Genomic DNA, 55,852 nt, shown 5'->3' with positions numbered 1-55,852 from the left:
TGCTCCCCGGCGGCCTCGGCACCCTCGACGAGCTCTTCGAAGCCATGGTCCTGGTACAGACCAGCAAGGTCAGCCAGTTCCCGATCGTCCTGGTCAACAGGGTGTTCTGGGGCCCGCTCATGGACTGGCTCAGGGACACGATGGTGGCCCAGGGCCTTGTCTCGCCCGGCGACCTGGACATTGTTCAGCTCGTCGACACCGCCGAGGAGGCCGTGGAGCTGGTCATGCAGGGCAAGGCCGGCGCCAGGGTTGCCGCGGTTGCCGGCGAGTAAAATGCCCGCCCCATCTGGCACCATGGTCTTGTGAGCTATTTCCTGATCTTCCTCGCCATCATTGTGGCCGCCGCCGCCGTGTTTTACGTGGTGGGGCTAAACAAGCCCGGCGCTGAGTCGCCCGTGTACGAGGACGCGCTGGGCGCCCCCGTCGCGAATCTGCCGCCGGTGCTGCTGCCCTCCACCCCCATGCCCGGTGACGTCGACCGGCTGCGCTTCTCCCTCGGCCTGCGCGGCTACCGCATGGACCAGGTGGACGAGGTCCTCGACCGGCTCCGCGACGAGCTGGCGGCCAGGGATGCGCGGATCACCGAGCTTGAGGCCGCCGCTGGCGCTGCTGGAGTGAATGCTGCTGCCGTGACTGAGGCTTCGGTGACGCAGTCTTCGGTGACGCACGACGGCGGATCCCCAACTTCCGCTGAGGCGGCGGCCCCCGCCGGACCCGGCACCGGAACGGGCCTTGGCCCCCGTGGGTAGCGACGGACTTGTCCGCTGTGCCTGGGGCGGCATTGAAAACGATGAGCAGTACCAGAGCTACCACGACAACGAATGGGGCCAGCCCGTCACCGGGGAGTCGGAACTGTTTGAACGGCTCAGCCTGGAAGCATTCCAGTCGGGCCTGAGCTGGATCACCATCCTGCGCAAGCGGGAGTCCTTTCGGGAAGCCTTCGCCCACTTTGACCCGGGCGCCGTGGCAGCCTTCACTGACGGCGACGTTGCCCGGCTCCTGGCCGATGCCTCCATTGTGCGCAACCGGCTGAAAATCAACGCGACCATCGGCAACGCCAGGGCCTTGCTGGCCCTGCCCGTCGGGGTGAGCCTCGGTTCGATCGTCGCCGCACACGCACCTGCCTTGCCACGGCCCGCGGATGCGCCGGTGCCCGCCCAAACAGCAGAGTCGGCACAGCTGGCCAAGGCGCTGAAGAAATACGGCTTCTCGTTTGTGGGCCCCACCACTGCCTATGCCATGATGCAGGCCATCGGCGTGGTCAATGACCACCAGCCCGGGTGCTGGCTTGCGCCTGCCCCGGGACCAGCACCCGAATGAGCGCCGCGCGCAGCGTCCAGGCGACGGGTACATCGGAGCCCACGCTCAATGACCGGCTCTTTGCCGCGCTGAGCCGTTTCTTGGCCCCCGTGGGCCGGGCGCCTTGGTGGCTGCATGTGACGCTGTTGTACGCCGGTGCCAGATTCGTCAGTTTTGTCATATTCACGGCTGCCGGCTGGCAGGCCGAGGCCAGCCCGTGGGGCGGGCAGCGCCCCGGCTACCTTGAGTTCATCAACCGGTGGGACGCCGGCTGGTACGAGAAAATCTTCAACCACGGCTATCCCGACTCGATCCCGCGCAATCCCGACGGCTCGGCGCAGCCCAACGAGTGGGCGTTCTATCCGGTGCTGCCGGTCCTGGCCCGCGGCGTTCACGCCGTCACCGGCCTGGGCTGGGCAGCCTCCGGAGCGCTCGTGGCAACACTGGCCGGCTTTGGCGCGGCCCTGGTGATCTACAAACTGTTCAGGAACTTTGCCCCGGCGGCGACGGCGTTGTGGGGTGTCGCCTTCTTCGCCACCTTCCCCGTTTCCCCCGTGCTGCAGGTCCCGTACGCGGAATCCCTGGGGATGCTGTTTCTCGCCGGCGCCCTGCACCTGCTGATCCGGCGCAACTACTGGGGCGCGATGCCCTTGGTGATCCTGCTGTGCCTGTCGCGACCGGCAGGGGTGCCGTTTGCCGCCGTCGTGCTTCTCCATCTTTTCCTGCGCTGGCGGAACCGGGACAGCAGCCCCTTCCCTCGACGGGACATGCTCAGCGGAGGGCTGTTGCTGCTGGTCAGTGTGTTCATGGCGGTGGCCTGGATGCTTGTGGCCTGGTGGGTGACGGGGGACCGCAGCACCTACACCGACACCGAAACCTCGTGGCGCGGCACGGAGCTGGTGCTGTTCAAACCCTGGTTTGACGTGGGGATTGAGCTGGCGGGACCGTTCTGGGGTCCCCTGCTGCCGGTGCTGTTGGTAGGGTTGGCTGGCCTGTACCTGAATTCCCGGGCGGTGCGCAGGCTGGGCCCGGAATTGCAGATGTGGTGCGGCATGTACCTGCTGTACCTGCTGGCGGTGTTGCATCCGCAGTCGAGCACGTTCCGGATGCTGCTGCCGCTGTTCCCGCTGGCACTCGCGGCTGCCTTCATCTCACCGTCGCGGGCCTACCGGTGGACCGTGGTGCTCATGTTCAGCCTGCTGCAGATTGTGTGGATTGTGTGGCTGTGGCAATACGCTGCGATCGACACAGGGGTCGGCTGGCCGCCGTAACTAAGTGGCTGGCGTTTGTCAAAGCCGCAATCGACGCTCCCGGCGGGAAGTACCGATTAGCGCCGGAGCACTCAAATACGGAATAATGGTCTGTGAGCAATACAACAGAAACGCCATGCCGGAGAATTCTTCGGCAGGGGCGGGTATGCACTACGAAAAGGGGAACTCCTGATGGCGGCCATGAAACCTAGAACCGGTGACGGTCCAATGGAAGTGACTAAAGAAGGTCGGAGCTTGATCCTGCGGCTGCCGCTGGAAGGCGGAGGACGTCTCGTTGTTGAGATGAACGCCGATGAGGCAGTCAGCCTCAAGGAGTGCCTGGTAGGCGTGACCGAATAAGAGTTTCATTTTTACATTTGTGGCGGGGCAACATCGGTTGCCCCGCCACTTTTGGCTTAGAAACCTCGGCCGTCCCGGTTTCTGACACCGATCCCGCCTTCTGACACCGATCCCGCCTTCTGACACCGGGATCGGTGTCATTTTCGCGACGGGGTGTTGGCAGACCTCTCGCTTAGCGCTTGACGGCCAGCAACAGTGTCAGACCTCAACTTAGCGCTTGACGGCCAGCAACAGACCGTCGCCGGTGGGCAGCATGGCGCTGGTCAGGGATTCGTGCTCGCGAACCATCTTGCCAACCCGGCGCAGGACCACCGTGCTGCTTTCACGGATGGCCGGATCGGAGACACGGTCCTTGTCCAGCGCGTCGTTGATGATCAACAGGCCGCCGGACTTGAGCAGCCTGATGGCCTGCTCAACATACTCGGGGAAGCTGGGCTTGTCGGCGTCGATGAAGACGAGGTCGTAGGCGGCGTCGGTCAGGCGCGGCAGCACATCCTGCGCGCGGCCCGAAATGGTGCGTGTGCGGTTGGCCGGCGATCCGGCTTCGGAGAACGCTTCGCGCGCGGCCTTGAGGTGGTCAACGTCGGGGTCAATCGTGGTCAGAACGGCGCGCGGGCCCAGGCCGCGCAACAAGGAAACACCGGAGACGCCCGCACCGGTGCCAACCTCCACGGCTGTTTGCGCCTTGGAGGTGGCTGCCAGAACAGTCAGCGCGGCGGCAACGCCGGGACTGACGGGGAACAAGCCCAATTCATGCGAACGCTCGCGGGCACGTCGCAGGACAAGATCTTCCACGGGCAGGGCCTCTGTATAGGACCAGCTGGTGGATTTATCGGCGCTCATGGGTGGTGTTTCCTAAACTGTTGCGGTGACTAGCTCTAGCCTACTGCCTGCACACAGGGCACATTCGCCGGAATCGTTCAGCAAAATGTCAGCTTGGTTTGGCAGACTGTGGGAACCATTGGGAACCCTTCCCATAGCTGTGGTGCCCCACCGGGCACGCTCAGCAGCCACCGAAGCGAGGTGCAGCGATGAACCCATCCGTCAGCCCTGCAAGCCGTCCTGTCGAAGCCGCCACCGCGGCGCTGGTGGACGCACCTGAGTGGGTCACGCCGTCGTGGGAAGAGGTTGTCACCAATCACTCGACCAAAGTTTTTCGGCTTGCCTTCCGCCTGACCGGAAACAGGTACGACGCCGAGGACCTCACCCAAGAGGTTTTTGTCAGGGTGTTCAAGTCCCTGGCCAATTTCAAGCCCGGCACCCTCGACGGTTGGTTGCACCGGATCACCACCAACCTGTTCCTCGACCAGGCACGCCGCAAACAACGCATTCGCTTTGACGGGCTCACCGAAGACGCGGAGGCACGCCTGCCCGGGAACGATCCCGGCCCCGAACGCAGCTTTGAATTCAACAACCTTGACATTGACATTGCCGCAGCGCTGGAGGCCTTGCCGCCCGACTTTCGTGCCGCCGTCGTGCTTTGTGACATGGAGGGGCTCTCCTATGACGAGGTGGCGCACGCGCTGAACATCAAGCTGGGGACGGTGCGCTCACGCATCCACAGGGGGCGGGCCATGCTGCGTGAATCCCTGGCCGACAGGGCGCCCGGACGCAGCAAGGAAGTGCGCCCTGCGCGTAAGCCGCTGCTGACGATGCCTCGCATTGCCGGGGCACGCTAGACTTTTCGCGATAGAAGTTGTCCACCGGCGTGCAAGATAAAGCTTAAGAATATTCTCTCGCGTTACCGCCAGGAATCGTTGCTTTGAGTGTTGAGAGGGTAATCTTCCTAACGTGTTTGGTATCAATACCCCTGAGCTGGTCCTGATTGTCGTAGTGGCAGTTTTGGTGATCGGCCCCGCCCGGCTTCCCGAATATGTGGAGAAGCTGAAGAACCTCATCCGCGAGGTGCGCAGGATGGCTTCCGGCGCGCGCGAAACCATTAAGGAAGAGGCCGGCGTTGATATCGACGACATTGACTGGAAGAAGCTTGACCCGCGGCAGTACGACCCGCGACGCATCATCCGCGAGGCCCTGATTGACGACGAGGACGTTGAAACACTCAACTCGCTGAAGATGGCCCCGGGCGCCGCGATTGCCTCGATGTTGGGCAAGGACGAGGACAAGAAGATTGCCGCCGTTGAGGCCTCCGCCGCTCCTGCGGAGCCGGATCCCGTCCGCCTCGCGGCAGGCCAGCTGGCCCCGTTCGACGTAGAAGCCACCTAGCCTCATCAGACGCTCCTGCAGGTTCGGGGATGTTTTCCCCTAACGCTCCTGCAGATATGGGGCTGTTTTCCCTAACGCTCCTGCATCCACTGCGGGAGCGTTAGGGAAAACAGCCCCATATGTGAGCGAGCGTCGGCTGGAAGTGCCCCATATCTGCAGGAGCGTCGGGAAGGGTTAGGTGAGGGTGACGCCGAGCTTTAGTCCTGCAAGCCCGCGGGGGCGCACAGCCAGTTTCGCGGCAATGCCCAACAGTTCCTGCGCCGCAGGTGACTCCGGGTGCGACAGCACGATCGGGAGCCCCGCATCCCCGCCCTCGCGCAGCGTGACGTCCAACGGAATCTGCCCCAGCAGCTCCACAGGAGCGTTGACGGTCTGGCTCAACCGCTTGGCCAGGATTTCCCCGCCTCCGGAGCCGAACAGCTCCATGGTGCTGCCGTCCGGCAACGTCAGGTACGACATGTTCTCAATGACTCCGGCAACCTTCTGCCCCGTCTGCACGGCAATGGCTCCGGCCCGTTCTGCCACGTCCGCGGCGGCGGCCTGCGGGGTTGAAACCACCAGGATTTCCGCCTTGGGCAGCAGCTGCGCCACGGAAATGGCCACGTCGCCGGTGCCGGGCGGCAGGTCAAGGAGCAGGATGTCCAGGTCACCAAAGTACACGTCGGTCAGGAACTGTTCCAGCGCCCGGTGCAGCATCGGTCCGCGCCATGCCACGGGCTGGTTGCCGGCCACGAACATGCCGATGGAAATCACTTTCACGTCATGGGCAACCGGCGGCAAGATCATCTCATCCACACGGGTGGGGCTTTGTGTTATCCCCATGAGCCCGGGCACCGAAAAACCGTAAATGTCGGCATCAACAATGCCCACGCGCAGCCCCTTGGCTGCCAGAGCGCACGCCAGGTTCACCGTCACAGACGACTTCCCAACCCCGCCCTTGCCGCTGGCCACCGCATACACGCGGGTCAGGGAACTCTCGTCGTTGAAGGGGATGCCGCGTTCGCTCGAGCTGCCCTTGAGGCGTTCCTTCAGTTCCGCACGCTGCTGCGCCGTCATGACGGTGAGGTCGACGCTTACCTCAGTTACGCCGTCGAGTCTCGTCAGAGCCTCGGTGACATCCTTGGTGATGGTTTCGCGGAGGGGACAGCCGGCGATGGTGAGGCGTACGACGGCGCGTACCCGGCCGCCGTCGAACGCCTCCACCGACTCAACCATGCCCAGCTCCGTGATGGGCCGGCGCAACTCGGGGTCAATGACCGTGGCGAGGGCGGCTAGTAGGGCTGGTTCGGAGGGGGCGTTCATGGTGCTGCCTTAAGATTTGGGGGGAGTATCCGGCGCAGTGCGCGCTTCCTTCAGCGTATCCTCTTCCCCTTGAAGGGCAATCAGCTCCTCGAGCAGGCTGCGCAATTCCGAGCGGACGAAGTCGCGGGTGGCCACTTCACGCAGCGATATACGCAGCGCGGCAACCTCACGGGTCAGATACTCGGTGTCGGCCAGGTTGCGCTCATTGCGGGAGCGGTCCTGCTCAATCTGGACCCTGTCCCTGTCATCCTGGCGGTTCTGGGCGAGCAGAATGAGCGGGGCGGCGTAGGAGGCCTGCGTGGAGAAGAACAAGTTCAAGAGGATGAACGGGTACGGATCCCATTTCAGCCCGAAGAGGCCGATGACGTTGATGGCGATCCAGACGATGACAAAAATCGTCATGTAGAGCAGGAAATTGGCGGTGCCCATGTAGCGGGCAAAGCGCTCGGCGAAGCGGCCGAAGAGGTCCGGATCGCTGGCCAGGTTCGGCAGGAGCCGTGATTTCAGCTCCATGGGGGTGTCCAGGCCCGCGCCCTTTGTGTGGTGCCGCTCAGCCAATGCGTCCTCCTAATCTCCTGATGGGTGCGCCGTCCTCATGGGCACGCCAGTCTTCAGGCAAGAGATGGTCCAGCAGGTCGTCAACTGTCACGGCGCCCACGAGGCGGCCTTCCTTGCTGACGACAGGGAGTGAATTGAGGTTGTAGGAGGCCATGATGTGGCTGACGGTGCTGATGTCGTCCTGGTCGGAGACGGGTTCTAAGTTCTTGTCGACCAGGGTGCCCAGCAGTTCGGGAGGTGCGCTGCGCAGCAGCTGCTGGATGTGGACGGCGCCCAAGAAACGGCCTGTGGGGGTTTCCAGCGGCGGGCGGCAGATGAAGATTGCTGAGGCGAGTGCGGGGGACAGGTCCTCGCTGCGGACGTGTGCCAGCGCCTCGGCTACCGTGGCCTCCGGGGGCAGGATCACGGGGACCGGGGTCATGAGGGCGCCGGCAGTGCCTTCGGCATATTGCAGCAGGCGGCGGACGTCCTTGGCTTCGTCCGGTTCCATGAGCAGCAGCAGTTCCTCAGCCTTGGCCTTGGGCAGGTCGGCGAGGAGGTCGGCGGCGTCGTCGGGGTCCATTTCCTCCAGCACGTCTGCGGCACGTTCATTGTCCAGGGCGGAAAGCAGCGTGACCTGGTCGTCCTCCGGGAGCTCGGACATGATGTCGGCCAGGCGCTCATCCTGGAGTTCGCTGGCCACTTCAACACGGCGTTTGTCGGTCATGTCTTGCAGCGCATCGGCGAAGTCCGCCGCCTTGAGGTCTTCGTGGGTTGCCACGAAGTGGGTGGCGCTTTGCGGGGCGGCGGCGTCTTCGGCGTGCGCTTCGGCCCAGTCAATCAGCATGGTGTGGCCGCGGCGCAGCCCGCGCAGCCGTGAGGTGGAGGAGCCCCGGCGGACAAAGAGCTTGGTCACGAGCCAGTCGCCGTTGCGCTGCTGGTCCATGGCGATGTCTTCGATCACGGCAAAGCCGCTGCCGTCCACGAGCGTCACCTTGCGGTCAAAAATGCCGCCCACCACGAGCTGTTCGGCGCCGCGCTGTTCAAAGCGTCGCAGGTTCACCAGGCCGGTGCAGATGATTTGGGACTGGTCCATGGACGTCAGCCGCGTCATGGGCACGAAGACCCGTTTCTTCCCCGGAACCTCCACCACGATGCCGACGGCGTGCGGGGCGGTGTTGGGGCCCCGGCCCACCACAACTACGTCGCGCAGCTTGCCGAGCCTGTCCCCGAGGGGGTCAAAGACGTCCAGGCCTAGGAGCCGGGCAACAAAGATGCGGGTAGGTTGTGTGCTCACAGTTACAGGCTACTTCCCCTCTCGGCGATTTTCCCAACCATTGGCGGCCAGTAGCGGGCGGCGTCGAGCCTATTTTCGTTTCACTGCCAGCGATACTTCAGCAAACATGCAGGATCATGGTGAACAATGGGGGGATGGCAAACCTTTTTGGACGCACCCGCCCCATGGACGAGGCCCGCACTGTTCCCTCCGGGGAGACAATCGGTTCCTACACTTCCTACTTGGATGCCCAGAAGGCGGTTGACTACCTGGCGGATGAGAAATTCCCCGTCAGGCATGTTTCCATTGTGGGCAATGACCTGAAGATCGTGGAACGGGTGACGGGCAAACTGAGTTACCCGCGCGTGGCCCTGAGGGGTGCCATGACAGGCGCCTGGTTTGGCTTGTTCATCGGCGTCATGCTCTCGTTCTTTGATTCATCCAGCAACGTTGGTGCGCCTTATTCCAACATTTTCACCTCCATTCTTTTGGGCGCAGCCCTGTGGATGTTGTTCGCGATCATCGGCTATGCCGCCCAGCGCGGCAAGCGCGACTTCACCTCCACCAACCAAGTGTTGGCCACCAGCTACGACGTCATCGTCTCGGTGGACGTTGCCATGGAGGCCCGCCGCCTGCTGGCCCAGCTGCCCATGAATTCCACGGCGCCCCGCCCCCAGCAGCACCAGGGGCAAGGTTTCCAGGGCCAAGGCGGCCAGGGGTACCGACCTCCGGTCCAGCCGCCCGCCCAGCCGCCGGCGTCGTCCGGCCCGGCCCCCGCTCGTCCCGAAGGCTGGCACGATCCCTACGGTCCCGCCGCCAATGCGCCTGAAGCAGCCGCCTCCGACGCGCCTGCCGAGAACAACGACCGTCCGGGTCAGGCTCCTTTGGAAGGACCCCGTCGCGGCCAGTTCCCTGACCTCCCGGACGGGCGCCCGCAGTACGGCATCCGTGTCGAGCCCGCCGAGCACCCTGCTCCCAAGGATCCCAAGGATCCCAAGGATCCCAAGGATCCCAACGCCCCGGAGCAGTAGCCTCACCCCCTGAAGCACGACGACGGGAGGCCACCTTTTCTTCAAAAGGTGGCCTCCCGTCGTCGTGCTTCCCACCACTCTCGAGTTCGCAGCGGGACCCTCGGCAGCTCCCTTAATAACGTTCCCCAGCGATCGAGTACGCAGTTGTTGGACGGAAAAGCCCGAAATTTGGACAAATCGATCCAATAGCTGCGTACTCGATTTCTTGTGGGCGGCGCTGACGGCCACGGGCAAGGTGGCCTACGAGCAACACGTCGCGGCACTCAAGGCGCTCATCGCCGGCGGGCAAACACCCAACTGACCGCCCGCCGTCGTGCTCTAAGGCGCTCCACCAAAAAATCGAGTTTGCACTTGTTGGACGATAAACCGGGAAAATGCGGCGAATCGGTCTAACAAGTGCAAACTCGATTTGGGGGAGGGGATGGGGAGCTATTTGGAGAGGCCGGCCATCCACGTCTCAACGGCGTCCGGCTCGCGGGGCAGTGCCACGCTGAGGTTGACCGGGCCGTTGGCTGTGATCAGGATGTCGTCCTCGATGCGCACGCCGATGCCGCGGTACTCGGCCGGGATGGCCAGGTCCTCTTCCTTGAAGTACAGGCCGGGCTCAATTGTGAAGACCATGCCCTCGGCGATGATGCCATCAACGTACATTTCGGCGCGGGCCTGTGCACAGTCGTGCACGTCAAGGCCCAGGTGGTGGCTGGTGCCGTGTGGCATCCAGCGGCGGTGCTGCTGGCCCTCGGGGGACAGTGCAACGGACGCGGAAACCGGCAGCAGGCCCCAGGCGGCGAGGCGGTCGGCCAGCACCTCCATGGCCGCGGTGTGGACATCGCGGAACTTGGCGCCCGGAACGGCAACGGCGAAGGCTGCATCCGCAGCATCAAGCACGGCCTGGTAGACCTTGCGCTGCACGTCGGAGAACTTGCCGTTGACCGGGAGGGTGCGGGTGATGTCCGCCGTGTACAGCGACTCGGCCTCAACGCCGGCATCAACCAGCAGCAATTCGCCCGCGTCGATGGTGCCGCTGTTGCGGTTCCAGTGCAGGACCGTGGCGTTGTTGCCGCCGGCCGCGATGGTGTCGTAGCCGAGCTCATTGCCTTCTTCGCGGGCGCGGGCAAAGAACGCACCCTCAACTACACGCTCACCGCGCGTGTGGGCAACCGCGCGGGGCAGAGCCTTCACGATGTCCTCGAAGCCGTTGATGGTGGCGGCGACGGCGACCTTCATCTGCTCGATTTCCCAGGCGTCCTTGATGAGGCGCAGCTCCGAGAGTGCCTCGGTTAGCTTGCCGTCGAGGTCGTCCAGGGCGCTGAAGTCCATGGCGTCCGGGTCCTTGGCTGTGTTGTAGCGGGCGGTGTCCACGAGGGCGTCGATGTTCTCGTCAACCTTGCGCACCAGGCGGATCGAAATGCCGCCAACCGACGTATCTCCAACATTCTTGGTGACGGCCACTTCAAGGGCGGTGACGTCGGCGGTGGGCAGGCCCAGCTTCGCCTGGAACTCGGGCAGTGTGGGGCGGCGGCCAATCCAAAACTCGCCGCTGCGGGCATCGGCATAGAATTCCTTGGTATCCCGGCCGGCCATGGGACGGAAGTACAAGGTGGCGAGGTGATTACCGCCGTCGTCCCCTGCACCTTCAGCCACAGGGTCCAGCACTAGGACGGCGTCGGGTTCGTGGTCAACGCCCAAGCCGGTCAGGTGCGCGAACGCGGAGTGCGGGCGGAAGCGGTAGTCGCAGTCATTGGAGCGGACCTTCAACGGGCCGGCCGGAATGACGAGCCGCTCGCCGGGGAACTGTGCGGAAATGGCACGACGGCGGCGCGCGGCATGGTCTGCCACCTCATCCCGGGAGGGGAGTTCGGCGGTCGACGGCGCCCAGTTGGCGGCCATGAAGGAACGGAAGGCGTCCGAATCGGGGCGCTGCGAACGGTTGTTCACACGCTCCTCGAGGGGCTGCTCGCTTGAAGGGGCGGTGTTCACGGAAGTTTGCTCAGTCTGGTTCACTCCTTAAGTCTCCCACCGCTTGCGCAAAGGGACAAAGGGACAAAGGGCGCGGCGTGCGGCGCAGCAGCGGGGCGGCGGCGAACAGACGTAGGCTTGGAGAGTGAGGATCGATTTGCATGCGCACTCAAATGTTTCCGACGGCACCCAGCCGCCCGCCGAACTGCTTGCCGCAGCGGCGCAGGCGCGTCTGGACGTGCTGGCCCTGACTGACCACGATTCCACCGACGGCTGGGCGGAAGCACTCGACGCCGCCCGCCAGCAGGGTGTGGGGCTGCTTCCGGGCATGGAAATCTCCTGCAAGACGTCCCAAGGTGTCAGCGTCCACCTCCTCTGCTACCTGCACGACCCGTTCAATGCGGACCTCCTCGAGGAAATCACCAAGGCCAAGGACGCCCGCCTGACCCGCGCCGAATGCATGGTGGAGCGACTGGCCGAGGACTACCCGCTGAATTGGGACGACGTCAGCGCCCACGTTGCCCCTGGCGCCACCATTGGCCGCCCCCACATCGCCGATGCGCTCGTCGCCGCCGGCATCGTGGCGGACCGGAATGAAGCCTTCGCCAGCATTCTCACCTCGCATTCGCGCTATTTTGTCAGCCACTACGCCGTGGACCCTGTGCTCGCCGTGGAGCTGGTCCGAGCGGCCGGCGGCGTGCCGGTGTTTGCCCACCCTGTGGCATCGGAACGGGGACGGGTTGCCCCGCCGGAAGTTTTTCATGACATGGTCGACGCCGGACTGCTGGGTTTGGAGGTCGAGCACCGGGACAATCCTCCCGAAGGTCGCGCGTGGCTGCGCCGCCTTGCGCAGGAAACCGGGCTTTTCATGACCGGCTCCTCCGACTACCACGGGGCCGGAAAGCCGAACCTGCTGGGTGAAAATCTCACGTCACGTGAGGTGCTGGAACGCATCCTGGCAGTTGGCACGGGAACGCCGGCGTACCTGCCATAACGGCAATGGTTGCACCATCGTTACTCTTTTCTTGTGCGTAACAATCAGAATGAAGCGCCGGGCCGCTGTTACTGTTGAAGGCAATAAACAGTTCGAGAGAGCAACTAACCTTGCCCTGGAACTGTTGTGTTCCCGTTGCCGGCTGAACGTCAGCCGTTGATTTTCCGGTAGTGAATGATCGTCTTGTATGCGATTCACTTTGGGCCCCTGCGCAGTTAAGTCTGCTTGCTGTTGGTGGCTGGTCCCGGGCGGGATAGTGCGCCCGACAGCTCCGTCACCGGATTGCTTTTTGTACCTCTTTTATGGGCGGCGCACGCTTTTTTTGGCGGAATGCCGGTGAGTTCCGCCCTAGCGAGAGGAATACGCATGGTGCCGGATGGCGCAGGACTCCACCAACTTGGGGGTTGGACAGTAATTGGCCTTTTAGTGCTGTTTTTTGGCGGCACTTTTCTCATGACCTTGTTCATTGGCCGCAAGAAGGAGAACGCAGACGGCTATATGACCGCCGGCAACAAGGTGGGTTTCGGCATTTCTGCCGGAAGCATGACAGCCACCTGGATCTGGGCGTCGTCGATGTACGCCTCGGCCACCTCCGGCTACACCTACGGCATCTCGGGGCCCATCCACTATGGCCTGTGGGGTGCGTTGATGATCTTGTTCATCTACCCCTTTGGCAAGCGGATCCGCGCCGTGGCACCCAAGGCCCACACACTGGCTGAGGTCATGTACGCCCGGCATGGAAAGTCCAGCCAGCTGATGCTGGCCGGATCCAACATTGTTGGATCCATGGTCAGTATCACCTCCAACTTCATCGCTGGTGGAGCATTGATTTCGCTGTTGTCACCCTTCAGCTTCACCCAGGGCATTGTATTTATTGGTGCAGGCATCTTGCTGTACTCACTGTGGTCAGGTTTTAGGGCCTCGGTACTGACTGATGCTGTTCAGGTGTTTGCCATGCTCGGCGCCGTGGTGATCATCATTCCGGTGGTGTTCTTTGCTGCTGGTGGCCCCGACATGTTTGTCACAGGTGCTGCCAACCTGACCCCGCAGCAGTCCAACTTCTTCTCCTCCGAGGCGTTCCTGAACCAGGGTGCCCCGTACATCGCGGCAGTTCTGGCCTATGCCATTGGCAACCAGACCATTGCCCAGCGGCTCTTTGCCGTGCGCGAGGACCTGATCAAGAAAACCTTTGTCACGGCAACCGTGGGCTACGGTGCAACGATCATCGGCATTGGCATGCTGGGCGTCATGGCGCTCTACACCGGCGTTGTGCCGTTGGATGGGGACACCAACAACCTGATCCCGCAAATGGCCGCCACCTACCTGAGCCCCGTCCTCGTGGGCATCTTCCTGATTATGATCATTGGAGCGCTGTCGTCCACTGCCGACTCGGACTTGTCCGCCATGTCTTCGATCATGATGGCTGACGTTTATGGCCAAAATATTGCCAAGAAGGGTGAAGTCAAGCCAACCACCATGCTGCTCGTTGGCCGCATCACCATGATTGTTGCCACGGGAGCCGGGCTGTACTTTGCCAGCGGCAAATTGAACATTCTGGACCTGCTGGTCTTTGTCGGAGCCTTGTGGGGTGCCTTGGTGTTCCCCGTCATTGCCAGCTTCTACTGGCAGAAGGTTACCAACAAGGCCTTCACCGTCTCGGTGCTTGTGGCTTTGGCCTGTTTCCTGCCCGTGCGGTTTGAATGGATTTCCATGGGCGGGCTCACGGGCATTGTGGTCGATGTGATCTCCGTTGTGGGCATCGGAGTTGTCCTGGGCCTGATGGCGTTTGGCTTCTTCGGCTTGAAGACGGCCAAGATCGTAGCCGCCGTCGCCATGGTGGCAGCGGCTCCATTCTCCATCGGATTCCTGCACGACTACACGGTCTTGTCCGGTTCCCTCGTGGCCTACGCCGTGAGCGCCCTGGTGTGCTACTTCATGTGCTTCCGCAACAACGCCACCTTCGACTTTGACACCATCAAGGAGCGCATCGGCGACTTCGACACCCGCGAAGAGGTCGGGCACACGCCCGAACCAACCGCTGCAACGAAAGCGTAGGGAAACATCATGAGCGTATTTTTTCTCACCCTGTATGTCCTGGCCTGGCCGGTCATCGTTGCCGTGGTGCTGTACATCCTCGGCAAGGCCTTCTTCCAGGAGTTCCGCGAGGCAAGGCGTGAAGGCCGTCCGCTGATCTAAGTTCACCTTAAACAACTAGGACGCAGTAGATGCACTCGGAAAGCGATTTCCGTTGGGTTTCAGTGCAACTACTGCGTCACAGTCGTTGGTGGGGTTAGGAGTCCGTGGCGGGCGTGTCCACTACCTCGCCGTTGCGGCGGCGGGTGCGACTGCGACGTGCGCGCGGTGCCCCAGCCTCGGCCGAAGCGGGTGCGCCGCCCTCAGCCGGTGCCTCGGCAGCAGAGGATGCCGGACGACGCCGGCTCCGGCCGCCGTCGCTCTTCTCACCTGCGGGGGTCTCATCACGGCGCTTCTCACCATGGCGGGCACCAGTTCGGTTGCCGCCGCGGTTTCCTCCGCGTTCCCCCTCGCGGGGGCCGCGGCTGTCGCTCTTGGGGGCGTTGCGCTTGCCGGTCTCGCCCAGGTCTTCAAGCACCTCGGCATCGATGCCGGCATGCGTGCGCTTGCTGCGCGGCAGGCGGCCCTTGGTGCCCTCGGGGATGTCGAGGTCCGTGTAGAGGTGCGGCGAGGAGGAGTACGTCTCGATGGGCTCGGGAACGCTCAGGCCCAAGGCCTTATTGATCAGGGCCCAGCGGGGCATGTCGTCCCAGTCCACGAACGTGACGGCCGTGCCCTTGTTGCCTGCGCGGCCGGTGCGGCCCACACGGTGCAGATAAATCTTCTCGTCCTCAACGCACTGGTAGTTCACCACGTGCGTGACATCGTCAACGTCAATGCCGCGGGCGGCAACATCGGTGGCGACGAGGACGTCAACCTTGTTGTTGCGGAAGGCGCGCAGCGCCTGCTCGCGGGCGCCCTGGCCGAGGTCGCCGTGGATGGCTGCGGCAGCGAAACCGCGGTCAACCAACTCTTCGGCAACCTTGGCTGCGGTGCGCTTGGTCTTCGTGAAGATGATGGAGCGGCCGCGGCCCTTGGCCTGCAGGATGCGGGCCAGCACCTCAATCTTGTCAAGGTTGTGGGCGCGGTAGATCAGCTGGCGGATGTCACGCTTCGTCAGGCCTTCATCGTCGGGATCGGCGGCGCGGATGTGCGTTGGCTGGGTCATGTAGCGGCGGGCCATGGCAACCACCGGGCCGGGCATGGTGGCCGAGAACAGCATGGTCTGGCGCACGGCCGGGGTGCCGGCAATCAACGTCTCAACATCGGGCAGGAAGCCCAGATCCAGCATTTCGTCAGCCTCATCAAGGATCACCATGCGCACGTGCTTGACGTTCAGGTGGCGCTGCTTGAGCAGGTCAATCAGGCGGCCCGGCGTGCCAACGATCAGCTCGACACCCTTTTGCAGGGCCTCGATCTGGGGTTCGTAGGCGCGGCCGCCGTAAATGGTGGCGATGCGGATGCCGCGATGCTTGGAGGCGGTGACGAGGTCGCCGGCAACCTGCACGGCGAGCTCACGCGTGGGCACGATGATCATGGCCTGGGGCGCGCCGGGGGCGGCCAGCTTCTCAAAGCCCTCATCCTTCGGGGCAACAATGCGGTTCAGCGCCGGGATCCCGAAGCCGAGCGTCTTGCCCGTTCCGGTCTTGGCCTGGCCGATGATGTCGTGCCCGGTCAGGGCGATGGGCAGTGTCATGGCCTGGATGGGGAAGGGGTGGTTGATCCCGGCTTCGGTCAGCGAGGAAACGATCTCGTGGTGCACGCCAAAGCTGGCGAACGTTTCCTTTTCTTCCTGGCGGGGTGGTTCGTTGCTGCTCAGCGTGCCGTCAATTTCAACGTTTTCGTTGCTGTCTTCTGCCTGCAGCAGGGAATCTGTTTCAATGCTCAAATGCTTACCATTCAATTCGTCTATTCAAGGTGCCGCCAACCGGGCTCAACGCTGGCACAAGAGGCCTCACGGAACCGCAGAACAGCGGCACTACCTTAGGGAAGCCGATCGCGGGCTTGCAATTTCGTGCCCTCCCGCCGTCAGAGTGACGGCTGCGGGAGGAACTGATAAGACGCGCGTAGGGGCGGGCTTGTTGAATCAAAATCTAATAATCAACGACCGGGCATCCATGTCTACCCTCACAGTCTAGCCGTACAGCCCCGCATTCCCGCCGCGATTGGCCCAAAAGAGATGGCGGAGCCACCCGCGCCGCCATCAGACGACGGGTTCGGAGGCAGCCTGCACGAATTTCACGCTCCGCTTGGCAATGTCCACCGCGACCAACTTGACCCGGACAACGGTGCCCGGTTCAAGATCGCCCTCACAATATGCGCTCACGGCCGGTGTGGTGATCTGGATGGAGCTGCGCGCGGCTGCCGACCTTGTAGTGTGGCCGTTTTTCTTTGGCCCGGCAAGCACGACGGCGTCAAACTCACCTCCGACGTAATGGCGCAACAACGCTGCCTCAACCGTGTCGATAGCGGCCCTGTCCACCTTGTTGGCCAGCTGATTGGAGTCGGCCATGATCTCCGGAAGTTCCTCCAAGGCTGCGATGGCCCACTCCGGCACGTCCTCGTTGGCAGACAACGCGGCGCAAATGGCCAGCACAAACCTGTCAACGAGCCGCCGCAGCGGTGCCGTAGTGTGCGCATAAGGTGCGGCTACGGCGGCCTGCGTGAGCTGTTCCGGCAGCGTGCCATTGAACGGGGTGTAGCTGGCGCCGCGGAACAAGGTGGTGGCAGCGTGCATCAGTGCCAAATGTTTTGGCTCGGAGGTGTCCAGGGTGCGCAGATACGCCCCGTAGGCCATGTCCGTGCCCCACGGTTTGCCCAGGACCACGGTTTGGCGCCGATAGGCGGCAATGGCTTCCTCATCCGGGGCCGGCATGGTGCGCAGGATGCCCACCTTGCCCTCAATCATGAGACCGGCCGCGGCCATGCCCGTGAGCAGGGAAATCTGCGCGTTCCAGTCCTCAATTGGCAAGCCCGGGCGGAATTCCAGCACGTATCGGCCATCAATAAAATCGACCTCCTGCGCGGGCACGTTCAGGCTGGCGCCTCCCCTGGCGCGCTCCAGGGCGATGCGTTTCGTCCCAATCTCTGCCAAAAGGGCCAAGGTGCCGGCAAAAGCGGCGGGTGCGGTCCCGGCGTCGTACATCTCCTGAGCCTGCTCGTAACCGAGTTTGGCAATGCTCTGCACGGTGGCGCGGCGGACCATGGCGGAGGTCTGGGAACCGTCGGCGGCAAGGTGAATTTCCCAGACGTAGGCGGAGCGGGGGTCGTTGGCGAAGAGGCTGGCGGCGCCCTCGCTCAACGGCAGCGGGTGCAGGGGGATGCGCTGGCCGGGGGTGTAGATGGTCTGGCCGCGGCGGCGCGTCTCGGAATCCAGGGGGCCGCCGGCCGGCACAAACGAGGGGACATCGGCAATGGCGTAATGGACCACATAACCGTCGCCGTTGCGCTCCAAATGCATGGCCTGGTCAAGATCCTGGGAGGTGGGCGGGTCGATCGTAATGAACGGCAGCGCGGTGAGGTCCGGGGTGGGAAGCTCGTGGCCGGCAATGACGTCAGCGACTTCGGCCAGGACGTCCGGGTCAAAGCCGTCCGGCAGCTTGAACTCCTCGCTCAAGGCGGCCAGGGCTTGGGCAAGGGACTGCTGCGCGGCGCTTCGTCTGACGCCAATGTGAGAGTAGGGCACGGGTTCAGCGTAAACGATTCTGTGACGGGATCAAGGGCGGCGCAGCACACACTACGCTTGGGCACATGAGTATTTCAGCATTCGACGCCGACGATTCCGTTTCCGCCGGTGAACTCAGCGCCCGCTACGACAACTTTGTGGTGGACCTGCTGGGCAGCATTGCGTACGGGGAATTGTCGGCGTTTGAGCGCCTGGCCGCGGATGCCCGGCATTCCCCGACCCTGAGCGATCGGGCCGTGCTGGGAAAGATGGCAGTGTCCGAGTTTGGCCATTATGAGGCCATGTGTGCACGGCTGCGTGAGATGGGCATGGACCCGGAGCTGGCCATGGCACCGTACCAGCGCATGGTCGATGCCTTCCACGAGCGCACCAGGCCGGCTGATTGGCACGAGTCGTTGATGAAGGCGTACGTGGTGGAGGCGATCACGGAGGAGTTTTACGCGGCCATCGCCGAGCGCCTGGATGAGCCCACACGCGAGGCGATTGCCAAGGTGCGCACCAGTGATGAACAGTTGGCCGAGCTGACCGGGCTGTTGAAGAAGATGTTGGGCGAAGATCCCCGGCTGTCCTCACGGCTGGCGCTGTGGGGCCGGAGGCTGGTGGGGGAGGCCCTGACCCAGGTACAGCGGATCGGCGCCAAGCACAGTTTCCTGGTGGGTCTGCGCCCCGACGCCACTCAGGAACAGGCTGCCGCCGAGCTGGCAGCCATCTTGAGCGCCCTGACCCGCAACCACTCCAAGCGCATGAGCCGGCTGGGGCTGACGGCGTAGCTTGTGCAGTTTTGCGGAAAAAGCTTGCGGAAAATGGGGACTGCGGTTAAAGCCGGTGGTAGAACACCCGCTTTAACCGCAAATGCCGTCCGTTGTGGGAAGTGGCGGCTGCAGCGCACGTCTTCTCCGTCCTGGACGTCCTCGACATTGGGCCGGGCCGTCGAGATGGGGCCATGTCGACGTCTCTGGCGAGCCTATTCGCCGAAAATGACCCCAGCCCGCGAAGAGGGCGCGACTTCGACGGCATTTCGCGAGGTGGACCCATTCTCGCGAAAAGATACGTGTCAGAGTGCTGCTTGGGGCCATTTTCGCCGACATTAAGCAGTTGATGTCCGTGCGGTGGCCGGGAGCGAACTGGAAACTGCCGTGATGGTTCTAACCTCCCCGGACATCGGCGAGGATTCGCGCCACTGTAGCCTCAAGGCCCTCGGGCGCCGTAATCCGCTGCTCCGAGATTCCCTCCAGTGGGTCCCAGCCGTGGTACCAGCTGCGCATCTGCTTCTCGCCGAAGTCGGACCGCTTGTCCGGACGGGTGGCGTGGCGGCGCAAAGTCTCATCAAGGCTGAGTTCCCATGCGTAGAACAGGCTCCGACCCGTGTGCCCGTCCCGCAACCGGCAGAAACAGCCGCTGTAACTTCGAGGGTTGAACATGCCTTCCATGATGACCGTCCGCCCGTGTCGCAGCGCCAAGGCAGCAGACTGTTCAATCAGCTCTACGCTGAGTGGGGGATAGTTTCCGGTCTCGCCCAACACTGTCCGGCGGAAGTAGTCCTGCTCAATCCAGACCGCACCCAGTTCCTGTTGCAGCGCGCGGGCGACGGTGCTCTTGCCGGAGCCGGAGTTGCCGCGCAACACAACCAAGACGGACATGTCTCCATCCAAGCACCTTCCGGGGCCGAACGGGGCAGGCCGGGGCCCGCCGGGCCCGAACGGGGCCGGACAGGGACAGCACCTGCCACGCGCGCCGGGCGGGCCCCGGGAATCAGCGCACAGCCACTATCAGTCCCCGGCGTTGCGCTTGAAGACCAGCATCAGTGCCCGCATGCCCAGCACAAAGCCGCCAAAGAGCAGGACAAATCCAAAGAAGCCGTACAAATGGATGTCCCCTGTCAGTAACGGACCTTCGTTGCTGGTGATCAGCAGGATGGCACCGAGGACAGCGGATCCTGCCAGCACCGCAACGATGAGCTGTTGGAACAATCCGGTGAGGAAGCGGCGGTCCGAGGGGTGGTCCAGGACGCGAACCCGCATGGAGAATCGGCCGTGCTCCAGGTCCTCGGTGATCTTGTTGAGTCGGCGTGGGAGGCGGTTGACCAGCGGCAGCAGTTGCATCATGCGCTGCTCAAACTCGCCCTTGAGGTTGCCGATTTTTAGTTTTCCGTCCATGAGCCGTGAGCCTTCGCTGCGCGCGGCGGCCACCAGGTCCATGGAGGGGTCAATGACCAACAACGTGCCCTCCACGGCGGCGAGGGCCCGGAAGGCGGCGCCGATCTGAGCCGGGACGGCGAACTTGTGGGCGATGACCAGGGCAAACAAATCTCCAAACATCCTCTGGCTGCCACCTGGACCGAATCCTGGCCGGAAACGGGTCAGCAACTGGCCCAAGGAACGCTCCAGTGCCCTCTCATCCAGGTCTTCGGGCCGGTCGAGCAGTTCGATGAGGGCGTCGGTGGCCCCGGCTGCGTCGTTCTTGTCAATCGCGTACAGCATCATGCCCAGAGCCGTCTGGGTGGCCGGATCCAGCCTGCCCACGGAGCCAAAGTCCAACAGGCCAAGCGTCCCCTCCGGGGTGATGAAAATGTTGCCGGCGTGCAGGTCTGCGTGGAATACGCCGTCGGAAATGATCTGCTCCAGCGTGGCGCCTAGAAGAGTTTCGGCAAGGGCTCTGCGCTCGCCGGCCGACAAAGAGGTCAGCAGTGCGCCGGCCGAGCTGACAGGACGGCCCGGGAGCCGGTCCATGACCAGCAGCCGTTCACTGGACAGTTCGTGATGGGCGTGTGGGACGGCGACGGCGAACGTGCCCGAGTGCGCCAGCGACGCTTCGATGCTGCGCATGTTGTCCAGCTCAACCCGGTAATCCAGCTCCTCCTCAAGCGAATCGGCAAATCCGCGCGCCAGGGTCAGCACGCCCAGGGACTTGCCCCAGGGTGTTGTGGTGTTTAGCCAGCGCGCCAGCCGCAGGATGATGTCGGTGTCCAGGGTGACCTGGTCAAGCGCACCGGGGCGTTGAACCTTAAGCACGACGTCGGACCCGTCCAGCAAGGTTGCCTGGTGCACCTGCGCCACCGACGCCGCGGCCAGGGGTACCGGGTCCACCTGGCTGAATACCTCCGCAAGCGGCCGGCCCAGACTTTCTGTAATGGCCAACTGGATGGCTTCCCACGGCTCCGGGGCAGCGTTGCTCTGCAGCGACTCCAGCTCCCGGATGAACACCTCCGGCAGCAGGTCGCGGCGGGGGGACAGCATCTGGCCCAGCTTGATGAACGTGACACCGGCTTCGTTGAGGGCATTGCGCAGGGCCCGCGCGGTTTTGGCGTCCTGGCCGAAACCCTCGTCCCGGCCAAATCCGCGCAGCCGCGAACCGAGACCGTGGCGCACGGCGATCGAGATGACATCGGCGTAGCGCCGGGTACGCCGCCGTCGTGCCTTCCAACCGGTGAAAATCTGACTGAAGCCGGGCAGCGTGCCGGTGGGGAATGCGGCCTCAAGAAACACCAGGGCGCCCACGCCGAGGGCAAACGTCCAACAGACCGCCAGCACCAGCAGGAGCAGCGCCACCATGGGTGAGACATCAAGGCCGGTGGGGTTTGCATCTGTTCCCGCACGGAACAGGTATTGAACGGTCAGGGCCATGGCACCGCTCATGACAAAGCCGACGGCGATGGACCGCGGCCAGCCGATGGGCACCCCCACCACGCGCCGGACCACGGTTGCCGCCAGCCATGATTGCAGGGCCAGGAACAGCAGCCCGGCAATGCCCAGCAGCACTATCAGCGCAACATCCAGAAAGCCCATCATGAACTGCACTTGCTGAGATTGCTGCTGACTACGACCACTTCGGCTCCCGGGGTGAGATGGATTGTGTCTTCACTGTAGCCGCGCCGGGCGCCTGCGACCGGATGGACGCGGCAGCAGGAAGACGCAAACACAGCCAACTTCGGCATCGACCAGGACGATCCGCAAAAGCGGTTGTGGCTGCGCCTGGCCACCATGGACCTGGCCGGGAAGTAGTCACATCCCGGACGAATATGCCGGGCCCGGCCCGCTTGGCTACGCTTGTCCGGTGACCTGGGGAATACCGACGTCGAACGGCAGCAAGTCCTTCAGCCGCGCCCTGGCACTTTTGGTCGCCGGCACGTATTTCATGGAGATCCTGGACGGCACCATCATTGCCACGGCGGCGCCCGGCATCGCCGCAGACCTAAACGTCAACCCCGTGGACATCAACCTGGCCATGACCTCCTACCTGATCACCCTGGCCGTGGGCATCCCGATCAGCGGCTGGCTGGCCGAACGCTTTGGCGCGCGCCGCGTGTTCACGGCCGCCATCGCCATCTTCACGGTGGCCTCGCTGCTCTGTGCAATGAGCCCCAACCTTGCGTTCCTGTGCGGTGCCCGCATGCTTCAGGGAGCGGGCGGGGCCATGATGGTCCCCGTCGGCAGGCTGGTTGTGCTGCGCGATGCGGACAGGAAGGAGTTCCTGGAAGCCATCGCCTACCTGACCTGGCCGGCCCTCATCGCGCCTGTGCTGGCTCCCGTATTGGGCGGACTGTTCGTCACCTACGCCAGCTGGCACTGGATTTTCCTGATCAACGTCCCACTGGGCGTCATCGCCTTCATCGCCTCCCTGAAGGTGGTGCCCAACGTTCGCGCCCTCAAGGTCCCGCCGCCGGACTGGACCGGCTTTCTCATGTGCGGCATCGCCCTCGCCGCCCTGGTGATTGGCATGGAACTGGTCGGCGCGGCACCTACGCCGTGGGCCGCCGTCGTGCTGTGGCTGATGATTGCGGTGCTGGCGCTGGCGGCCATGTTGTGGTGGTTCAAGCGCTCGCGGCATCCGCTGCTGGACCTGCGGGCGCTGCGCATCCACACCTTCTTGGTGGGCAATGCCGGCGGCGCAATGTACCGGCTGGTCATCAACGCCGTGCCGTTCCTGCTGCCGCTGATGTTCATGATCGGCTTCGGCTGGAACGCGTTCGAGGCAGGGCTGATGACCATGGCCGTGTTCGCCGGAAACGTGCTGATCAAGCCCGCCACCTCGCCGCTGATCCGGCGGTTTGGCTTCCGCACGGTGCTGCTGTTGAGCAACATTGGCGGTGCGCTGGCCTTGTTTGCGTGCGCCTTCCTGACGCCGGCCACGTCGTTGGCCGTGATCGCCGCCGTGCTGTTTATCAGCGGTGTGCTTCGTTCCATCGGCTTCAGCGCCTACAACACGGTGCAGTTTGTCGATGTCCCCAAGGCTCGGATGGCCGGGGCGAACACGCTCTCATCCACCATCTCTCAGGTCGCGACGGGTCTGGGTGTGGCCGTGGGTGCCTTGATCCTGCGTGCCGCCGAGGGTCTGTTGGGGGCGGATGTTGCACCGGTCACGGGGTACCAATGGACGTTCGCGGTGCTCGGTGTGTTGATGCTCTACCCGGTGGTGGAGGCCCTGCTCATGCAGAGGGCTGCGGGGGATGAGGCGCGGGTGCGCTGACATCCGCCCTGCGGTTATTGCTGTGGTTTCCAAGGAAGCGGACGACGGCGGACGGCAGCCCGGTGCGCAGGCTTAGGTTGCGCCTATGGTTGCGGCCCAGGCTCCGCGCGGGGTTCCGCCGGAGAGCCCTCCGAAGTTTCGGTTCCGGGCACTTCCCGTGGTTCCGCCCCCGGCAGCAGCATTGCGGCAGCCACAGCCGCCAGTGCGGCCAGCACCGCGAGGGCCCCGGCCATGGCGCCCCAGCCAAAGTGCTGGAACAGCAGCCCTGCGCTCCAACCGACGACGCTCGAGCCTGCGTAGTAGCTCAGGTTGTACAGCGAGGCGGCCTGCGCCCGCCCGCTTGTGGCGAGGGCGCCGGTCCAGCCGGACGCAATGCTGTGCGCGCCAAAGAAACCGGCCGTGAACAGGACCAGTCCGGCCAGGATTACGGCAACGGGGGACGCCAGCGTCAGCGCCAGCCCCGTCGTCATGGCCCCCGTCGACGCCAAGAGCACGGTGCGCCGGCCCCAGCGGACCGCCAGCCCGGCGACCAGACGAGCTGAAACGGTCCCGGAGAGATAGGCCAGGAAGAGCAGGGCCACCGCCCACGCGGGGAACAAGTACGGGGGAGCCTCCAGCCTAAATCCCAAATAGTTGTAGACACTGACAAAGGAGCCCATGAGCAGGAATGCTTGTGCGTAGAGGGCCAGGAGAGGCTTGCTGCGCATTTGCGGCACCAACTTACCCAGTACGGCCCCGAAACCCTCCCCGGACGACGGCACAAAACCGCGCGGCTTCGGCGCCAACAGCAGGAACCCCGCGGCGGCAACGGCGGCGCAGAGGGACACAGCAAGGGTTCCCATGCGCCAGCCGGCCAGATCCGCCACGGGCCCCGCGAGCAGGCGGCCAAACAGCCCACCCAACGTTGTGCCGGCGACATAGGCTCCGGCTGCGGCGGCGGCGCTGCGCGGTTGGACCTCCTCGGTGAGGTAGGCGATGGCCAGTGCCGGGATTCCTCCCAGCGCGGCACCTTCCAATCCGCGCAAGAGCAACAGCACTTCAAAGTTGGGTGCGGCGGGAACCAGCAGCCCGAACACCGTTGCCAGGATGACGGCCAGCCCCATGGTGCGCACCCGGCCCCGGCGGTCGGACACGAACGACCACGGCAGCACAGCCAACGCCAGTCCCGCGGTTGCCACGGAAATGGTCAGCGATGCCTGGGCTGCGGTGACGCCCAATTCGCGTGAGACCAGCGGCAGCAGGCCCTGCAGTGAGTAAAGCTGGGCGAAGGTTGCCACCCCGGCGCACGCCAGCGCGGCCAGCATCCGCCGGTATCCAGGGCTGCCCTTGTGGTGTCCCTGCGACGGGCCGGCGATTCCCTGGCCGCCAGCACCTGGCCCGGACTTGTCGATCTTCCGGGGCTCAGCCACAGTTCACGCTAATCACACGATCAACCGTAGAACGCCGGCCCCGCTGCGTCCAATGCACCCTGCTGCCAGGCGCGAACGGCATCGGGAGGCAGAATTTACCTCAGGACGACGGTGCGGTTGCCCGACAGTATGATGCGGCCCTCCGCATGCCACCGCACCGCATTGGTCAGGGCCTTGCATTCAGCGTCACGGCCAACCGCCACGAGGCCCTCCGGACCGTAACTGTGGTCCACCTCGATGACCTGCTGGGCGATGATGGGCCCCTCATCGAGTTCGGAGTTGACGTAGTGGGCCGTGGCACCGACCGTCTTGACGCCGCGGTCGAAGGCCTGGTGATACGGTTTGGCGCCCTTGAAACTGGGCAGGAAGGAGTGGTGGATGTTGATGGCCCGCCCGGACAGCACCGACGTGAGGCTGTCGCTGAGAACCTGCATGTACCTGGCCAGGACCACCAGCTCCACCCGGTAATTCTCCACCAACTCCAGCAGCTGCGCCTCGGCGGCCGGCTTGGTCTCAGGCGTCACGGGGATGTGGTGGTAGGGGATGTCGTGCCATTCCACCAGGCCCCGATGGGTTTCATGGTTGGAGACAACGGCGACAATTTCCACCGGCAGTTCACCGTTTCGGGCGCGGAACAGCAGGTCGTTCAGGCAGTGGCCGAACTTGGAGACCATGACCAAAATGCGTTCCTTGCGGGCACGCGGCTCCAACCGCCAATTCATGCCCCATTTCCCGGCCACCGGCGCGAAGTCCGCCCGGAGTTCTTCCCGGCCCGGCCCGCCGCTGCCGGTGAGGAAATGCACCCGCATGAAGAAGTGCTTGACCCTCTGGTCACCGAACTGCTTGATATCCACGATGTAGCAGCCGTGTTTGAGCAAAAATTCGGCCACGGCATGCACAATCCCGGGGGACTCGGTGCAATCAAGGGTGAGCAGGAACCCCTCACCCTCCGCCGGGTTCACCGACGGACCCACCGCCGGTATGCCCGACGGCGTCAACGGCTCCGCGCTCATTGGCCGGCCTCCCTCTCACTCGTCAGCCCCTGTTCACTCGTCAGCCCCTGTTCGGTGCGGAACCGCTCCGTTTCAAGGTCTTCCTTGAACTTCGCATAGCGGGCCCGATGGCTGGGGGTCTTGCCAACGAGGTACCAGACCACACCCAGCACAACGAACCACAAGGGGGTCACCAGCAGTGCAATCAGCGTATCCACCTGAGTAGTCAAGGCCCACAGGACAAAGGCGAAGAAGGCGAAGACCACATAGACCATGGGAATTCCGCCAGGCATCTTGAACTTCGAGGATTCATGGAGTTCAGGGCGGCGCCGGCGGAAGGCGAGGTAGCTGGCCAGAATGATGGACCAGACAAAGATGAAGCAGACAGCGGCCACGGTGGTGACCATTTCAAAGGCCTTGCTGATGTCCTCGCCGACGTACAGCAACACGATGCTTGAGAGGAGCAAAACGCAGGAGAGGAACAACGCATTGTTGGGGACCTTGCGCTTGGACAACTTGGCAAACCTGGCAGGAGCATCGCCCTCCTTCGCCAGGCCATAAACCATGCGGGAGGTGGAATAGATGCCGGAGTTGGCTGAGGACATCGCGGACGTGAGCACCACGAGATTGATGATGGTGGCGGCCGCTCCGAGTCCGGCCAGCGAGAACATAGCGATGAACGGGCTTTCTCCGGCGGCAAATTGGGTCCACGGAATGACTGACATGAGGATGATCAAGGCGCCTACATAGAAGAGCAGGACACGAATCGGGATGGAGTTGATGGCCTTGGGGAGGTTCTTCTCCGGGTCCTTGGCCTCGGCCGCAGTGGTGCCGACCAGTTCAATGCCCACGAACGCAAACACGGCAATCTGGAATCCGGCCACAAAACCCATGAATTCATTGGGGAACAATCCGCCGTGGCTCCACAGGTTCGTGAAGCTGGCCGTTCCGGAGTCGGACTGGAAACGGCTGAAGATCATGAACAAGCCCACGCCGATCAAGGCGACAATGGCAACGATCTTGATGAGGGCAAACCAAAATTCCGTTTCGCCAAAGGCCTTCACGGTGGTCAGGTTCAGGACCAGCAATATCCCGATGGTGACTACCCCGGGGATCCACAGGTCGATCCCCGGCAAGAGCACCTCCGAGTAGGCTGCGATGGCGATGACATCGGCGATGCCGGTGATGACCCAGCAGAACCAGTAGGTCCAACCGGTGAAGAAGCCCGCCCACGGACCCAGCAGATCCGCGGCAAAATCGCTGAACGATTTGTAATGGAGGTTGCTCAGCAGCAGCTCGCCCATGGCACGCATGACGAAGAACAACATGAAGCCGATGATCATGTAGACGAAAATCACTGAGGGACCAGCGGCGGAGATGGTCTTGCCTGAGCCCATGAACAGGCCGGTGCCGATGGCCCCGCCGATGGCAATGAGTTGGATGTGCCTGTTGCTCAGCTGCCGCTCAAGGTGGGGCTCGGCATCGGGTGTGCTGGTGGATTGGCGGATCGTCAAAGGAAGGCCCCTCGTTTAGGTGGCATGGTGCACCACGAAGATGTGCTTCCTCCCCGCTCTGTCTGGGACCTGAGAGTTTCCGCGTTTCCTTAGAAATCAAGGGACGCTTGCACCGTCGGTGAGCCCGGATGTTCGGGCTGCTTTCCAGAGTTGCCTAGCCACAGCGGTACAGGGGCCTGAGAGATTCCTGGGGAGGATTTGCTCCTTCGGCGCCTACTGGATGTACCGGCAGAACTCTCCCGCCGCGGATCATAGGCACTTCAACTAACTTGGTGACGCGAGTCACACACTAGTGGGTGATTTGGCCCGGCGCAAGATGGCGCATGAAAAAGCCTGTGGCAAATTGCGGCGCCGGAGCAGTTGAGTGGCTGTATCGACCGCGGCACGGACCTGGCCGGCTTGGCTTGCCGGAGTTCATCGTGTATTGTGTGCTCCGAATCACCCTAATATCTTAATATGCCTTTCGAACCGTGGCGGGAGAGTCCTCCCAGCAATGTGGCGGCGCCGTAGGAGCAAATCCTCCCCAGGAATCTCTCAGGCCCCCGTACCGCCATGGTGAGGCAACTCTGGAAAGCAGCCCGGGTCACCGGGCTCACCGACGGTGCAAAGCGGATGAACAATCCGCGGAATCTCTCAGGTCCAAGACAGAGCGGGGAGGAACCCAACCCATGCCGTGTCCCCCGGGCCGGCCGAATCTTGGAGTTCCTCATGACGATTCAGTCCAACGCGACAGTGTTTGCCGACCGGCACATTGGTGCCCGCCAGCAGTCCCACATCGAGACCATGCTCAAGGCGATCGGCTACGACAGCGTCGATTCACTCGTGGACACGGCCGTTCCCGATTCCATCCGCCAGGCAAAGCCGCTCGCCCTGAGTGGTGCGCTCAGCGAGGTCGAGGTGCTGGCCGCACTCGGCGCCCTCGCCGAGAAAAACACCATGGCGGTGCAGATGATCGGCCAGGGCTACTATGACACCGTGACCCCTCCGGTGATCAGGCGCAACATCCTTGAGGCCCCGGCATGGTACACCGCCTACACCCCTTACCAGCCGGAGATTTCCCAGGGCCGCCTCGAGGCGCTGCTGAACTTCCAGACCATGGTCAGCGACCTAACCGGCCTGCCCGTCGCCAACGCGTCCCTGCTCGATGAAGCCACCGCCGTGGCCGAGGCCGTGCTGCTCATGCGCCGCGCCAACAAGTCCAAAGCTGCCGCCAACGGCAAGACTGTCCTGGACGCAGACCTGTTGCCGCAGACCATCGCCATCGTCAAGGGCCGCGCTGAAGCACTGGGCTTTGAGGTGGAAGTCGCCGATCTGGCCCAGGGACTGCCCGACGGCGACATCAACGGCGTCGTCCTCCAGCAGCCAGGCGTCTCCGGACGCGTGTTCAACCACGCACCCGTGATTGCCGCAGCCAAGGAACGCGGTGCACTCGTCACCGTGGCCGCAGATCTGCTGGCCCTGACGTTGATCACCCCTCCCGGTGAGCAGGGTGCCGACATTGCCGTCGGAACCGCCCAGCGTTTCGGTGTGCCGCTGTTCTTTGGTGGACCGCACGCTGCCTACATGGCTGTGCGTAACGGCATGGAACGCTCACTGCCCGGACGCATCGTGGGTGTCTCCAAGGATGACACCGGACTGCCGGCCTACCGCCTGGCCCTGCAAACCCGCGAGCAGCACATCCGCCGCGAGAAGGCCACCTCCAACATCTGCACGGCCCAGGCCCTGCTGGCCATCGTCGCCTCCATGTACGCCGTTTACCATGGACCTTCGGGCCTGAAGGCCATTGCCGAAACAGTCAACCGCCACGCCCGCACCCTGGCAGCGGCACTGGCGGCATCCGGCGTCGAACTGCTTCACACCTCCTTCTTCGACACCCTCACAGTGCGCGTGCCCGGACGCGCCGGCACTCTTGTTGCCGTGGCCGAGAAGGATGGCATCAACCTGCGTCACATCGATGCCGACCATGTGGGCATATCCGTTGATGAAACCACGACGGCGGATCTTGTGGCCCGCGTGGCCGCAGTGTTTGGTGCCGCACCGGCAGGAGACGGCGCTGACATTGGGGGCAGCGCCGACTTCGCCCTTCCGGCCGACACCGTGCGCGGCTCGGACTTCCTGACCCACCCCGTGTTCAACACGCACCGCTCCGAAACGCAGATGCTGCGTTACATCCGCCGCCTCAGCGACCGCGACCTGGCGCTTGACCGCACGATGATCCCGCTGGGCTCCTGCACCATGAAGCTCAACGCAACGGCCGAGATGGAAGCCATGTCCTGGCCCGGATTCGCCTCCATCCACCCCTTCGCTCCGGACTCCCAGACCGCTGGCTGGCGTGAACTGATCGGCGCACTGGAAGCCGATCTGTGTGAGATCACCGGTTACGACCAGGTCTCCATCCAGCCCAACGCCGGCTCTCAGGGTGAGCTCGCCGGCCTGTTGGCCATCCGCGGCTACCACCTGTCCCGCGGGGAATCGCAGCGCACCATCTGCCTCATTCCGCAGTCCGCCCACGGCACCAATGCGGCCTCGGCCGTGCTGGCCGGCATGAAGGTTGTTGTGGTTGCCACGGCAACGGACGGCACGATCGACCATGCCGACCTGAGCGCCAAGATCGAAACCCACAAGGACCAGCTTTCCGCCATCATGATCACCTACCCGTCCACGCACGGCGTTTACGACGCCGATGTGCGCGAGGTCTGCGACGCCGTCCACGCAGCAGGTGGCCAGGTGTACGTTGACGGTGCGAACCTGAACGCCCTGGTCGGCTTGGCGCAGCCCGGCAAGTTCGGTGGAGACGTCAGCCACCTGAACCTGCACAAGACCTTCTGTATCCCGCACGGCGGCGGCGGCCCCGGCGTGGGCCCCGTTGCTGCGAAGGCCCACCTGGCGCCCTTCATGCCAGGCGATGCCAATGCGTCAGGAGTGTCCGGCACCGGGGTCCCGATCTCGGCCACACGCTTCGGTTCGGCCGGGGTGCTGCCGATCTCCTACGCCTACGTGAAGCTGATGGGTGGCCAGGGACTGACCGAGGCAACGAAGTCCGCGCTCCTGGCGGCGAACTACATCGCCTCGCAGCTCAACGAGCACTACCCGGTCCTGTATACGGGAGCCGGAGACCTGGTTGCCCACGAGTGCATCTTGGACCTGCGCGAGCTGACGGCCAAGACCGGAGTGACGGCAGAAGACGTGGCCAAACGCCTCATTGACTATGGCTTCCACGCCCCCACCCTGTCCTTCCCCGTGTCCGGAACCTTGATGGTGGAGCCGACCGAATCAGAGGATTTGGCCGAAATCAACCGCTTCATCACCGCCATGATCAGCATCCGGGCCGAGATCGACCAGGTTGCCGACGGTGCCTTCACACTGCCGGACAGCCCGTTGCGCAACGCACCCCATACGGCTGCCGCCGTTGTCGATTCCAACTGGGACCGCGGCTACTCACGTGAACAAGCCGTGTTCCCCGTGGCCAGCCTGCGCCAGGACAAGTACTTCCCGCCGGTTGGCCGCATTGACGGAGCCGCGGGGGACCGCAACCTGGTCTGCTCCTGCCCTCCCATTGAAGATTTCGAAGACAACTAAAGCCAACCCCACCGCAAAGGAATTCCCATGACTGAGAACCACACAGCCCTTTACGGCGAACACCAGAAAGCCGGGGCGTCATTTACCGACTTTGGTGGCTGGCAGATGCCGTTGAAGTACTCTTCCGAACTAGCTGAGCACCACGCCGTCCGCAAAGCCGCCGGCCTCTTCGATCTCTCCCACATGGGCGAAGTTTGGGTGAGCGGCCCGGACGCCGCAGCCTTCCTGGATTTCGCCCTGGCCGGAAAAATCTCCGCAGTGGCCGTGGGCCGGGCCAAGTACTCGCTCATCTGCAACGCAGAGGGAGGGATCATCGACGACCTCATCTCCTACCGCCTCGCGGATGAGAAGTTCCTGGTGGTCCCCAATGCCGGCAACGCTGCCACCGTGGCACGGCTTTTGGCCGAACGTGCGGCCGGTTTCGACGTCGTCGTCGAGGACGTTTCGGCTGAGACCTCGCTGATTGCCGTCCAGGGACCCAACGCGGAAGCGATTGTGCTGACCCTCGTGCCGGAGGACCAGCATGCGGCCGTGAGCGGGATGAAGTACTACGCCGCCGCGGAAGTCCCCATCACCATCAACGGCACAGCCCGCGAGCTGTTGCTGGCACGCACGGGTTACACCGGCGAGGACGGCTTCGAAATCTACCTGCCCAATGCCGACGCCGCCGCCCTGTGGCAGGTGTTGTTGGAAAACGGCCAGGACCTGGGGCTGATCCCGGCCGGCCTGGCTTCCCGCGACTCCCTGCGGCTGGAAGCCGGCATGCCGCTGTACGGCAACGAACTAGCCGTCACCGGCCATGCCTACTCGGCCGGCCTGGGCCCAGTGGTGTCGCTGGCCAAGGAAAGCGACTTCATCGGCAAGGCCGCACTCGCCGCCATTAAGGAATCGGGCGACGGCGTCACCTCCGGTCGCAAGCTGGTCGGCCTCAAGGGTATGGGCCGCCGGGCCGCGCGCGGGCACTACCCGGTCCTGAAGGACGGCGCCAGCATTGGCGAGGTCACTTCCGGCCAGCCCAGCCCCACCCTGGGCTACCCTGTCGCCCTGGCCTATGTCGACGTCGAACATGCCGAAGTGGGCACCCTGCTCGATGTGGACCTGCGTGGCAAGGCCGAACCGTTCGAAGTGGTTGCACTGCCGTTTTACAAGCGTCAAAAGTAATCCCCACCCGCTCCCATAGCTTGCAAGCTCGCTTTGGGGCCCTCGCGGGCGTGGGCCCAATCAGTGGCCCGCCCCTACTCACATTTCTTAGACAAGGATCATTATGAGCAAGGTAGCAGCAGAACTGCAGTATTCCGTTGAGCACGAGTGGATCGCCCGCGACGGCGCGGGTCCCGCCACCATTGGCGTTTCGGCCGTAGCCGCCGACGCCCTCGGCGACATTGTGTACGTGGACCTGCCCGAGGCAGGGTCCACCATCACCGCCGGCGAGCCGTGCGGTGAGATCGAATCCACCAAGTCGGTCTCCGATCTCTACTCCCCGGTGACAGGGCTTGTCACCGAAGTAAACACGGCCGCCGTCGAGGATCCCGCCGTGATCAACACGGACCCTTACGGTGCAGGCTGGCTGTTCAAGGTTGAGATTGAATCCGAAGGCCCCCTCCTCAGTGCCGAAGAGTACGCGGCCGCCAATGGTGGCGAGCTGTGAGCGCCGTCGGCGTGGATTACGTGCAGGTTGTCTCCGCGAGCCTGGATGCGCCGTTGTCAGAGCTGGACCCGGACATTGCCGTTGCGATCGACGCCGAGCTGGCCCGCCAGCGCACCGGCCTGGAAATGATCGCCTCGGAAAACCACACCGCGGCGGCCGTCATGGCCGCCCAGGGCTCCGTCCTGACGAACAAGTACGCCGAGGGCTACCCTGGCCGCCGCTACTACGGCGGTTGTGAGCACGTCGACGTCATCGAGCAGCTGGCCATCGACAGGGTCAAGGCCCTGTTCGGTGCGGGTTTCGCCAACGTCCAGCCGCACTCCGGCGCCCAGGCCAACGCCTCGGTCATGCACGCGCTGATCAAGCCCGGCGACACCATCATGGGGCTGAACCTGGCCCACGGCGGGCACCTGACGCACGGCATGAAGATCAACTTCTCCGGCCGCCTGTACAACGTGGTCCCGTACCAGGTCCGTGAAGACACGCACCAGGTGGACATGGTCGAGGTGGAGCGTCTGGCGCTTGAGCACAAACCGGCACTGATCGTTGCCGGCTGGTCGGCTTACGCCCGCCAGCTGGACTTCGTCGAGTTCCGCCGCATTGCCGATCTGGTGGGCGCCTACCTCATGGTGGACATGGCGCACTTTGCCGGCCTGGTGGCCGCGGGCCTGCACCCCTCACCGGTGCCGCACGCCCACGTCACCACGTCCACCACGCACAAGACCCTGGCCGGTCCGCGCGGCGGCATCATCCTAAGCAACGATGCGGACATCGCCAAGAAGATCAACTCGGCGGTGTTCCCCGGGCAGCAGGGCGGTCCGCTGGAGCACGTCATTGCCGGCAAGGCCGTGGCGTTCAAGATCGCAGCCTCGGCGGAGTTCAAGGAACGCCAGGAGCGGGTGCTTGCCGGTGCCCACATACTGGCGGAGCGCTTGATCCAGCCCGACGTCACAGCCAAGGGGATCTCCGTGATTTCCGGTGGCACCGACGTGCACCTGGTGCTCGTGGACCTGCGCAACTGTGAGCTCAACGGCCAGGAAGCCGAAGACCGGCTGGCCGCGATTGACATCACCGTCAACCGCAACGCCGTGCCGTTTGACCCGCGTCCGCCGATGGTCACCTCAGGCCTGCGGATTGGCACCCCGGCCCTGGCAACGCGCGGATTCGGCACGGAGGCTTTTGCCGAAGTGGCCGACATCATTGCCGAGGCCCTCATCGCCGACGCCGGTGCCGACCTCTCCGGTCTGCGCAACCGCGTTGAGGCGTTGGCACAAGCCCACCCCCTGTACCCGTCAGTGGCAGAATTGTCCTAGCGGAACAGTTGCCCCTGCGACCGCCGTGGACAACGGCTGCCGCAGGGGACCGGCCGGGCATGCACCGTCATGGTGCGCCCGGCCCTCCGGGGGACTCATCCCCGGAACACGTTTCGGCCTTGAGTGAGGTGCTCGCATGTCTGTTGGCGTTTTTGACTTGTTTTCAGTGGGGATCGGCCCATCCAGTTCCCACACCGTGGGGCCCATGCGGGCCGCCGCGGCCTTCGCCCGGGAACTGGCTGGACAACACGTCCTGGACCGTACGGCTGCCGTGCGGGTGGATCTCTACGGTTCCCTGGCAGCCACCGGACGCGGGCACGGCACCATGACGGCCGTGCTGTTGGGGTTGGAAGGCCGCGAACCGGAACTGATCCTGCCGGCAGAAGTGGAAGCCAGGCTGGCCGCCTTCGACGCCGGGGAGCCGCTGCTGTTGGCAGGCGCCGTTGCATTGGCCTACGGTGCCGAGGACATCATCCTGCACCCCTTGACCATCCTTCCCCGGCACACCAACGGTGTGAAGTTCAGTGTGAGCGATGCTGCCGGAACCGTGTTGCACGAGGCCACCTACTTTTCCGTGGGCGGCGGCTTCATCATCCGCGAAGGTGCCGTGGAAGAGGCCGTGGCCGAGCTGGAATCATCCAAGGCGAAAATGCCGTACCCCTTCCGCACAGCCGCCGAATTGCTGATCCACTGCGCCACCGCGGGCGGAAACTTCAGCGACGTCATGCTGGCCAACGAGCTCGTTGGACGCAGCGAAGATGACGTCCGCAGCGGGCTGCTGCACATCCGCGACGTCATGGAACAGTGCAAGAACGCCTCGCTCGCCCGTGAGGGCTTGCTGCCGGGCGGGTTGAAGGTGCGGCGCCGGGCTCCGGCCTGGCACACGCGGCTCCTCCAAGAGGACCCGGACCGGGACCCGAAGTTCTGGCAGGAATGGGTGAACCTGGTGGCGCTGGCCGTCAACGAGGAAAACGCCTCCGGCGGCCGCGTTGTCACCGCCCCCACCAACGGTGCCGCCGGCATCATCCCGGCTGTCATGTTCTACGCCACCCACTACATCGACGGCATGCACCACGCCTCGCAGGAGGCGATTGACGCCGTCGTGGTCAAGTTCCTGCTGGCCGCCGGCGCTGTTGGCGTGCTGTACAAGGAGCAGGCCTCCATCTCCGGTGCGGAGGTGGGCTGCCAAGGCGAGGTGGGATCGGCGTCGTCCATGGCCGCCGCCGGACTGGCCGAGGTCATGGGCGGCACGCCGGAACAGGTGGAAAATGCCGCCGAGATCGCCATGGAACACAACCTGGGCCTGACGTGTGACCCCATTGGCGGGCTCGTGCAGATCCCCTGCATCGAGCGTAACGCGATTGCCGCGGCCAAGGCTATCAACGCCGCAAAAATGGCGCTCTGGGGGGACGGCCAGCACCGTGTCTCTCTCGACGAGGTCATCATCACCATGCGTGAAACGGGACGCGACATGTCCTCCAAATACAAGGAAACAGCCATGGGCGGACTCGCCGTCAACGTGGTCGAATGCTAGATCCAACAACCACCGGGGCCGTTGATACGGGCCGGTCAGAAGGAGCACTGCTGTGACGTTGGCACCTGAAGGACGCAAGCTGCTGCGTATTGAACAGCGCAACGCGGCTGTCCCCGTTGAGCGCAAGCCCGACTGGATGAAGACCAAGGTTTCCATGGGCCCCGAATACATCGCCATGAAAAACCTGGTCAAGGGACAGGGCCTGCACACCGTGTGCGAAGAGGCCGGTTGCCCGAACATTTTCGAGTGCTGGGAAGACCGTGAGGCCACGTTCCTCATTGGTGGTTCCGAGTGCACCCGCCGCTGTGACTTCTGCCAGATCGATACGGGCAAGCCGTCCCCGATCGACAGGTTTGAGCCCACCAAGGTGGCCCGCTCCGTGGTGAAGATGAACCTGCGCTACGCCACCGTCACGGGTGTGGCCCGCGATGACCTCGCCGACGAGGGTGTCTGGCTTTATGCCGAGACGGTGCGCAAGATCCATGAGCTCAACCCGAACACCGGCGTTGAACTTCTCATCCCCGACTTCTCCGGCAGACCCGAGCACATCACGGCCATCTGCGAGTCCAAGCCGGAAGTGTTCGCCCACAACGTGGAGACGGTGCCGCGGATCTTCAAGCGCATCCGCCCCGCCTTCCGCTACGACCGCTCCCTGGATGTCATCCGCCAGGGCCGCGATGCGGGCATGGTCACCAAGTCCAACCTGATCCTGGGCATGGGTGAGACCCGTGAGGAAATCTCGACCGCCCTGCAGGACCTGCACGACGCCGGGACCGACCTGATCACGATCACCCAGTACCTGCGCCCCTCCGAACGCCACCTGCCGGTGGACCGCTGGGTCAAGCCACAAGAATTCCTGGACATCTCCCAGGAAGCGGAGGAAATTGGTTTCCTGGGCGTCATGTCCGGACCGTTGGTGCGCTCCTCCTACCGGGCCGGGCGACTCTGGGCCACGGCCATGCGCAAGAAGGGCCGCGACATCCCCGAACACCTCGCCCATATTGCCGACGGCATCGAGGATTCCGGCTTCACCCGCCAGGAAGCCGCCTCCCTGCTCGCCGCACACTGAGCCTGCCCGCACGTTGAGCCGGCACTTCCACTGAGCCGGCACTCCCGCTGGTCCCCACAATTCCCGCCAACAGTTGGCGGGAATTGTGGGGTCCTGCGGGCCGGTCGGCATCCCGCGGGCCGTCCCACCCAACTCCGCTACGAATCGGCCGGGCACGCAAATGATAAGCTGGTCTTCTTTCGAATTCATGTACTAGGCGGTGTTGTGGTGTTTGGCATGGACCTGCCCGTCCCCAAGCGGCCCAACGAGCCCACCGGCTTTGCCTCGCCCGCCCGCGACTACTTTGACGGCGGGATCGACCTCAACCGCCACTTGATCCGCGATCGCACCAGCACCTTCGTCATGCGCGTCTCCGGCGATTCCATGGCCGGAACCGGCATTGCCGACGGCGACGAGATCATCGTGGACCGCGCACTAGCCCCTCGCGACGGTTCCGTGGTGGTTGTAGTGGTGGAGGGTGAGCTCCTGATCCGCCGTCTCGTGAAGCACGACGGCGTCACCTCCCTGACCACCCAGCCCGCCCATGCCCCGTCCCCGGCTTCGGCGGAGGTGCTTGCCTTGACCGGTGAGGTCTCGGTGTGGGGTGTTGTCACCCGGTGTCTGCACCACGTTTAGCCGCTTCCAGCGTTCTTTGCTCGTTCCGTTCAGCCCACGCCCGGCCTTCCTGCCCGCAGGAGTCGTGGGCAATTCAGCCTTCGTTGGACTGTTCCAATAGTTGGAACCCTGGAACCCTGGGTCTCACTGGTTGAAGGCCTGGATGGGCCGGGCATGGCGGCCCTCTTTTACCTCAGAGTAGTCGCGCGCCGACTTTACCAACCCGGTCTCATCGAACGTCAGGACCGTGCATCCGGAAATCGTGATGCGCTGGCCATTGAGGTGAATGACGACCCAGTACTCAACACATGCTGAGCCGCCGGCAACGACCGGTTCGCCGAACCAGGTTTCTGCTGGCCTGGTTTCTTCTGCGAAGCATTCCTGCAGATAGCCTCGCAGTCCGGTGCGTCCATGAAACGGCCTGAACATGGAAGCCCAGTGCTCGCCGTCATCGGCCTGCATTTCCACTATTGCCTCTACGTCCTGCAGCGGCCAGGCGCTGGCCCACGTCTTCGCCCAACGTTGCGCGGCATGGATGGTTTGCATTTATTGTTCCCCTTGAGGTTGCAGGTACCTCATCGGACGACGGCGGAAATTGCCGCGTGCGGTTTGCTGCCGTCATCGTGGCGTGCTTCAACCTCAAGCACCTCAAAGCCGGCCGCCTGCAGTAGACAGGACATCTGTTCAACCGACCGGTAGTACGCCGTGACGACTCCGTGATCCAGGGTTTCGTCGGCAGCGCCGTCGAAGAACCCGATGAGCAGGCGGCCATTGGAGGCGAGAACCCGCCTGAATTCGGCAAGGACTACGGGCAACTCCGCAGGGTGCACGTGGATCAGCGAATACCACGCCAGAACCCCACCCAAACTCCCATCGTCCACCTCGAGACTTCGCAGTGAGGACACGTGAAATGAAACGTCGGGGAAGCGTGTACCGGCGATCTCGACGAATTCCGGAACAATATCGATGCCTGAAATATTTGCACCGCGCCCATTGAGAAAGTTCGTCCAATGGCCGGGTCCGCATCCTGCATCGATGATGTGGCCGTCAACCTCCCCGGCCCAGCATTCAATTCGCCGCCGATCGAGCTCATGCATGTCATCAATTGAGCCAAGCAAAGAAGTGTATTCGGCTGCGCGTTTGGCGTAAGCCCGCAGAACGTCCCCATCATCCATGGAGCAATTGTATGCAGTTTCGTGATTAGGTGCAGGGGTTCCGTGACCCTAGGCTCGTTTCATGTCAGATGCCCCCAGTGTCCCCGAACGATCCGTACTGACCCCGGTCAGCTACGTCGTCTTCCGTCGCGGCAACTCGGTATTGCTGCAGCTGCGCCAAGGCACGGGTTTCATGGATGGTTATTGGGCGACTGCGGCAGCGGGCCATGTGGAAGCTGGTGAATCTGCAAGTGGTGCAGCTGTCCGTGAAGCCCATGAAGAACTGGGCATCGTCATTTCCGCGGACCAGCTGGTGCCACTGGCAACAATGCATCGCACACAGCCAGGTTCCATGGCCTCGGGTGGCCGGGTCGATTTCTTCTTCACCTGTGCGGCATGGTCCGGTGACCCCGTAATCATGGAAGGCGACAAGTCGGCCGGCTTGGAGTGGTTCGATCTTGATGATCTTCCGCAGGCGCTGGTTCCTCACGAACGGTACGTCTTCGAAAGACTCAAAACGGGACTTCCCGCCATCATTGACCTTGGACCATGAAGGTGGAGTTGATGCGCGGGTGTCCGGCCCGTCCTCTTAAGATGGGGTGATGGGGGACAAATTGGGGCACAAGAAATTGGCCAAGCCGCTGTATGTGGAGATTCGGATCCGGGCCGACATGGAGTGGGTGTGGGAGCTGAGCCAGAATCCGGAGGCGCATCCCCGCTGGGACCTGCGGTTCTCACGCATCATCCCTGTGGACCGGGATGAACAGGGTCAGGTCCGCTTCCGCTACGAGTTCCTATTGCCGCTGCACACCATCAAAGGGACCGGGACATCGCTGGGCCACCGGCACCGGGAGGACGGCCAGGCAACCTCGGTGCTGAAGTTCGACACCGCGGACTGGCTTTCACCCATTGGACCGGGCTCGGGATACTGGCGATATATTCCCACGGACGACGGCCTGCGCTTCATCACGGGGTACAACTACCAGCCAGGCATGGGAATCATCGGCAAGGCTCTGGACTCCACCGTCATCCGGCCTGCGCTCGGCTGGGCCACGGCCATCAGCTTTGACCGCTTGCGGCTGTGGGCCGAATCGGACCTTGATCCCAAGGCAGCCCGCAACCGCTGGTTCCTCGACGCCGGCGCCAGGGCAGGCGGGGTTCTGGTGGCTGCTGGACTGTTCCGGCGGGCCGTGACAAAGCACAGCGTGGGATCCGCGGCGCTGGGCATGGTTGCTGCGCTTGCATCCACAGCTGTTCCTTCGCATTGGTCGGTGCCGCGCGCAGGCCGGTGTCTGCGCAGCGCGCCCGACGAACGTGCCGCACGCGCTCTGTCCGCGCTCGCAGGGCTGCGGGAACCCGACCAGCCAGGCAACATCCGCCAGTCGGCAGAAAAGGAATAGGCATGGCCTCAATATTTGAAATTGCACTTGGTGAGGACTTCCAACGGCTGCATCCCATGATGCAGAAGCGCTTCGGCGTGGACGTTGGGGCCGGCTATGCCTGCGTGGGAACGGGAGTCTTCTCCGAAGTTCGCCGCGGCGCCTGGTGGACGGTGCCGTTTCTGCGCTTTGGGGCCTTTCGCAACATCCTGTTCCCCGATCACGGAAACAACATTCCCTTCACCGTGGAGAACTACCCGTACATTGACGGCTTTGGCCGGCCCACCGTCACGTTTGTGCGGACCCTGGACATGCCCAGCGTCCGCGGCAGCCGGGCAAGGAAGCGCCGCTTCGACGCCACAATGGTGCACAGCAGCGACCGCGGCGCCATCGTCGACTACCTTGGCACCCACCAGCACCTGGCCACAGACCTTGTCTTGGAAGTCCTCGACGACGGTTCCCTCCACCTGCAGACCACCGGCCAGCGCTTCTACGAAGGTCCGGTGGCGTTCAGCTTCCCGCCCATTGGCACGGGAACGGCAGACCTCTACGAAAGCTACGACGAGGCCCGCGGCGTATACACAATCCAGATGCAGGTGCGGAACCGCTGGTTCGGCTTCCTCTTTGGCTACAAGGGCGAGTTCACGTGCGAGTTCCCCGCCGTTGTTGGGGACGCGGTGCCGGCGCACCTCAAGCCGGTGCGGGAGGAAATCCGGGAGTAGTTACCCGCCCTGTTGCGGGTCAACCGCGGTCATGAGCCATGCGCCGTCGGACTTTTCTGCGCTCCAGACTTGGGTGTGCTGGTAGACATTGTTGACGGCGCCGGCCAAGCAAAAGTCGACGGCGGTCCTATCCGCGGACATGCGCTTGACGTTGTCACCGTCCGCAAACAGCAACCAGTGCGCGGACTCGTTCGAGGAGGTGTCCAGCGCGAGGGCTTCCTTGGCGAACGGCTCCGGGGCATCCGTCGTATCGCTGTATGGGCAGACAACGAATACCGAGTCCCACAGGGGAATGGGGGCGCCAATTCCCTCTCCGCGAGGCAAGGTGGATTGCCCGCTCTGAGCGGTCTTCACTAGCGCGTCCTGATAGTCGGTGTTGCCGGCACATCCGGTGAGGAGTGCGCCAAGTAGCAGCGTGGCGGCAGGGATTGCCCACCTCGACAAGGCAGGGGGTCGGGGTTCGTGGCTCATGATTCGAGCCTATCTGCCAAGGAGGTTCAGGCTGGCCGGCAACACTCCCTCTGGCTTAATACTCCCACTGTGGGTATATTGGCTGGCATGAACGAAAATACCTTTTGGATCCTCACGGCACTCGCGGGAGGGCGCCGGCACGGCTACGCCATCCTGCGCGACGTGGAGGAGTTGACCGCCGCCAAGGTGTCTTTGCGGGTGACGACGCTTTACGCCTCCCTCGAGCGGCTCGAACGTGAGGGGCTTGTGCTCCGGGCGGGCGAGGAAATTGTCGATGGACGGGCGCGCCGCTACTACGAGTTGGCCGACGGCGGCATCGAGGCGCTGACCGCTGAGACGGAGCGGCTGTCGGTCCGCCTGGGAGCCGCGGAAAAGCGTCTGGCCGCACCTCGGCCGGCGGCCATCCGACCGGCGCCGGCAACCATGGTTTGGGGGTTCGCCGGATGAGCGCTTCGTTGCGGACTAAGTATGAGCGGCTGCTGCGATGGTATCCGCGTACCTGGCGGGACGAGCACGGGCGCCTGATGTTGGACACCCTGGATGAGCATGCCAGCGACCGGGGAATTGGCCGCCCGGGCATCGCGGAGGCATGGTCCATCAGGGCCCATGGGCTGGGTGAGCGGGCCACGAACCGGTGGGCTGTGGTGGCCGCGGCCGTGTCGCTGGCGGCCTTCGCCATTGCCACTGGGATCCTGTTGAGCGATTCGCTCCAGCTGCCCGGAGCCGGTGCTGCACGGATCGTGCTGGCAATGTTTGTCGGCCCGCTGGCACTGTCGTTTGCTGTTTTGATCCTCCTGCACCGCAAGGGCCAGCTGTCCGCACCTGCTTCGCTGTGCATGGCGGCGGGTGCTGTGCCCTCGTGGGCTGTGGCGGCGCTGGCGGTGGTGAGCCTGGCCATCGCCTTCGACGAGGCGGATGCGGGAATGGGGCGCACCTGGTTTGGCTCGGCAACTCTGCTGTTCATGTTGCTGGCGTGGTCCTTCGGCGGGGCATCCCTGCTGGCTCCTGTTGCCTCGTTGGTGGACAGGAAGCTGCCTACGCCCATCCGATGGCTGCTGATTGTGCTCGTGGCGGCGGTGGCTTCACTGGCCATTGGCCTGGCGGCGGCAGTCGGGCAAATGATGGGAGCCGTGGTGGCGGCCACAGCCCTAGTGCTGGCAGTGGTGGCCTCCAGGCCGGCACGGCCGGGGGTGCGGGGTGCGGACATGCAGCGCCCCGAGCTGCCTCCCCGTACCGGTCCACGGGCCGCGCCGACCCGCAGCACCTACGCCAAAGTTTGTGCCGCGGCCCTGGTCTCGTTCGTGGTGGGATTTGCCTGTGTGGTCTTGGCTCTCACGGGCAGCACCTGGGCCCCCGGAGTCGGCGACTCCACGAATGCCATGAATCTTGGATTGGCCGCAGGTGCGTTGGTCGCCATGCCCGCAGTTGTTGCAGCCGGCCTGCTGCTCACGCCGCGTTTTGGCGCCATCGTGGGCTGGTCGGCATTGCTGTTCTGTGCAGGCCTGGGCGTAGCGTCCGCCGCACAGTTTTCAGGTGCTGGCAGTTCCCTGCAGTGGCCGTTGATGCTGCTTGCCGCCGTGCTGGGGAGTCTGGCGTTCGCGCTGCCGGTCAGTGGATTGCTTTCGACCAGGCCCGCCGTGCGCATTGCCGTGGGTGTGGCCCTCGGTCTGGCCGGTGTCGTCCCCGCGATCATGACCGTGACTGCGGCAGGATTCATCGCACCGGTAGCCGCTGCCGCGCTCGCCGTTTGGGCATGGAGGAGACTGTCTGGCGGGCGTCGTAACGCCATCCCGCACGTGGCCTACCCCCAGTAGTGCTGCCTCAGCTCGCCTGCCGGTTAAGCCGGCCTCGTGAGGGAATGCAACAGGACTACCGCTGCTGCCACGGAAACGGCCGTCCGTGCAAGGTTGGCTGCCCGCCAATTTCGCTCAAAGGATTGCCATTTCATCGTGGTGTCGGGGGCATTGGAGGAAATCCCGCCCAAGGCGTTGTTCAGTGGGACGTTGCGGACAAGGGTGATGCCGAAAGCAGCAATGCCAAGTCCGGCCCCCGCCATGAGGAACGGTTCAGGTGGGCTCGTCGAACTTGATATGAGCTCGGTGAGGATCACGGCAGCGGAGGTTGCGGCACCGCCAAAGAAAACAGCCATGAACGGCAGCCGGACCGCGTTGCTGTTGATGCGCTGCATCGCAGTAACTGCCTGACTGGCGGGAAGGCTTCGCAGCGCAGGCATGATGATGGCGGAGAACGCTAAGTACACACCGCCTGAAACTCCCGCACAGACTGCGGCTGTGGCGACGACGGCGTCAAGCAGTGGTCCGCTCATGCGCGGGGTTCCGTGCGCACGGTCTTGAAACTGGGAACGCGATGAAGTGGAGCCGGGCATTCCCTGGTCCGGGAAAAACTGTACGGGGAGAACATGTTTCTCGTAGTCATGGAACCAGTCAACAGCAGTTGGTGTGCACATTGAATGGCTGAAAAGTGTGTCTTCATACGCGATCGTCTAAGTTTGAGGCATGGATCCACTGACGCACCTTCTTGACGGTCCCCGGGCGCGGCGTGCCTTTGCCTTGCGAGTGGTGATGTCCCAAAACTGGTCCATTGGTGTACGGGACAAAGCACCGTTGACGGTCATCGCAATGATGTCAGGACAAGCGTGGCTGGTGGCCGGCAATGGCCAGGTCCAGTTGCGTTCCGGCGACGTGGCGATCGTCCGTGGTCCGGAGCCCTACATCGTTGCTGACGATCCGATGCGCGCCCCGGACGTATTTATTGAACCGGGTCAGCGGTGCACGTCACTGTCCGGTGAAGATGTCGGCCCGGACATGAGCCGGGGAATTCGTACCTGGGGAAACGGGGTGTCTGGGGAAACAACGATGCTGATCGGCACCTATGAGACTGACGCTCAGATCGGGGCGGCCGTAACAAACGCTCTGCCTCAGGTTGCCGTCGTGCCCGCCGGCCAGATCAGCGCATCACTCTTGGGATTCCTCGAAGCTGAAGTCACCACCGATGCGCCAGGTCAAGGCAGCACCATCGACAGGCTCCTTGATGTGCTTCTGGTCCACTCGATCCGCGCCTGGGCCGTGCTGAACCCGGAAACGGCACACGGTTGGCTCGCCGGTGCGAACGACCCGATGGTGTTCCAGGCTCTGAAATACTTCCACGAATCTCCAGAGAAGCCCTGGAGCCTGGAATCACTTGCCCGGCTGCTGAATATTTCACGGGCTACCCTAGCCTGCCGATTCCGCACCTGTGTGGGCGAGCCACCCATGACCTATCTGACGAACTGGCGCATGCTTCTTGTCAGTGAACTGCTGGCCGATTCCCAGCTGACAACAGCGCAGATAGCGGCGAAAGTTGGCTATGGCGGCCCTTTCGCATTGAGTACGGCCTTCAAAAGAAGATTCGGTGCAAGTCCTACGGCGTACCGTAACTGCAACTACGCGACATCAGGAGCGGCGCCAGTTTCCACGTCGCCATAATGCCGGGGAGTCGTCAGCGGAAAGCGCGGCTGATTCCTCCTGCAAACTGGCGCAGCTGCATCCAGATCGCGAAGCGTTGGAGCGGAGCCAGCATGAATCCGACCGCCCGGCGCCAGCCACGACTGCGCCGCCAGGCCAAGGTAATGCCCAGCCGGGTGCCTCCCGTCGTGGCGGAGAGTGCGATGCACAGCTGGTAAGAATTGCTTCGACCCAGATCGGGGTAAGTGAATCGCCAGCTGATGCTGGATCCGGGCACACCAGCGACCAGCTCGACCCGTCGGCGCTCGCTGCCCCTCCGTACGCGTACTGTCTTCCCGTCCGGCCATTCGGTTGGAGGAATCGTCAGCCAGCTAGCTCCCACCATTGCATCACCGGTAATGTCCGGCGCAATGACGCCGCCGGTGAGTGGCTCCCATTCCGACATCCTCTGAGGGTTCACCAGCAGGGCCCACACCTCCTCGATCGGGGCAGGAACAAAAACCTCGGTGGAACCGTGCTTACTGTCAGGAAGTGTGTCGGCTGGTGTTGCCGATGTTGAGGGGGTTGCGGGGGCACTGGATTCTTTGGCATCGGCCAGATGGCTGATGAGCGCCGCCGGGGAAGTGCCCAGCCGCTGCAGTAGCTCCTCAATGAGTCCGCTCGGCTCGGTGAGAAGTTCTGCCAAGACGGCGGCAGCATCGCCGTCGTTCCTGCCCTTGGATGCCCGGGTGATGATGTCGAAGGCGCGCTTGCTCCATTCGTACCCATTGGTTTCGTGGAAGGTGATGCGCCCTCCGTCGGGCGCCGGGAGATCGATTCCGATGGATTGCAGTGACAGGCTACGCTGCTCGGCAATGGCCTGGCGGGTTGCCTCGAGGGTGACACCGTGGCTGCGCAGCACGTGGCCGGCAGCTTGTTCACTGAGCGTCAGTGCAAGGAGCAGATGCTCGACGTCGGGCTCCCGTTGGCCCATGCGGGAGGCTTCCTCCATGGCTGCGAGGGACAAGGTTTGGCTGGTGGTTGCAGCCCGGGCGAACTTGCTCATTGGTTTCTCCTGGGGACGGGGATTCTCGGATCGATCCGCTTTGAGTATTTCTTGTGCGCCGCCTGCCGTGTCACGCCGAGTGCGGCGGCGATATCCTGCCAGCTCATTCCTTCACGCAATGCAGCTTCCACCTGGGCGAGCTCAAGCGTGTCGGCAAGGACGCGCAAGGACGCGACAGCTCGAAGCCCGGAGCGGGGATCGCTCGTGTCCGCTGCCGTCTTTGCAATCTGTCGTGGTTCCATGTTGTAAACCTAGGTTGCTAAGCCTGAGGCTGTCAACCTGGGTTGCTCCGTGGTTGCTGGGATGGCCCCTGCCCCTGCGGTCTGTGGGCTTGAGGCCATGCATGTGACTCGAATGCGTGTTCGGGTCATGGGAGAATAGGCACCATGAGCAACAACCGCATCGCCCTGGTGGACGTGAACAATTTTTATGTCTCGTGCGAGCGGGTCTTTGACCCGAGGCTGGAAGGCCGTCCCGTCGTGGTGCTGTCCAACAATGATGGCTGTGTGGTGGCGCGCTCCGCTGAAGCGAAGGAGCTGGGCATCGCCACAGGGGCTCCATGGTTTCAGATCCAGCGGCAGGCCAAAGCGTGGGGGCTGGTGGCCCGCTCCAGCAACTATGAGCTGTACGGGGACATGAGCGCCCGGGTCATGGAAGTGGCGGGCCGCTTTGGCACGTGGCAGGAGGTGTACTCGATCGACGAATCGTTTGTGGGGCTGGTGGGGGATCCGGACCAATTGCAGGCCGTGGGCCGGGACATCCGGGCGGCCGTGATGCGCCATGTGGGTGTGCCTGTCTGTGTTGGGGTGGCGTCGACGAAGACGCTGGCCAAGTTTGCCAACCGGATTGCCAAGCAGAATCCGAGGCTCGGCGGGGTGTGCGCCCTTGATGCGATGCCGCCCAGTCACGTGGAGGGCATCCAGGAACGCGTTCCAGCCTCGGGACTGTGGGGTGTGGGCGGGAAGACCTCGGACCGGCTGAAAATGATGGGCATCGAAACCATCGCCGACCTCAAGGCCGCCGACCCGGCCCTGATCCGCAAGAAATTTTCCGTGGTGCTGCAGCGGACAGTCATGGAGCTCAACGGGACCGAGTGCATTCCCCATGTCGAGGAGCATGTGGACAAGCAGCAGATCATGTTCTCGCGCAGCTTCTCCGAACCCGTCACCACGGTGGCCGGCATGGAGGAGGTCATGGCTGTCTATGCCCAGCGGGGCGCCGCCCGGCTCAATGAGGAAGGGCTGCGGGCTGCAATCATGACCGTCACGGCCGGAACCAGTCGCTTCGCCGCGGGGGAGGGGAGCTTTCCTGCCGCGACGATCCGCTTTGCGACGCCCACCCAGGACCCCATTGTGTTGGTCCGGGCCGCCGTTGCCGCCATCAGGCAAAGCGCCGTTGCCGGTGCCTCCTACCTGCGGGCCGGTGTCATGTTCGGCGGACTTGAGCCGGCTTCAGGATCGGGGATGCTTGACGTTTTTGGCGCTGGGGAGGCGCAGCCGGAGGTAGGTGGGGTCATGGGGGATGTGCGCAGCAAGTTCGGCAGCTCCGCCATCGGCATTGGGATCGGCGGACTGGCCGTTGCGCCGCAGTGGTCCATGAAACGCGAGCTCGCCTCGCCCCGCTACACCACCGAGTGGACGGACCTGCCGGTGGTGCGGGCGTGATGCGCGGCCGCCATTAGACTCAAAAGCATGGCTCTCCCCAAAACCCTCAAGTCCCGGCGCATCGCGCTGTTCATCGCAGCAACCGATGTGGTCATCGTGGGTCTGGTGTTCCACTTCTTCGTCCCCGGGGACCTGGCTAATCTCGTCAGCGACGCCCTGTACACGGTGCTCGTCTATCTGGTCCTGGCCCTCATCCTGCCGCTGGCCAAGAGGCACTGGCTGGCGCTCGCAGCCTTCGCCATCAGCGCCGTCATCGAGCTGTCCCAGCTGACGGGCGTGCCAGAACAACTCGCGGTGAGCTTCCCGCCGTCGCGCTTGATCTTTGGCACCACCTTCTCCGCACTGGACCTGGTGGCCTACGCAGTGGGAGCCGCCGCCGTCTACCTCGCCGACAGGGTCCTCTCCGAACGCGCCACCCAGTGGCGTGCCACACAACCGGAATAGCCCTCCACAGCCGCCCGTTGCACCTCAGCAGGAGGCAAAAATGCTGGATGTGGTGGTTATTGGTGCAGGTCAGGCCGGGCTTTCGGCCGCGTACTACCTGGCCAGGCACGGACTGAATCCCGAGACCGACTTTGTGGTGCTGGATGCGAATCCCGAGCCCGGCGGTGCTTGGCTGCACCGCTGGCCATCGCTGACCCTGGGCGGTGCGCACGGGGTTCATGACCTTCCCGGCATGAAACTTCCCCCGGCCGATCCCGCCGAGCCGGCCTCTGCCGTGGTCTCGCGCTACTACGGCAGCTATGAGAAATCTTTTGCTTTACCGGTGCATAGGCCCGTCAAGGTCACCGCCGTGCACACGCTGGCCGATGATTCGGCCATGCTCTTTCCCGAGGACGACGGCGGAGTCCCCACCGACATTGCCGGCCCGCCCCTAGTGGTGGAAACGGACCGTGGAGCCTACGAGACCCGGCTGGTCATCAATGCCACCGGCACCTGGGACAAGCCGCACTGGCCGCACTACCCCGGCATGTCCACCTTCGCCGGGCGGCAGCTGCACACCCGGGACTTCCACTCGGTGGAGGACTTTGCCGGGCAGCAGGTGCTGGTGGTGGGCGGCGGCACCTCGGCCGTGCAGTTCCTGCTGCAACTGGCCGCCGCCGGTGTTCAAACAGCGTGGTCCACGCGCCGCCCGCCGGAGTTCACCACCCGCGAGTTCAATCCCGGCTGGGGCCGTGACGTGGAGCGCCGTGTCCACGAGCGGACCTCCGCGGGGTTGCCGCCGTTGAGCGTTGTGGGCGTGACGGGACTGCCATTAACACAGCAGTACCAAAACGGGATTGCCGCCGGAACGCTGGTCTCCCGCGGAGCCTTGCGGGAGCTGACTCCGGCAGGTCCCGTATTTGAGGACGGGAGCACCTGCGACGCGGATGTCATCCTGTGGGCCACCGGTTTCCGCGCTGCGCTGGACCACCTGGCCCCGCTCAAACTGCGCGAACCCGGCGGCGGCATCGTCATGGACGGGGTGAAAGTTGCTAAGGAACAGCGTCTGCTCATGGTGGGCTACGGCGCCTCCGCGTCAACCTTGGGCGCGAACCGTGCCGGGCGGGCAGCTGCGCTGGCGGCCATTGACCGGCTGAGCGTTCCCGCGCCCCTCAGCGCTTGACCCCGGCCGGCTAACCGCAATCCGCAGCCTGCTCGCCTGCCGGGCCACCGCCGCCTTCCGGTGCTCGGCGAGGGGCGCGGATGACCACTTTGGTGGGGACGCCGTCGTCGTCCATCTCGAAAACGACGCCCTGGGGAAGATCACCCGGGGAGGGGATGGGGGCGCGCTGGCGTGACTGTTCCTCACGCTCCAGCCGGGCCTGGGCGGCGTGCGGATTGAAGACCTCGTCCAGGCCGCTGAGCGCCCCTCCCATGGTTGCCATGTCATGGTGCGCGCCGGGCTTGGACATGCTGCGCTGGAACAGGGCGATCGCGGTGATGGCGGCCGCAACCAGGGCAAGCATGAGAAGCACCGTCCACAACCATTCCATGTGAGCAGTCTAAAGCCGGCTGCGGAAATATCCCGGGGCAGGTTGGGGTTGGCGCTAGGGATACCCCCTTTGAAAGGCAGCACCCATGACGCTTCCCATTTCCATCCTTGACCTGGCCTACATTGGCGACGAGGGCGCTGCCGCCAGCCTGCGCTCCTCCGTGGAGCTGGCGCAGAAGGCCGAGGGATGGGGGTACAAGCGGATCTGGTTTGCCGAGCACCACAACATGCCCTCGATCGCGTCGTCGGCAACGAGCGTATTGATCGCCCACGTCGCCGCGCACACCTCCACGATCAGGCTCGGTGCCGGCGGCATCATGCTGCCGAACCACTCGCCGCTGCAGATCGCCGAACAGTTTGGCACGCTGGAGACGCTGCATCCGGGGCGCATTGATCTAGGTCTGGGCAGGGCGCCCGGCAGCGACCAGGCCACCATGCGGGCGCTGCGCCGGGACCCGTCTGCGGCGGACACCTTCCCCTCCGACGTGCAGGAATTGCAGGGGTACTTTGCCGGGGCGACCCTGATTCCCGGCATTAACGCCTACCCGGGCAAGGATACGAACGTTCCGCTGTACATCCTGGGTTCCTCCTTGTTCGGGGCCCGGCTGGCCGCTGCCTTGGGCCTGCCGTACTCGTTCGCCTCGCACTTTGCCCCGCAGGCGCTTGAGGATGCCGTCCGCATTTACCGCCGGGAGTTCAAGCCTTCCGCTGCGCTGGCCGCACCCTACGTGATTGCAGGAGTCAATGCGATTGTGGCGGACAACCAGTCGGAGGCCGATCAGCTTTCGCTGAAGGCCCGGCGCCGCATGGTGGGTGCCCTGGTGGGGCGCGGGCAGACGTTTACCGATGCCGAGTCCGACCTGCTGCTGGATTCACCAGCCGGACAGCAGGTGGTGAACATGTTCCGCTACGCCGCCGTGGGAACACCCTCGGTGGTTCGGGCCTACCTGGACGAGTTTGCCGTACTGGCCGACGCCGACGAGCTCATCGTTGCCTCGCAGATCACCGACCCCGCGGCGCGGAACCGCAGCTTTGAATTGCTCGCGCAGACCATGGAACTGGACGGTTCGAAAGAGTAACCTTTGGGGCATGGCCATTGCGTGGAATCCCACATTTGTTATTGACTGCCCCGACGCGGGCCTGCTGGCAGAGTTTTACGGTTCGCTGCTCGGCTGGGCCGCCACGGTGGAGGACGGCTGGGTCGACATCCGGCCCGCAGACGGCGGCAGCTGCATTTCCTTCCAGCAGGTCGATAACTATCAGGCGCCGGAGTGGCCGGGCCAGGAACACCCGCAGCAAATGCACCTGGACGTGGTGGTGGACGACCTCGACATGGGGGAGGCCGAGGTTTTGCGGCTCGGGGCGCTCAAGGCCGGATTACAGCCCGGCACCACCTTTCGGGTTTTCCTGGACCCGGCCGGCCATCCGTTTTGCCTCTGCAAGTCCTGATTCCCCCTGCAATTCCTAGTTACTTAGGCGGTTTCCACAGGCTGTTTTATCGGCAGGGACCTTGTGGGCAGGTGGTGGCGGTCTGCCATGGAAATGCTCAGGGCAGCCACGAGTGTGCCGATCACCACGCCAATGAGGGTGTCCGCCACGCGGCTGAACGCGGCTTCCGGACCCAGCTGTGAGCCGAGGCCGGTCATGATCAACGCCATGGGCGTGACGGCGATGGTGGTCAAGGTGTAGTTCTTGAGCACCAGCAGTTCCGCCAGAATCTGGAACGCAATCACGAGGGCCACCGACGGCCAAAACCCCAGCGACATTGACAACAACACCGTGGCCGCGGCCGCTCCCACCACATTGCCGACCAGGCGCTGAATGCTGCGCTGGACGGTGATGGCGTAGTTCATTCCCTGCAAGGCGGCGACAGCGCCCATGGTTGCCCAGAGCGGATGCTCAAAGCCCAGGCCGACGGCGGCCCAGCCAGCGAGCACCGCGGCGCCAGCCATGCGCAGGGTTTGGTGGATGCTGGCCCTGAAGCCCAGCTCTGCGAGGGCACCCGCCAGGAAACCCAAGGGTGCTGCTGCCATGCTTGGTGCTGCCTCGTCTGAGGTTGTGGGGCCAGCTGCTGCAAGGGCTGGCTGGGCGCCGGCAGGTATGCCGCGCACCTTGCGCAGTTCCGATTCATGCCGTGCCAGACGGGCCAGTGCCACCCCGTGGGATTCCCCTGCCGGTGCATCGAGGCGGGCCAGCGTGGCTTCCGCCTCGTCCAGCAACAGGTGTAGCCGGGCGGCGTCCCGGTGTAGGCGCAGCGAGCGTGGGCTGTTGCCGCGCAGGGGGCCGGCGCTCAGGGTCACCGATTCCCGGGCTGAGCGCAAGGCCGCCGTGGCAGCGGCTGGGTGGCTGCCGGCGTCGTCCGTGCCCAGCCGGATGACGGCGGCAATGGCGCGGGCAACAGCGAGGCGGGACGGGGCCATCGGGACCAGCAACACCGGGGCCATGGCAGTCAGCCAGCCCACCACAACACCGATGCCCATGGCGATCAAGGGCGCGGGAAGGGTGGCGAGGTCGTGGGTGTAGCTGGAACCTGCGCCGGCAGCGAAAACCAGAATGACGGCGCCGGGACCGGAGATGCGGAAGGCGGAGAAAACGTGGGCAGCCACACCGGCGAGGGCTGAGAGGATGACGATTTGGAGCATCATCGGTGTGCCTGCAGCGCCCAGGAGTGTGCCGATTGCCGTGGCGACGAGCATTCCCATGCCAACGACGACCATCATGCGGGCCAGTCGCCAGTAGGGCTGGTAGCGGCCAAAAGCGCTGGTCAGCGCGCCGAGGGCGGCGATTCCGGCCAACTGTTGCTGGCCCAGCAGGCCGCCGGCCACCAGCACCAGCGACGCTGCGATTCCCACCTTGATGGCTGTGGTGAAAATGGCATCCGCCGGGCGCATGACAAAGGAATTGCGCCATGCGGCAGGGGAGACGGAATGGGCCAGGGCGGCACGTGAGTGGCGCAATCGGGTGGGAGTGCTCATGGTTCCAGTCTACTAACTATTTTACTAGTAAAATAGATGTGAAGGGTGTGAGAGTTCTCTCCAGCGACTACCGCCCTCCCGCCGCTCGCGCGCTCGCAGCGGGCCCCTCGGTCGCTAGGCTTAGTCCATGAGTGCACAAACAGAATCTGGCGACTTTGTTGACCGTGCCCGCCAAGGGTGGGCGCAGGCGCGACCGGACCTGGACGTGGCGAGTATTGAGGTTATGGGGCGCATTGCCCGGATCGGAGCGCTGGTCAACCACCGCACGGAGCGGCATCTGGTGCCGGAGGGTCTGACGCGTGCTGAATTCGACGTGTTGTGCGCGCTGGCGCGCAGCGGCGGGCCCCTGCGCGCCAGCGAGGTGACAGCTGTGACCATGCTCAGCGGTGCCTCGACCACCAAGAACGCCGACCGGCTCGCCAAGCGCGGGCTCATCGAACGCCTGCCCTGGGAGCATGACGGTCGGGTGGTCCTGATGCGCCTCACTAGGCTGGGGGAGGAGCTGGTCGACCGTGAGTTCCCACGCTTTTTGGACCGTGACCGCGAGATGCTGGCCGGGCTGACCTCCAGGGAGCAGGCCCAGCTGGCTGCCCTGCTGCGCAAGATCGCCGTCAATGTGGAGCGTTCCGGGGTGTGAGCCCACGGCGTTGGCTCCGGGTCAATGCTCCGGCTTGCCGCCGGCGGTGGAGTCAAGCCAGTGAAAGCTCCAGGCAGTCCGTGCTGATGGCTGGGAGCAGTATGCCTGCGTGCCGCTCAAGCACATCCAGGGGGTGGGTTCCCGCAGCGCCGATGGCGATCATGCCGGCCGCCGCAACGGCGCCGAGGCCCGGCAGTGAGTCCTCAAAGGCAACAACCTTCGACGGATCCTTGAGCCCGAGGTCTGCTGCAGCGCGCAGGAAACCTTCGGGGTGGGGCGTGCCCTGCGCCACGTCCTCATCCGTCACCACCATGCCGAACAAGTCCAGCAGTCCCGCCCGCTCCAGTGCCGGCAGGACCTGAAGGCGGCCAGCCGTGGTCACCACGCCGAGCTTCATTCCGGCCGAATGCAGGGCATGCACCAGTTCGCGCGTTGCCGGACGGATGGGACTTTCGAGGGCCACCCGGGCCCTGTACTCGGCATCAACCAGGGGTGGGGGGTGTTCGACTGCGTCCGCCAAAATCTCGCGGGCGCTGCACAGCCTGTGCCAGGGGCTCACGCCCCGGCCGGCCACGCCGAATTCAGCGGCGGCCAGGTGGATGAACATGTCGCGGAGGATCCCCTCGTCGTCCGAGACTGTGCCGTTGAAATCGAATAGCACGCCGTCGGCCTGCAGCAAGGTCATGGGGCGGGTGTTCGCGGGTGCGCTCATGGGAATTTCGATCCGGTGCGTGGCCTGCGGGCGGGGCGGCTGTAATTGGGTGCCGCCACGTGGTCTCGCTGGACTCTGGTGCGCCGGGTTGAATATCGGGCGACGACTGGGTGACCTCGAGGATGCGTGCCGGTGAATGCTAGACCCGGGCGCGCCACCACTGGACGGTTTGCTGCGCAGCCTGCGCCAGGGGTATCGGCGACAGGCCCAGCAGTTCCTGGCTGGCCGCCGAATCCATGATGAACGGGGCGCGGAATTGGTACACGGTCTCGGAAAACTCGCGCATGTCGGCGGAGAACACCCCGGCGGCCCTAATGGTCCAACCCGGAATGGCCCCCACTTTCGGTGCCGGGACGGCTGCTGCTGACGCGAATGCGTGCACCATGGCCCGCTGTGTGATTGCCGGGTTGGTGGGCGCGTGCAATACAGAATTCCATAACTCGGGCCGTTCCGCGGCGCGAACCATGGCCGCCGCCAGGTCCGGCACGTACGTGAATGAATGCGGCAGGTCCGCGTTGCCCACCACCTGCACCCGCTTGCCGGTGAGCACCAACGGCACCATGCGATCGCCCGCGTGGGCAGCGCGCACCCGCGGCCCAAAGAAATCCGAGGCCACGACACTGACAGTGGGCGTTTTCGATGCCTCGCGGGCGGCCAGCAGCTCCGTGCGCACGCCCCGCTTCCCGCCACTTGCCTGACGCGAGCTGTTCTCCGTCATGCCTTCTTCCGGGTTGCTGTAGGAGTATAGGCTCTCCGGGAAGATCACGACGGCGCCTGCCTCGCCTGCCGCGGCGAGGACCGACTGCTCCGCGCCGGGAAGTTCACGGCGCCACACGTCAGAACTGTATCTGGACCCGTGAATGCAGTGGAAGACGGCGCCGGCTCCTGCCATGGCGGGTGCCAGTTGCACGGGGTTGCCAACATCCACCCGGTGCCGCTCGACCAGTGGATGGTCCGGTCCTGAACCGGACCTGGTCAGGAGGCGGACGTGGTGGCCGGCCTCCGCCAATTGGCTGGCAACGGTCCAGCCGACGGGCCCTGCGCCGGTGACGATTTTGATGGTGTTCATGACGTTCTCAATTCAAGGTGGTCAGCATTTCACAATATGAGAGCGGTGCTCTCACGTTAACTATCAGCCTCATCGGTTAGTTGTGTCAAGAGCACTGCTCACTTAAGTTGACGATGATCTCGAATTGCCCAAAACTAGAGACATGACGCAAACTCCGAGGGAACGCGCACGACAGCAGACCATGGCGGACATTCTCAGCATCGGACGCAGCCACCTCGCCCTCCATGGGGCCGCAGGCCTGTCACTGCGTGCGGTGGCCCGGGACCTGGGCGTGGTCTCGTCGGCTGTTTACCGATATGTCAAAAACCGCGACGAACTGCTGACGCTGCTCGTGGTGGACGGGTACACCGCGCTGGGTGAGGCTGTCGACTTGGCGGTGGGAAGCGTTGCCGCTGACGATTTTCCGGGACAATTCAGGGCGCTGGGCCGCGCAGTGCGGGAATGGGCGCTGGCAGAGCCCGCGCGTTATGGCCTGCTCTTTGGCTCACCCGTCCCCGGCTATGAAGCTCCCGCCGAGCAAACTACAGGGCCGGGAACCCGCGTGGTTGTTCAGCTGGTGCGGATCCTGGATGAAGCCCACGGCGCGGGAAAACTCGACGCGCAGGACGCCGGGGGAATCCCGCAGGGCCTGGCCCTCGACCTTGCCGCCATCCGGGCGGAAATGGGTCTCAGCGTTCCCGAGGCAGTGGTGGCCCGCGGTGTCCTGCTCTGGGCGGCGCTGTTCGGGGCAGTGAACTTTGAGGTCTTCGGCCAATACGGCACCTCAACGTTTAGTGAGCCGGCCGACCTTTTTGAACTGCACCTGGCTGCCCTGGAACAAACCGTGGGCCTGCGGGGGGCGTGAGCCGCTCAGGTCCTGGCAATGGCCTCCCGCAGTGCGCCAAGGACCAGCATCACGGAGGCCGGGTTGGCGTTGGGGCCCATCATGCCGATCCGCCATACGGTGGAGGCGAACTCACCGGCGCCGGCGCCTATTTCCAGGCTGAAGTTCTCCAGAAGGTAGGCTCGCACGGCTGCTGAATCCACGCCGTCGGGCACCCTGACGGTGGTCAGGCTCGGCAGGCGCGAACCTTCCGCGGCAAATAGTTCCAGGCCCATTTCCTGCAAACCGCCCTGCAGTGCAAGTCCGGAAGCAGCGTGGCGGGCCGCAACGGCGTCGAGCCCCTCGGCCAAGACGCGGTCAAGCCCGGCGGCGAGGCTCGCCACCATGGCAACCGGGGCCGTGTGGTGGTACGTTCGCTTGCCTCCGCCGGCAGCGCCAACATAGCCGCCCAGCAATCCCAGATCCAGGTACCAGGACTGCGGATCCTTGATGCGGCGTTCAAACGCGGCATCCGAAATGGTGAATGGTGCGAGCCCCGGCGCAACACCCAGGCACTTCTGCGTGCCAGCGTAGCCAACGTCAATGCCCCATTCGTCGGCGAGCAGCTCCAAGCCGCCGATGGAGGTGACGGCGTCAACCAGCAGCAGCGCATCGC

Annotated in this window: 56 protein-coding genes and 2 riboswitches (2 of these 58 running past the window's edge); of the genes, 33 read left to right on the top strand and 23 right to left on the bottom strand. The window is 64.1% G+C overall.

Going from position 1 to position 55,852, the window contains the following annotated elements; translation table 11 throughout:
• The 5 genes from art_RS08945 to art_RS21615 form a co-directional block, all read left to right on the top strand.
• Positions 1-272, top strand: the 3' portion of a protein-coding gene (locus art_RS08945) for a TIGR00730 family Rossman fold protein (protein WP_038464198.1). 508 nt of this gene lie to the left of the window's left edge; the window shows 272 of its 780 coding nt (coding positions 509-780); its start codon lies beyond the left edge, outside the window; its stop codon occupies positions 270-272.
• 30 nt (positions 273-302) lie between these two features.
• The gene (locus tag art_RS22925) at positions 303-749 is read left to right on the top strand and encodes a DivIVA domain-containing protein (RefSeq protein WP_038464195.1); all 447 of its coding nucleotides are present in this window, start codon (positions 303-305) and stop codon (positions 747-749) included.
• The gene (locus tag art_RS08935; protein ID WP_216699606.1) at positions 742-1,320 is read left to right on the top strand and encodes a DNA-3-methyladenine glycosylase I; all 579 of its coding nucleotides are present in this window, start codon (positions 742-744) and stop codon (positions 1,318-1,320) included. Before art_RS22925 ends, art_RS08935 begins: the two co-directional genes overlap by 8 nt.
• The gene (locus art_RS08930) at positions 1,317-2,570 is read left to right on the top strand and encodes a membrane protein (RefSeq protein WP_038464188.1); all 1,254 of its coding nucleotides are present in this window, start codon (positions 1,317-1,319) and stop codon (positions 2,568-2,570) included. Before art_RS08935 ends, art_RS08930 begins: the two co-directional genes overlap by 4 nt.
• A 171-nt stretch (positions 2,571-2,741) precedes the next feature.
• A complete protein-coding gene (locus tag art_RS21615; protein WP_082000207.1) occupies positions 2,742-2,909 on the top strand; it encodes a DUF3117 domain-containing protein in 168 nt (55 codons plus the stop codon).
• Positions 2,910-3,119: 210 nt separating this feature from the next.
• Here the strand turns inward: art_RS21615 and art_RS08925 are convergent, their stop codons facing one another.
• Positions 3,120-3,752 (bottom strand): O-methyltransferase, encoded by a 633-nt coding sequence (locus art_RS08925; protein WP_038464185.1) that lies wholly within the window; start codon positions 3,750-3,752, stop codon positions 3,120-3,122.
• 188 nt (positions 3,753-3,940) lie between these two features.
• On the opposite strand from art_RS08925, the gene sigE reads away from it, so the two are divergent.
• Together sigE and art_RS08915 are read left to right on the top strand one after the other, a co-directional pair.
• Positions 3,941-4,588, top strand: coding sequence for an RNA polymerase sigma factor SigE (gene sigE / locus art_RS08920; RefSeq protein WP_052136158.1), 648 nt, complete (start codon positions 3,941-3,943; stop codon positions 4,586-4,588).
• A gap of 112 nt (positions 4,589-4,700) precedes the next feature.
• Complete coding sequence (locus art_RS08915; RefSeq protein ID WP_038464182.1) at positions 4,701-5,132, top strand: twin-arginine translocase TatA/TatE family subunit; 432 nt, start codon at positions 4,701-4,703, stop codon at positions 5,130-5,132.
• A gap of 174 nt (positions 5,133-5,306) precedes the next feature.
• On the opposite strand, the gene art_RS08910 is transcribed toward art_RS08915, so the two are convergent.
• The 3 genes from art_RS08910 to art_RS08900 are packed head-to-tail and all read right to left on the bottom strand — an operon-like array spanning position 5,307 to position 8,268.
• Positions 5,307-6,434, bottom strand: a complete 1,128-nt coding sequence (locus art_RS08910) for an Mrp/NBP35 family ATP-binding protein (protein WP_038464178.1) — start codon at positions 6,432-6,434, stop codon at positions 5,307-5,309.
• Positions 6,435-6,443: 9 nt separating this feature from the next.
• On the bottom strand, positions 6,444-6,947 hold the full coding sequence (locus art_RS08905) for a DUF1003 domain-containing protein (protein WP_082000542.1): 504 nt from the start codon (positions 6,945-6,947) through the stop codon (positions 6,444-6,446).
• A 37-nt stretch (positions 6,948-6,984) separates the two neighbouring features.
• On the bottom strand, positions 6,985-8,268 hold the full coding sequence (locus art_RS08900) for a CBS domain-containing protein (protein ID WP_038464175.1): 1,284 nt from the start codon (positions 8,266-8,268) through the stop codon (positions 6,985-6,987).
• A 134-nt stretch (positions 8,269-8,402) separates the two neighbouring features.
• Here art_RS08900 and art_RS08895 point away from each other — a divergent pair, with 134 nt between their 5' ends.
• A complete protein-coding gene (locus tag art_RS08895; protein WP_052136932.1) occupies positions 8,403-9,278 on the top strand; it encodes a general stress protein in 876 nt (291 codons plus the stop codon).
• Between the two features lie 429 nt (positions 9,279-9,707).
• On the opposite strand, the gene art_RS08890 is transcribed toward art_RS08895, so the two are convergent.
• Positions 9,708-11,282: an aminopeptidase P family protein gene (locus art_RS08890; protein WP_253901531.1), complete on the bottom strand. Its 1,575-nt coding sequence runs from the start codon at positions 11,280-11,282 to the stop codon at positions 9,708-9,710.
• A 100-nt stretch (positions 11,283-11,382) separates the two neighbouring features.
• Here art_RS08890 and art_RS08885 point away from each other — a divergent pair, with 100 nt between their 5' ends.
• From art_RS08885 to art_RS22670, 3 genes are all read left to right on the top strand, one after another.
• A complete protein-coding gene (locus art_RS08885) occupies positions 11,383-12,231 on the top strand; it encodes a PHP domain-containing protein (RefSeq protein ID WP_038464169.1) in 849 nt (282 codons plus the stop codon).
• A gap of 366 nt (positions 12,232-12,597) precedes the next feature.
• Entirely contained in the window at positions 12,598-14,286 is a 1,689-nt protein-coding gene (locus tag art_RS08880; protein WP_038464167.1) for a sodium:solute symporter family protein, read from the top strand.
• Positions 14,287-14,295: 9 nt separating this feature from the next.
• Positions 14,296-14,427: a putative transporter small subunit gene (locus tag art_RS22670; RefSeq protein WP_038464165.1), complete on the top strand. Its 132-nt coding sequence runs from the start codon at positions 14,296-14,298 to the stop codon at positions 14,425-14,427.
• Positions 14,428-14,521: 94 nt separating this feature from the next.
• Here the strand turns inward: art_RS22670 and art_RS08870 are convergent, their stop codons facing one another.
• Positions 14,522-16,192: a DEAD/DEAH box helicase gene (locus tag art_RS08870; RefSeq protein ID WP_052136157.1), complete on the bottom strand. Its 1,671-nt coding sequence runs from the start codon at positions 16,190-16,192 to the stop codon at positions 14,522-14,524.
• A gap of 315 nt (positions 16,193-16,507) precedes the next feature.
• Positions 16,508-17,989: an RNB domain-containing ribonuclease gene (locus tag art_RS08865; protein ID WP_038464161.1), complete on the bottom strand. Its 1,482-nt coding sequence runs from the start codon at positions 17,987-17,989 to the stop codon at positions 16,508-16,510.
• 65 nt (positions 17,990-18,054) lie between these two features.
• Between art_RS08865 and art_RS08860 the strand changes: the two genes are divergently transcribed.
• Positions 18,055-18,759 (top strand): ferritin-like fold-containing protein, encoded by a 705-nt coding sequence (locus art_RS08860; RefSeq protein WP_038464158.1) that lies wholly within the window; start codon positions 18,055-18,057, stop codon positions 18,757-18,759.
• Positions 18,760-19,134: 375 nt separating this feature from the next.
• Here art_RS08860 and art_RS08855 read toward each other — a convergent pair whose 3' ends face one another.
• Both art_RS08855 and art_RS08850 read right to left on the bottom strand, forming a co-directional pair.
• Positions 19,135-19,629 carry an AAA family ATPase gene (locus art_RS08855; RefSeq protein WP_038464155.1) on the bottom strand — a complete coding sequence of 165 codons (495 nt, stop codon included), beginning with the start codon at positions 19,627-19,629 and terminating at the stop codon, positions 19,135-19,137.
• A 129-nt stretch (positions 19,630-19,758) separates the two neighbouring features.
• Positions 19,759-21,777, bottom strand: coding sequence for an AarF/ABC1/UbiB kinase family protein (locus art_RS08850; RefSeq protein WP_253901584.1), 2,019 nt, complete (start codon positions 21,775-21,777; stop codon positions 19,759-19,761).
• A gap of 265 nt (positions 21,778-22,042) precedes the next feature.
• On the opposite strand from art_RS08850, the gene art_RS08845 reads away from it, so the two are divergent.
• The gene (locus art_RS08845) at positions 22,043-23,455 is read left to right on the top strand and encodes an MFS transporter (protein WP_253901530.1); all 1,413 of its coding nucleotides are present in this window, start codon (positions 22,043-22,045) and stop codon (positions 23,453-23,455) included.
• An 83-nt stretch (positions 23,456-23,538) separates the two neighbouring features.
• Here the strand turns inward: art_RS08845 and art_RS08840 are convergent, their stop codons facing one another.
• From art_RS08840 to cycA, 3 genes are all read right to left on the bottom strand, one after another.
• Positions 23,539-24,810 carry an MFS transporter gene (locus tag art_RS08840; RefSeq protein WP_038469423.1) on the bottom strand — a complete coding sequence of 424 codons (1,272 nt, stop codon included), beginning with the start codon at positions 24,808-24,810 and terminating at the stop codon, positions 23,539-23,541.
• A 149-nt stretch (positions 24,811-24,959) separates the two neighbouring features.
• Entirely contained in the window at positions 24,960-25,877 is a 918-nt protein-coding gene (gene purU, locus art_RS08835) for a formyltetrahydrofolate deformylase (RefSeq protein WP_082000204.1), read from the bottom strand.
• Entirely contained in the window at positions 25,874-27,370 is a 1,497-nt protein-coding gene (gene cycA / locus art_RS08830; protein WP_052136155.1) for a D-serine/D-alanine/glycine transporter, read from the bottom strand. Before cycA ends, purU begins: the two co-directional genes overlap by 4 nt.
• A 154-nt stretch (positions 27,371-27,524) precedes the next feature.
• A riboswitch (glycine riboswitch) is annotated at positions 27,525-27,622 on the bottom strand.
• Between the two features lie 212 nt (positions 27,623-27,834).
• A riboswitch (glycine riboswitch) is annotated at positions 27,835-27,930 on the top strand.
• A gap of 148 nt (positions 27,931-28,078) precedes the next feature.
• Between cycA and gcvP the strand changes: the two genes are divergently transcribed.
• The 7 genes from gcvP (at position 28,079) to art_RS08795 (ending at position 37,128) form a co-directional block, all read left to right on the top strand.
• The gene (gene gcvP, locus art_RS08825; protein WP_038464152.1) at positions 28,079-30,949 is read left to right on the top strand and encodes an aminomethyl-transferring glycine dehydrogenase; all 2,871 of its coding nucleotides are present in this window, start codon (positions 28,079-28,081) and stop codon (positions 30,947-30,949) included.
• A gap of 27 nt (positions 30,950-30,976) precedes the next feature.
• Positions 30,977-32,110, top strand: coding sequence for a glycine cleavage system aminomethyltransferase GcvT (gene gcvT, locus art_RS08820; RefSeq protein ID WP_038464149.1), 1,134 nt, complete (start codon positions 30,977-30,979; stop codon positions 32,108-32,110).
• A 103-nt stretch (positions 32,111-32,213) separates the two neighbouring features.
• Complete coding sequence (gcvH, locus tag art_RS08815; RefSeq protein ID WP_038464146.1) at positions 32,214-32,597, top strand: glycine cleavage system protein GcvH; 384 nt, start codon at positions 32,214-32,216, stop codon at positions 32,595-32,597.
• Positions 32,594-33,910, top strand: a complete 1,317-nt coding sequence (gene glyA / locus art_RS08810; protein ID WP_038464143.1) for a serine hydroxymethyltransferase — start codon at positions 32,594-32,596, stop codon at positions 33,908-33,910. Before gcvH ends, glyA begins: the two co-directional genes overlap by 4 nt.
• 136 nt (positions 33,911-34,046) lie before the next feature.
• A complete protein-coding gene (locus art_RS08805; RefSeq protein ID WP_038464140.1) occupies positions 34,047-35,444 on the top strand; it encodes an L-serine ammonia-lyase in 1,398 nt (465 codons plus the stop codon).
• 52 nt (positions 35,445-35,496) lie between these two features.
• Entirely contained in the window at positions 35,497-36,513 is a 1,017-nt protein-coding gene (gene lipA / locus art_RS08800; RefSeq protein WP_038464136.1) for a lipoyl synthase, read from the top strand.
• Positions 36,514-36,729: 216 nt separating this feature from the next.
• Positions 36,730-37,128, top strand: a complete 399-nt coding sequence (locus tag art_RS08795) for a LexA family transcriptional regulator (protein WP_052136931.1) — start codon at positions 36,730-36,732, stop codon at positions 37,126-37,128.
• A 123-nt stretch (positions 37,129-37,251) separates the two neighbouring features.
• On the opposite strand, the gene art_RS08790 is transcribed toward art_RS08795, so the two are convergent.
• Positions 37,252-37,653, bottom strand: a complete 402-nt coding sequence (locus art_RS08790; RefSeq protein WP_038464133.1) for a nuclear transport factor 2 family protein — start codon at positions 37,651-37,653, stop codon at positions 37,252-37,254.
• 29 nt (positions 37,654-37,682) lie between these two features.
• Positions 37,683-38,282, bottom strand: a complete 600-nt coding sequence (locus tag art_RS08785) for a class I SAM-dependent methyltransferase (RefSeq protein ID WP_038464130.1) — start codon at positions 38,280-38,282, stop codon at positions 37,683-37,685.
• 61 nt (positions 38,283-38,343) lie between these two features.
• Here art_RS08785 and art_RS08780 point away from each other — a divergent pair, with 61 nt between their 5' ends.
• From art_RS08780 to art_RS08770, 3 genes are read left to right on the top strand one after another with little or no spacing between them, the layout of a single operon-like run.
• Positions 38,344-38,814, top strand: coding sequence for an NUDIX domain-containing protein (locus art_RS08780; protein ID WP_038464127.1), 471 nt, complete (start codon positions 38,344-38,346; stop codon positions 38,812-38,814).
• 49 nt (positions 38,815-38,863) lie between these two features.
• Entirely contained in the window at positions 38,864-39,661 is a 798-nt protein-coding gene (locus art_RS08775) for a hypothetical protein (protein WP_052136154.1), read from the top strand.
• A 2-nt stretch (positions 39,662-39,663) separates the two neighbouring features.
• Complete coding sequence (locus tag art_RS08770) at positions 39,664-40,362, top strand: DUF4166 domain-containing protein (RefSeq protein WP_038464124.1); 699 nt, start codon at positions 39,664-39,666, stop codon at positions 40,360-40,362.
• Here art_RS08770 and art_RS08765 read toward each other — a convergent pair whose 3' ends face one another.
• A complete protein-coding gene (locus art_RS08765; RefSeq protein ID WP_157875219.1) occupies positions 40,363-40,833 on the bottom strand; it encodes a hypothetical protein in 471 nt (156 codons plus the stop codon).
• Positions 40,834-40,920: 87 nt separating this feature from the next.
• Here art_RS08765 and art_RS08760 point away from each other — a divergent pair, with 87 nt between their 5' ends.
• Positions 40,921-41,280: a PadR family transcriptional regulator gene (locus tag art_RS08760; RefSeq protein WP_038464118.1), complete on the top strand. Its 360-nt coding sequence runs from the start codon at positions 40,921-40,923 to the stop codon at positions 41,278-41,280.
• Positions 41,277-42,647 (top strand): hypothetical protein, encoded by a 1,371-nt coding sequence (locus tag art_RS08755; protein ID WP_157875218.1) that lies wholly within the window; start codon positions 41,277-41,279, stop codon positions 42,645-42,647. Before art_RS08760 ends, art_RS08755 begins: the two co-directional genes overlap by 4 nt.
• Positions 42,648-42,670: 23 nt before the next feature.
• Here art_RS08755 and art_RS08750 read toward each other — a convergent pair whose 3' ends face one another.
• On the bottom strand, positions 42,671-43,159 hold the full coding sequence (locus tag art_RS08750) for a DUF1772 domain-containing protein (protein ID WP_052136151.1): 489 nt from the start codon (positions 43,157-43,159) through the stop codon (positions 42,671-42,673).
• Between the two features lie 190 nt (positions 43,160-43,349).
• Between art_RS08750 and art_RS08745 the strand changes: the two genes are divergently transcribed.
• Positions 43,350-44,318, top strand: a complete 969-nt coding sequence (locus art_RS08745; RefSeq protein ID WP_038464115.1) for an AraC family transcriptional regulator — start codon at positions 43,350-43,352, stop codon at positions 44,316-44,318.
• Positions 44,319-44,331: 13 nt separating this feature from the next.
• Here art_RS08745 and art_RS08740 read toward each other — a convergent pair whose 3' ends face one another.
• Both art_RS08740 and art_RS08735 read right to left on the bottom strand, forming a co-directional pair.
• The gene (locus art_RS08740) at positions 44,332-45,342 is read right to left on the bottom strand and encodes an SRPBCC domain-containing protein (RefSeq protein WP_038464112.1); all 1,011 of its coding nucleotides are present in this window, start codon (positions 45,340-45,342) and stop codon (positions 44,332-44,334) included.
• Positions 45,339-45,584 carry a hypothetical protein gene (locus art_RS08735; RefSeq protein ID WP_038464109.1) on the bottom strand — a complete coding sequence of 82 codons (246 nt, stop codon included), beginning with the start codon at positions 45,582-45,584 and terminating at the stop codon, positions 45,339-45,341. Before art_RS08735 ends, art_RS08740 begins: the two co-directional genes overlap by 4 nt.
• 144 nt (positions 45,585-45,728) lie before the next feature.
• On the opposite strand from art_RS08735, the gene art_RS08730 reads away from it, so the two are divergent.
• From art_RS08730 to art_RS08720, 3 genes are read left to right on the top strand one after another with little or no spacing between them, the layout of a single operon-like run.
• On the top strand, positions 45,729-47,006 hold the full coding sequence (locus tag art_RS08730) for a Y-family DNA polymerase (RefSeq protein WP_038464107.1): 1,278 nt from the start codon (positions 45,729-45,731) through the stop codon (positions 47,004-47,006).
• Positions 47,007-47,033: 27 nt separating this feature from the next.
• Positions 47,034-47,450: a DUF2809 domain-containing protein gene (locus art_RS08725; RefSeq protein ID WP_038464104.1), complete on the top strand. Its 417-nt coding sequence runs from the start codon at positions 47,034-47,036 to the stop codon at positions 47,448-47,450.
• Between the two features lie 40 nt (positions 47,451-47,490).
• A complete protein-coding gene (locus tag art_RS08720; RefSeq protein WP_038464101.1) occupies positions 47,491-48,612 on the top strand; it encodes an FAD-dependent oxidoreductase in 1,122 nt (373 codons plus the stop codon).
• 10 nt (positions 48,613-48,622) lie between these two features.
• Here art_RS08720 and art_RS08715 read toward each other — a convergent pair whose 3' ends face one another.
• The gene (locus art_RS08715) at positions 48,623-48,982 is read right to left on the bottom strand and encodes a hypothetical protein (RefSeq protein WP_157875217.1); all 360 of its coding nucleotides are present in this window, start codon (positions 48,980-48,982) and stop codon (positions 48,623-48,625) included.
• An 85-nt stretch (positions 48,983-49,067) separates the two neighbouring features.
• On the opposite strand from art_RS08715, the gene art_RS08710 reads away from it, so the two are divergent.
• Positions 49,068-50,060, top strand: coding sequence for an LLM class flavin-dependent oxidoreductase (locus art_RS08710; RefSeq protein WP_038464094.1), 993 nt, complete (start codon positions 49,068-49,070; stop codon positions 50,058-50,060).
• Between the two features lie 10 nt (positions 50,061-50,070).
• Positions 50,071-50,430: a VOC family protein gene (locus art_RS08705; protein ID WP_038464091.1), complete on the top strand. Its 360-nt coding sequence runs from the start codon at positions 50,071-50,073 to the stop codon at positions 50,428-50,430.
• A gap of 23 nt (positions 50,431-50,453) precedes the next feature.
• Here art_RS08705 and art_RS08700 read toward each other — a convergent pair whose 3' ends face one another.
• The gene (locus art_RS08700) at positions 50,454-51,956 is read right to left on the bottom strand and encodes an FUSC family protein (RefSeq protein ID WP_052136150.1); all 1,503 of its coding nucleotides are present in this window, start codon (positions 51,954-51,956) and stop codon (positions 50,454-50,456) included.
• Positions 51,957-52,083: 127 nt separating this feature from the next.
• Between art_RS08700 and art_RS08695 the strand changes: the two genes are divergently transcribed.
• On the top strand, positions 52,084-52,593 hold the full coding sequence (locus art_RS08695; RefSeq protein ID WP_038464088.1) for a MarR family winged helix-turn-helix transcriptional regulator: 510 nt from the start codon (positions 52,084-52,086) through the stop codon (positions 52,591-52,593).
• Between the two features lie 52 nt (positions 52,594-52,645).
• On the opposite strand, the gene art_RS08690 is transcribed toward art_RS08695, so the two are convergent.
• Complete coding sequence (locus art_RS08690; protein ID WP_082000203.1) at positions 52,646-53,305, bottom strand: HAD family phosphatase; 660 nt, start codon at positions 53,303-53,305, stop codon at positions 52,646-52,648.
• A gap of 139 nt (positions 53,306-53,444) precedes the next feature.
• Positions 53,445-54,374, bottom strand: a complete 930-nt coding sequence (locus tag art_RS08685; RefSeq protein WP_038464086.1) for an NAD-dependent epimerase/dehydratase family protein — start codon at positions 54,372-54,374, stop codon at positions 53,445-53,447.
• Between the two features lie 142 nt (positions 54,375-54,516).
• On the opposite strand from art_RS08685, the gene art_RS08680 reads away from it, so the two are divergent.
• A complete protein-coding gene (locus art_RS08680; protein WP_038464083.1) occupies positions 54,517-55,218 on the top strand; it encodes a TetR/AcrR family transcriptional regulator in 702 nt (233 codons plus the stop codon).
• A 5-nt stretch (positions 55,219-55,223) separates the two neighbouring features.
• On the opposite strand, the gene art_RS08675 is transcribed toward art_RS08680, so the two are convergent.
• Positions 55,224-55,852 carry the 3' portion of an alanine--glyoxylate aminotransferase family protein gene (locus tag art_RS08675; RefSeq protein WP_038464080.1) on the bottom strand. It continues 469 nt past the right edge of the window, so only the last 629 of its 1,098 coding nucleotides appear in the window; its start codon lies beyond the right edge, outside the window — the gene reads right to left on this strand; it ends in the stop codon at positions 55,224-55,226.

Source organism: Arthrobacter sp. PAMC 25486 (assembly GCF_000785535.1).
Taxonomy (GTDB): domain Bacteria; phylum Actinomycetota; class Actinomycetes; order Actinomycetales; family Micrococcaceae; genus Specibacter.
This window is presented reverse-complemented; position numbering and strand designations above follow the sequence as displayed.

Excerpts from the sequence above, each read along its gene's own strand:
- art_RS08760 (WP_038464118.1), top strand. The coding sequence starts at position 40,921 with ATGAACGAAAATACCTTTTGGATCCTCACGGCACTCGCGGGAGGGCGC.
- art_RS08705 (WP_038464091.1), top strand. The coding sequence starts at position 50,071 with ATGGCCATTGCGTGGAATCCCACATTTGTTATTGACTGCCCCGACGCG.
- gcvH (WP_038464146.1), top strand. The coding sequence starts at position 32,214 with ATGAGCAAGGTAGCAGCAGAACTGCAGTATTCCGTTGAGCACGAGTGG.
- art_RS08750 (WP_052136151.1), bottom strand. The coding sequence starts at position 43,159 with ATGAGCGGACCACTGCTTGACGCCGTCGTCGCCACAGCCGCAGTCTGT.
- art_RS08680 (WP_038464083.1), top strand. The coding sequence starts at position 54,517 with ATGACGCAAACTCCGAGGGAACGCGCACGACAGCAGACCATGGCGGAC.
- art_RS08790 (WP_038464133.1), bottom strand. The coding sequence starts at position 37,653 with ATGCAAACCATCCATGCCGCGCAACGTTGGGCGAAGACGTGGGCCAGC.
- art_RS08685 (WP_038464086.1), bottom strand. The coding sequence starts at position 54,374 with ATGAACACCATCAAAATCGTCACCGGCGCAGGGCCCGTCGGCTGGACC.
- art_RS21615 (WP_082000207.1), top strand. The coding sequence starts at position 2,742 with ATGGCGGCCATGAAACCTAGAACCGGTGACGGTCCAATGGAAGTGACT.
- art_RS08850 (WP_253901584.1), bottom strand. The coding sequence starts at position 21,777 with ATGATGGGCTTTCTGGATGTTGCGCTGATAGTGCTGCTGGGCATTGCC.
- art_RS08695 (WP_038464088.1), top strand. The coding sequence starts at position 52,084 with ATGAGTGCACAAACAGAATCTGGCGACTTTGTTGACCGTGCCCGCCAA.
- art_RS08930 (WP_038464188.1), top strand. The coding sequence starts at position 1,317 with ATGAGCGCCGCGCGCAGCGTCCAGGCGACGGGTACATCGGAGCCCACG.
- art_RS08785 (WP_038464130.1), bottom strand. The coding sequence starts at position 38,282 with ATGGATGATGGGGACGTTCTGCGGGCTTACGCCAAACGCGCAGCCGAA.
- art_RS08720 (WP_038464101.1), top strand. The coding sequence starts at position 47,491 with ATGCTGGATGTGGTGGTTATTGGTGCAGGTCAGGCCGGGCTTTCGGCC.
- art_RS08700 (WP_052136150.1), bottom strand. The coding sequence starts at position 51,956 with ATGAGCACTCCCACCCGATTGCGCCACTCACGTGCCGCCCTGGCCCAT.
- art_RS08880 (WP_038464167.1), top strand. The coding sequence starts at position 12,598 with ATGGTGCCGGATGGCGCAGGACTCCACCAACTTGGGGGTTGGACAGTA.
- gcvT (WP_038464149.1), top strand. The coding sequence starts at position 30,977 with ATGACTGAGAACCACACAGCCCTTTACGGCGAACACCAGAAAGCCGGG.
- art_RS08770 (WP_038464124.1), top strand. The coding sequence starts at position 39,664 with ATGGCCTCAATATTTGAAATTGCACTTGGTGAGGACTTCCAACGGCTG.
- art_RS22670 (WP_038464165.1), top strand. The coding sequence starts at position 14,296 with ATGAGCGTATTTTTTCTCACCCTGTATGTCCTGGCCTGGCCGGTCATC.
- art_RS08715 (WP_157875217.1), bottom strand. The coding sequence starts at position 48,982 with ATGGAATGGTTGTGGACGGTGCTTCTCATGCTTGCCCTGGTTGCGGCC.
- art_RS08795 (WP_052136931.1), top strand. The coding sequence starts at position 36,730 with ATGGACCTGCCCGTCCCCAAGCGGCCCAACGAGCCCACCGGCTTTGCC.
- art_RS08755 (WP_157875218.1), top strand. The coding sequence starts at position 41,277 with ATGAGCGCTTCGTTGCGGACTAAGTATGAGCGGCTGCTGCGATGGTAT.
- art_RS08735 (WP_038464109.1), bottom strand. The coding sequence starts at position 45,584 with ATGGAACCACGACAGATTGCAAAGACGGCAGCGGACACGAGCGATCCC.
- art_RS08780 (WP_038464127.1), top strand. The coding sequence starts at position 38,344 with ATGTCAGATGCCCCCAGTGTCCCCGAACGATCCGTACTGACCCCGGTC.
- art_RS08855 (WP_038464155.1), bottom strand. The coding sequence starts at position 19,629 with ATGTCCGTCTTGGTTGTGTTGCGCGGCAACTCCGGCTCCGGCAAGAGC.
- art_RS08740 (WP_038464112.1), bottom strand. The coding sequence starts at position 45,342 with ATGAGCAAGTTCGCCCGGGCTGCAACCACCAGCCAAACCTTGTCCCTC.
- art_RS08730 (WP_038464107.1), top strand. The coding sequence starts at position 45,729 with ATGAGCAACAACCGCATCGCCCTGGTGGACGTGAACAATTTTTATGTC.
- art_RS08860 (WP_038464158.1), top strand. The coding sequence starts at position 18,055 with ATGAGTATTTCAGCATTCGACGCCGACGATTCCGTTTCCGCCGGTGAA.
- art_RS08690 (WP_082000203.1), bottom strand. The coding sequence starts at position 53,305 with ATGAGCGCACCCGCGAACACCCGCCCCATGACCTTGCTGCAGGCCGAC.
- art_RS08775 (WP_052136154.1), top strand. The coding sequence starts at position 38,864 with ATGGGGGACAAATTGGGGCACAAGAAATTGGCCAAGCCGCTGTATGTG.
- art_RS08905 (WP_082000542.1), bottom strand. The coding sequence starts at position 6,947 with ATGGAGCTGAAATCACGGCTCCTGCCGAACCTGGCCAGCGATCCGGAC.
- gcvP (WP_038464152.1), top strand. The coding sequence starts at position 28,079 with ATGACGATTCAGTCCAACGCGACAGTGTTTGCCGACCGGCACATTGGT.
- art_RS08745 (WP_038464115.1), top strand. The coding sequence starts at position 43,350 with ATGGATCCACTGACGCACCTTCTTGACGGTCCCCGGGCGCGGCGTGCC.
- sigE (WP_052136158.1), top strand. The coding sequence starts at position 3,941 with ATGAACCCATCCGTCAGCCCTGCAAGCCGTCCTGTCGAAGCCGCCACC.
- art_RS08925 (WP_038464185.1), bottom strand. The coding sequence starts at position 3,752 with ATGAGCGCCGATAAATCCACCAGCTGGTCCTATACAGAGGCCCTGCCC.
- purU (WP_082000204.1), bottom strand. The coding sequence starts at position 25,877 with ATGAGCGCGGAGCCGTTGACGCCGTCGGGCATACCGGCGGTGGGTCCG.
- art_RS08910 (WP_038464178.1), bottom strand. The coding sequence starts at position 6,434 with ATGAACGCCCCCTCCGAACCAGCCCTACTAGCCGCCCTCGCCACGGTC.
- art_RS08765 (WP_157875219.1), bottom strand. The coding sequence starts at position 40,833 with ATGAGCCACGAACCCCGACCCCCTGCCTTGTCGAGGTGGGCAATCCCT.
- art_RS08805 (WP_038464140.1), top strand. The coding sequence starts at position 34,047 with ATGTCTGTTGGCGTTTTTGACTTGTTTTCAGTGGGGATCGGCCCATCC.
- art_RS08895 (WP_052136932.1), top strand. The coding sequence starts at position 8,403 with ATGGCAAACCTTTTTGGACGCACCCGCCCCATGGACGAGGCCCGCACT.
- art_RS08710 (WP_038464094.1), top strand. The coding sequence starts at position 49,068 with ATGACGCTTCCCATTTCCATCCTTGACCTGGCCTACATTGGCGACGAG.
- art_RS08725 (WP_038464104.1), top strand. The coding sequence starts at position 47,034 with ATGGCTCTCCCCAAAACCCTCAAGTCCCGGCGCATCGCGCTGTTCATC.